40 protein-coding genes are annotated in these 45634 nt (G+C 66.3%); 17 read left to right on the plus strand and 23 right to left on the minus strand.

Annotated features, from left to right (window positions below; all coding sequences use genetic code 11):
* The 23 genes from PIN01S_RS25100 to PIN01S_RS25210 all read right to left on the minus strand — a co-directional run.
* Positions 1–1854, minus strand: a 1854-nt coding sequence (locus PIN01S_RS25100) for a type VI secretion system Vgr family protein (RefSeq protein WP_084339646.1), incomplete at its 3' end; no start/stop codon positions are given.
* 21 nt (positions 1855–1875) lie between these two features.
* Positions 1876–2877 (minus strand): serine/threonine-protein kinase, encoded by a 1002-nt coding sequence (locus PIN01S_RS25105; RefSeq protein WP_170837170.1) that lies wholly within the window; start codon positions 2875–2877, stop codon positions 1876–1878.
* A 10-nt stretch (positions 2878–2887) separates the two neighbouring features.
* On the minus strand, positions 2888–3619 hold the full coding sequence (locus PIN01S_RS25110) for a PP2C family protein-serine/threonine phosphatase (RefSeq protein ID WP_084339647.1): 732 nt from the start codon (positions 3617–3619) through the stop codon (positions 2888–2890).
* Positions 3619–7161, minus strand: coding sequence for a type VI secretion system membrane subunit TssM (tssM, locus tag PIN01S_RS25115; protein ID WP_084339648.1), 3543 nt, complete (start codon positions 7159–7161; stop codon positions 3619–3621). Before tssM ends, PIN01S_RS25110 begins: the two co-directional genes overlap by 1 nt.
* Before the next feature lie 15 nt (positions 7162–7176).
* The gene (gene icmH, locus PIN01S_RS25120) at positions 7177–8052 is read right to left on the minus strand and encodes a type IVB secretion system protein IcmH/DotU (protein WP_084339649.1); all 876 of its coding nucleotides are present in this window, start codon (positions 8050–8052) and stop codon (positions 7177–7179) included.
* Between the two features lie 2 nt (positions 8053–8054).
* On the minus strand, positions 8055–9380 hold the full coding sequence (gene tssK / locus PIN01S_RS25125) for a type VI secretion system baseplate subunit TssK (protein ID WP_084339650.1): 1326 nt from the start codon (positions 9378–9380) through the stop codon (positions 8055–8057).
* A gap of 3 nt (positions 9381–9383) precedes the next feature.
* Positions 9384–9866, minus strand: coding sequence for a type VI secretion system lipoprotein TssJ (tssJ, locus tag PIN01S_RS25130; protein ID WP_084339684.1), 483 nt, complete (start codon positions 9864–9866; stop codon positions 9384–9386).
* A gap of 5 nt (positions 9867–9871) precedes the next feature.
* Complete coding sequence (tagH, locus tag PIN01S_RS25135; RefSeq protein ID WP_084339651.1) at positions 9872–11065, minus strand: type VI secretion system-associated FHA domain protein TagH; 1194 nt, start codon at positions 11063–11065, stop codon at positions 9872–9874.
* Between the two features lie 18 nt (positions 11066–11083).
* Positions 11084–11218 (minus strand): type VI secretion protein, encoded by a 135-nt coding sequence (locus tag PIN01S_RS25140; RefSeq protein ID WP_084339652.1) that lies wholly within the window; start codon positions 11216–11218, stop codon positions 11084–11086.
* A 46-nt stretch (positions 11219–11264) separates the two neighbouring features.
* On the minus strand, positions 11265–12782 hold the full coding sequence (locus PIN01S_RS25145; protein ID WP_084339653.1) for a sigma-54 interaction domain-containing protein: 1518 nt from the start codon (positions 12780–12782) through the stop codon (positions 11265–11267).
* A gap of 10 nt (positions 12783–12792) precedes the next feature.
* Entirely contained in the window at positions 12793–15411 is a 2619-nt protein-coding gene (gene tssH, locus PIN01S_RS25150; protein WP_084339654.1) for a type VI secretion system ATPase TssH, read from the minus strand.
* Entirely contained in the window at positions 15408–16430 is a 1023-nt protein-coding gene (gene tssG, locus PIN01S_RS25155; RefSeq protein ID WP_084339655.1) for a type VI secretion system baseplate subunit TssG, read from the minus strand. The genes tssH and tssG overlap by 4 nt, the downstream gene beginning before the upstream one ends.
* Positions 16394–18187: a type VI secretion system baseplate subunit TssF gene (tssF, locus tag PIN01S_RS25160; RefSeq protein ID WP_084339656.1), complete on the minus strand. Its 1794-nt coding sequence runs from the start codon at positions 18185–18187 to the stop codon at positions 16394–16396. Before tssF ends, tssG begins: the two co-directional genes overlap by 37 nt.
* Before the next feature lie 14 nt (positions 18188–18201).
* On the minus strand, positions 18202–18768 hold the full coding sequence (locus tag PIN01S_RS25165; protein ID WP_139198527.1) for a hypothetical protein: 567 nt from the start codon (positions 18766–18768) through the stop codon (positions 18202–18204).
* Positions 18759–19163: a hypothetical protein gene (locus PIN01S_RS25170; RefSeq protein WP_084339658.1), complete on the minus strand. Its 405-nt coding sequence runs from the start codon at positions 19161–19163 to the stop codon at positions 18759–18761. Before PIN01S_RS25170 ends, PIN01S_RS25165 begins: the two co-directional genes overlap by 10 nt.
* Before the next feature lie 133 nt (positions 19164–19296).
* Positions 19297–19665, minus strand: coding sequence for a hypothetical protein (locus PIN01S_RS25175; RefSeq protein WP_084339659.1), 369 nt, complete (start codon positions 19663–19665; stop codon positions 19297–19299).
* Positions 19662–20510 carry a hypothetical protein gene (locus tag PIN01S_RS25180; RefSeq protein ID WP_084339660.1) on the minus strand — a complete coding sequence of 283 codons (849 nt, stop codon included), beginning with the start codon at positions 20508–20510 and terminating at the stop codon, positions 19662–19664. Before PIN01S_RS25180 ends, PIN01S_RS25175 begins: the two co-directional genes overlap by 4 nt.
* Complete coding sequence (locus PIN01S_RS25185; protein WP_084339661.1) at positions 20510–21019, minus strand: PAAR domain-containing protein; 510 nt, start codon at positions 21017–21019, stop codon at positions 20510–20512. The genes PIN01S_RS25180 and PIN01S_RS25185 overlap by 1 nt, the downstream gene beginning before the upstream one ends.
* An 11-nt stretch (positions 21020–21030) precedes the next feature.
* Positions 21031–21438 carry a type VI secretion system baseplate subunit TssE gene (gene tssE, locus PIN01S_RS25190; RefSeq protein WP_084339662.1) on the minus strand — a complete coding sequence of 136 codons (408 nt, stop codon included), beginning with the start codon at positions 21436–21438 and terminating at the stop codon, positions 21031–21033.
* Positions 21439–21452: 14 nt separating this feature from the next.
* On the minus strand, positions 21453–22928 hold the full coding sequence (gene tssC, locus PIN01S_RS25195; RefSeq protein ID WP_084339663.1) for a type VI secretion system contractile sheath large subunit: 1476 nt from the start codon (positions 22926–22928) through the stop codon (positions 21453–21455).
* 23 nt (positions 22929–22951) lie between these two features.
* A complete protein-coding gene (gene tssB, locus PIN01S_RS25200) occupies positions 22952–23458 on the minus strand; it encodes a type VI secretion system contractile sheath small subunit (protein ID WP_084339664.1) in 507 nt (168 codons plus the stop codon).
* Positions 23459–23491: 33 nt separating this feature from the next.
* Positions 23492–25054, minus strand: coding sequence for a type VI secretion system protein TssA (tssA, locus tag PIN01S_RS25205; RefSeq protein WP_084339665.1), 1563 nt, complete (start codon positions 25052–25054; stop codon positions 23492–23494).
* A gap of 440 nt (positions 25055–25494) precedes the next feature.
* A complete protein-coding gene (locus PIN01S_RS25210) occupies positions 25495–26412 on the minus strand; it encodes a D-hexose-6-phosphate mutarotase (RefSeq protein ID WP_084339666.1) in 918 nt (305 codons plus the stop codon).
* Between the two features lie 133 nt (positions 26413–26545).
* On the opposite strand from PIN01S_RS25210, the gene PIN01S_RS25215 reads away from it, so the two are divergent.
* The 17 genes from PIN01S_RS25215 to PIN01S_RS25290 all read left to right on the plus strand — a co-directional run bounded on the left by PIN01S_RS25215 (position 26546) and on the right by PIN01S_RS25290 (position 45207).
* Positions 26546–27697 carry an efflux RND transporter periplasmic adaptor subunit gene (locus PIN01S_RS25215; protein ID WP_084339667.1) on the plus strand — a complete coding sequence of 384 codons (1152 nt, stop codon included), beginning with the start codon at positions 26546–26548 and terminating at the stop codon, positions 27695–27697.
* The gene (locus PIN01S_RS25220) at positions 27694–28389 is read left to right on the plus strand and encodes an ABC transporter ATP-binding protein (RefSeq protein ID WP_084339668.1); all 696 of its coding nucleotides are present in this window, start codon (positions 27694–27696) and stop codon (positions 28387–28389) included. Before PIN01S_RS25215 ends, PIN01S_RS25220 begins: the two co-directional genes overlap by 4 nt.
* Positions 28376–29587, plus strand: a complete 1212-nt coding sequence (locus PIN01S_RS25225) for an ABC transporter permease (protein ID WP_084339669.1) — start codon at positions 28376–28378, stop codon at positions 29585–29587. The genes PIN01S_RS25220 and PIN01S_RS25225 overlap by 14 nt, the downstream gene beginning before the upstream one ends.
* A gap of 153 nt (positions 29588–29740) precedes the next feature.
* A complete protein-coding gene (locus tag PIN01S_RS25230; RefSeq protein WP_084339670.1) occupies positions 29741–30937 on the plus strand; it encodes an ABC transporter permease in 1197 nt (398 codons plus the stop codon).
* A 488-nt stretch (positions 30938–31425) separates the two neighbouring features.
* Positions 31426–33147: a type II secretion system ATPase GspE gene (gene gspE / locus PIN01S_RS25235; RefSeq protein WP_084339671.1), complete on the plus strand. Its 1722-nt coding sequence runs from the start codon at positions 31426–31428 to the stop codon at positions 33145–33147.
* Between the two features lies 1 nt (position 33148).
* Complete coding sequence (locus tag PIN01S_RS25240; protein WP_084339672.1) at positions 33149–34369, plus strand: type II secretion system F family protein; 1221 nt, start codon at positions 33149–33151, stop codon at positions 34367–34369.
* Between the two features lie 12 nt (positions 34370–34381).
* Positions 34382–34825, plus strand: a complete 444-nt coding sequence (gene gspG / locus PIN01S_RS25245) for a type II secretion system major pseudopilin GspG (RefSeq protein ID WP_084339673.1) — start codon at positions 34382–34384, stop codon at positions 34823–34825.
* Entirely contained in the window at positions 34806–35285 is a 480-nt protein-coding gene (locus PIN01S_RS25250; RefSeq protein WP_084339674.1) for a GspH/FimT family pseudopilin, read from the plus strand. The genes gspG and PIN01S_RS25250 overlap by 20 nt, the downstream gene beginning before the upstream one ends.
* Complete coding sequence (gspI, locus tag PIN01S_RS25255; RefSeq protein WP_084339675.1) at positions 35278–35727, plus strand: type II secretion system minor pseudopilin GspI; 450 nt, start codon at positions 35278–35280, stop codon at positions 35725–35727. Before PIN01S_RS25250 ends, gspI begins: the two co-directional genes overlap by 8 nt.
* Positions 35724–36389 carry a prepilin-type N-terminal cleavage/methylation domain-containing protein gene (locus PIN01S_RS25260; protein ID WP_084339676.1) on the plus strand — a complete coding sequence of 222 codons (666 nt, stop codon included), beginning with the start codon at positions 35724–35726 and terminating at the stop codon, positions 36387–36389. The genes gspI and PIN01S_RS25260 overlap by 4 nt, the downstream gene beginning before the upstream one ends.
* Complete coding sequence (locus PIN01S_RS25265) at positions 36367–37311, plus strand: type II secretion system minor pseudopilin (RefSeq protein ID WP_084339677.1); 945 nt, start codon at positions 36367–36369, stop codon at positions 37309–37311. The genes PIN01S_RS25260 and PIN01S_RS25265 overlap by 23 nt, the downstream gene beginning before the upstream one ends.
* Positions 37308–38438, plus strand: a complete 1131-nt coding sequence (locus tag PIN01S_RS25270) for a PilN domain-containing protein (RefSeq protein ID WP_084339678.1) — start codon at positions 37308–37310, stop codon at positions 38436–38438. The genes PIN01S_RS25265 and PIN01S_RS25270 overlap by 4 nt, the downstream gene beginning before the upstream one ends.
* Positions 38435–39028, plus strand: coding sequence for a type II secretion system protein GspM (gspM, locus tag PIN01S_RS25275; protein ID WP_084339679.1), 594 nt, complete (start codon positions 38435–38437; stop codon positions 39026–39028). Before PIN01S_RS25270 ends, gspM begins: the two co-directional genes overlap by 4 nt.
* A complete protein-coding gene (locus PIN01S_RS25280) occupies positions 39025–39582 on the plus strand; it encodes a hypothetical protein (protein ID WP_084339680.1) in 558 nt (185 codons plus the stop codon). Before gspM ends, PIN01S_RS25280 begins: the two co-directional genes overlap by 4 nt.
* Positions 39583–39595: 13 nt before the next feature.
* A complete protein-coding gene (gene gspD, locus PIN01S_RS25285; protein WP_090257071.1) occupies positions 39596–41764 on the plus strand; it encodes a type II secretion system secretin GspD in 2169 nt (722 codons plus the stop codon).
* Positions 41765–41851: 87 nt separating this feature from the next.
* Positions 41852–42013, plus strand: a complete 162-nt coding sequence (locus PIN01S_RS26860; RefSeq protein ID WP_169715885.1) for a hypothetical protein — start codon at positions 41852–41854, stop codon at positions 42011–42013.
* A gap of 491 nt (positions 42014–42504) precedes the next feature.
* Positions 42505–45207, plus strand: coding sequence for a CLIPPER-2 domain-containing protein (locus PIN01S_RS25290; RefSeq protein WP_084339682.1), 2703 nt, complete (start codon positions 42505–42507; stop codon positions 45205–45207).
* Positions 45208–45634: the final 427 nt, after the last annotated feature.

Consider the following 45634-nt stretch of genomic DNA (forward strand, 5'->3'; position numbering starts at 1 on the left):
CTGTCCGGCCTTGAGGTGGATTTCCTGGCCGACCTTGGTCAGTTGGGCGATGCCCACCTTGATGTGCTGGCTCTGGCCGAGGGTGAGGTGGTCGTCGGGTTTGACTTCCGCCTTGCGGTCGGCGAACACGGTGAGGTGTTCCTCGGCGCGGAACTCGCTGTAGCTGTTGGCCTCGACGGTGTCGTGACGTTCGTGGCCGACGCGGATGGTCTGGTCGTTCTCGATATTCTCGTCCCAGTCTTTCTGGGCATGGATGAAAATCTGCTCCTGGCCCTTCTTGTCCTCGATGCGCAGCTCGTTATAGCCCCCGCCACCGGGTGTGCTGAGGGTCTTGAAGACGGTGCGGGTCTTGTTCGCCGGCAGGTCGTAGGGAACCTGGTTTTCCTTGTGGTAGAGGCAGCCGGTGATCAAGGGCTGGTCCGGGTCGGCTTCGAGGAAGGTGACGAGCACTTCCATGCCGATGCGCGGGATGGCGACGCCGCCGTAGCGGTCACCGGCCCAACTGCTGGAGACGCGCAGCCAGCAACTGGTGTGTTCGTTGAGTTCGCCGTGGCGGTCCCAGTGGAACTGGACTTTCACGCGGCCGTATGGATCGCAGTGGATTTCTTCGCCGGGTGGGCCGGTGACCACGGCGGTCTGGCTGCCGAGAATCTGGGGCTTGGGGTGCTTCAGCGCCGGGCGGAAGTGGATGTCCCAGGGGGTGGCGGTGAAGTGGTTGCGGTAGCCTTGGGTGAAGTCTGCGCCGGGGGTTGGCCCTGTTCGGGTGGTTGAGTCCGCCCCCTCACCCCAGCCCTCTCCCCAGAGGGGCGAGGGAGCCGAACCGAGTGGGTTCGAGGACGTGATGCTCTCTTCCAGCACTTGCGGTTGTTTGCCGTGGTGGTGGACAGCGGTGAGCAGCCAGAGGTCGTTCCAGTCCCGGTGAGGGTGGTCGGAGATTTCCAGGAAGTGGCCGCTGACCAGTTTCGGCTGGTCGCTGTCGCCTTCGGCGAGCTGGTAGTCGGTGCGGTGGCGTTCGAGGGCGCGCTTGGCCAGGTGCTTGCCACGGGTGCGGTCGGTGAAGCGGCCGGGGTAGTCGTAGTCCTCGAGGTCGGGCTCGGGGTGGGCGTCGGCCTCGCGGGTTGGTTTGTAGGCGGCCTCCATCTGCACGTGGGGCTGCTCGAAATCGTAGTCGCGGCGGGTGACGCGGCTGGTCCGCGCTTCCACGCGCAGGCCGAAGCGCTTGATCACCGGCTCGTCGGCCACCAGGCCGCTGTCCTGGATGTAGGCGGTGGGCTGGCCGAGCTTGGGGAAGGCGGTCTGGTCGTCGCCGAAGACGAGGACGTGGCCTTCCGGCGAGTGCTCGAAGTGGTAGTGGATGCCTTCCTCTTCGCACAGGCGCTGGATGAAGTGCAGGTCGGTCTCGTCGTACTGCACGCAGTAGTCGCGTTGAGGGTAGACAGTCGGGCCGAGTTGGAAGCGGTAGGCGTTGCCCAGAATGCCGTGTTCCTGCAGGACGATGGCGACGATCTGCGGCACGGTGAGGTGCTGGAAGATGCGCTGGTCGGTGCAGTGGGCGAGGTAGGCCAGTTGCGGCACCAGGCGCAGGCGGTAGCGGGTCAGGCGCTTGCCGGATTCGCCCTGGGCGACGCGATGGATCAGCCCATGCACGCCGAGCCCGTCCGGGGTGAAGGCGAGGAAGGCGGGCCGATGCAGCAGGCTTTCCAGGTCGAGGTCGGGCTTTTCGCTGACCAGTTCGAGGTCGAAGCGGTAGGGCGTGCTGATGGCCTCTTTGCCCCGGAATTCGAGCACTTGCAGGTCGTGTTCGAGACCGTCGATGACGAGGCTGAAGTGGGTTTCGTTGGCGGGATTGAACATGGCGGTTTCCTTGTCCTCGTCTCATCCATTGGTACGCCGCAGCAACCGCTGCAGCAGCCCCGGTGCGGGGCGGCGGAAAGCGTCCAGCAGGCCGGCGGCGTCTATGTCGCGCCGTGCTTCGTCGAACGCCAGGGCGGTGCGCAGCGCCGGCCAGCAGTGCGCCGGCAGGTTCGCCGGGCGCTGCAGTTCGCGGTCCAGTTCCATCGCCTTGGCCTGCTTGGCGCTGAGGCGGCGGAACGGGTGGCTGCCGCTGCTCAGTTCGTAGATCACGCAGGCCAGTGCGTAGACGTCGGCGGCGGCGGTGAGCGGCGCGCCTTCCAGCAGTTCCAGGGCGGCATAGCGCGGCGTCCAGGCGGCGAAACGGCTGCGGCACAGGCGCGGCAGGCCGGGCAGCACGCCGTCGAGCGGCTGGCCGAGACCATAGTCGAACAGCCGCAGGCCGTCGTCGGCGAGCATCACATTGCTGGGTTTGAGATCGCCGTGCAGCACGCCGAGGCTGTGGGAGTAGGCCAGGGCCTCCAGCAGCGGGATGACGATCTCGCTCAGCGCCTGCCAGGGCAGGCCCCCGGGGCGCTCGCTGAGCAACTGGTCGAGGGTGGGGCCCTTGAGCAGTTCGAGGGTGATGAAGGCGCGCTGGCAGGCGGTGTCCACCTCGAAGCCGAACAGGCGCACCACGTGCCGGTGGCTGAGCCGTGCGGTGAGGGCGAATTCGCTGTAGAGCAGGGCGTTGGCGTCGGGGTATTCGGCGAAGTCTTCGCTGAGGGTTTTCAGCGCCACGTAGGGCTCCGGGTCGCCGAACTGCTCGCGCAGCAGGTCGCGCGCACGGTATACCGCGCCCATGCCGCCGACGCCGAGCAGGCGTTCGATTCGGTAGCGCCCGCCGAGCACCTCCGGCAGTTCGCCGGGGGCGGTGCGGGGCGTCTCTGGCTCCGCCCGTGCGACCGGTTTGTCGACGGCGCTGGCGGCGAAGGCGAAGTAGGTCAGGTCGGAGGCTTCCGCGGAAGCCAGCAAGGGATCGCTCATCCGGGTTCTCTCATCGGCGGATCACCACCGCGCTGAGGTTGTCGCGGGCCGGGCCGTCCAGCGCCAGGTCGAACAGGCGCTGCAACGCCATGCCGGTGGACGGCAGGTTGAGGGCGGCGCCGAGGGCGTCCGGCGACAGGCTCTGGTAGAGGCCATCGCTGCACAGCAGCAGGGTGTCGCCGGGGTAGGTGTCGAATTCGAGGATGTCCAGCACCAGGTGCTCGCTGGCGCCCACCGCGCGGGTCAGTGCGTGGGCGGCGGGATGGCGCGCCGCTTCTTCGGGGCTGAGCTGGTTCTCGTCGATCAACTGCTGGACCAGCGAGTGGTCGCGCGAGAGCTGGTAGAGCCGGCCGCGCCGCCAGAGATAGCAGCGGCTGTCGCCGGCCCAGATGCAGGCGGCGCGCTCGTTGTCCGTCAGCAGGGCGACCACGGTGCTGCCGATCACCGGGTCGGGGCGTTCGGCCGTCACCGTGAGTTCCTGGCCGAGCCGGCGGTTGAGGTGGTGCAGGCACTGGCGTACCCGCCCGACACGCTCTTCCAGCCCGCCTTCGGCCGGCAGCTCGGCGAGATTCTCGACGATCAGCCGGCTGGCCAGGGCGCCGTTCTGGTGACCGCCCATGCCGTCGGCGACCACCCACAGGCCCTGGTCGGGCAGGTCGAGGAAGGCGTCTTCGTTGCCCGCACGGACCTTGCCGATGTCCGTGCGTGCAGCGCTACGCCAAGGGCTGACACTGATCTCCATCAGAGCGTCGCCGGCAGTTTGAAGTCGCGCAGCAGGGCGATGTCGAACGGGTTCGGCGAGCGCTGGCTGTGCAGCAGGTAGTTGGCGCGCAGGCCGCCGAGGTCCGCTTTGAGAATCAGCACGTCGCGGCCGCTGTGGTAGTCCACCTGCATCAGGTCGAGCAGGCGGAACAGCGACCAGGGGCCGGTGTTCTTCTCGATGCCCACTTTGCGTCCGCCCAGTTCTTCCACCACCAGGCTGGTGCGTCCGTCGCTGCCTTCGGCGGGCCAACGGAACGCGGTCTGCACGATGGGGCCGTGGCGGTATTCCAGCTGCTGGTCGCCGAAGCGGAAGTCGGCGCGGCCGAGGCTGGAGTCCAGCGAGTAGGGTTCGAGCTTGAACAGCACCAGCGGCTCGTTCGGGTTCTCGGCGAAGAAGCTGCGGCGGATGGTTTGCGCGTGGCTCATCTGGGCGAGGAACTCGCGCGACAGCGGCAGGCCGCGGCCGTCGACCCGGCGCAACTGGTATTCGCCGGCGCTGCCGCTGACGAAGGGCTTCAGGTAGCGGTCGAAGAAGCTGTCGGCGACCCCCTGGGCCTTGAAGAACTCGCGGAAGTCGGCGATCGCCACGTCGCTCGCGCTGTGGGCGCTGAACGGATAGCGTTGGCGCAGGGAGCTTTTATAGAAGGCGTACAGCTCGCTCTGGTAGCGCTGGTTCAGGTAGTGGTAGGCGTCGTTGAGCACCAGCATCCAGCTGTCTTCGGCGAGCAGGCCGAGCCAGTTGCCGACCGGCTGCGGCAGGCGCGCGGCGCTGCTGCGCAACTGGTTGATGGCGTCGCGCTGGCCGCCCATGCGGGCCTTGGCCAGTTCGAAGGCGGCCTGGTCCGGCGCGCTGGCGTGGGCGAGGCCGGCCAGTTGCAGTTGCAGGGCGTCGAGGGCCTGCAGGGTCGGCGCCAGTTCGGCGGAGGCACCGCCGTTGTCGTCGAGCAGGCGGTGCAGCGGTTCGAAGCGACGCTCCAGGGTCTTGCGTGCGGTGTCGGGGACGTTCTTCGCCAGGGCGGCCTGGGCCTGTTCGGCGGCGGCGCTGGCCAGTTTGGCGGCCTTGCCGAGCTTGCCCTTGGCGCCTTCCAGCGCACCGGCGGCTTCGCCGGCGCTGCCCGCGGCTTCGGCCAGACCGGCGAAGCGGGTGTTGTCGCGGATTTCCACCAGCAGTTGCAGCAGCGGCGAGTTGGCCGCGGTCAGCCCGGTCAGTTGCAGGGCGCCCTGGGCCGCGTTGCCGATGGGCTCCAGCGCCAGTTGCGACAGGGCTTCGCCCCAGTAGTTGGCGTAGTCGCGGAAGTACAGCTGCTCCATCTCCACCATCAGGCGGCCGAGGTCATTGGCGCTGAGGCTGTCGCCTTCGCCCAGCACCCAGTTGTCGCGCAGGATCTCGCGCACCAGGTCGGCACCCTGGGCAACGTAGAATTTCTGGTAGCCGTTCTGGGTGTAGAAGCCGGGGATGGCGTAGTCGGCGCCGACGAACAGTGCGCCTTGCGGGCCAAGGCGCTGGCTCAGGCGGTAGTCCGGCAGGCTGCGGGCCTGGTCGCGGAGCATGCGGTAGACCACGTTGGCCAGCGATTCGCTGCGCAGCACCTGGCGCGCCTGGGCGACCAGCGGGGCGTTGAGCGGGTAGGGCGTGAAGGACTCGCCGAGCAGGCGGTCGAAGTGGCTGTTCAGGCCGTTCTGCGCCACCGCGTTGCCGGCATAGCGCAGGGACCAGTCGGCGGCCAGCCATTCCTTGAGGAAGCCCGCGTCGCGGCGCTCTTCCAGGTTCAGCATGAGGTAGGCGCGCAGACTGCCGAGCAGGCGCTCACGGTCGTTCAGGTTGGCGCGGATCTGCGCTTCGAGCTGCCGGCCGACGCGGGTCAGGAGCAGTTCTTCCAGTTGCCGGCGGTAAGCCTGGTGGACGGTCGGATCGACCTGCTCGCCCTGGTAGAAACCGCCGCGCTGCAAGTAGGAGACGTCGGCCTTGGGCGGGAAGACCTGGGTCGCGGCGTAGCTGTTGTCCAGGGCCTTGAGGGTTTGCAGGGCATCGTCCTGCGGGTCGATCGCCTGGCGCTCGCGGCCGAGCTTCTGGGCGATGTCGCGCAGTTGTTCGAGGCGGTCGTGGTTGGCCGAGAAGCCGTTGGCCCAGAACAGGCCGAACAGCACCAGGCAGGCGAAGGCACCGGCATAGAGGGCGCGCTGGCCCCAGTCGATGCGGCGGACTTCCTTCTGGTCCAGCCCGGCGAGGTCGGCCTCGGGGAAGATCACCCGGCTCAGCAGATGGTTGATGAAGCGGGCACGGCCGGCGCGCAGCATGGGCAGGGCCTTGGTGGCGAAACCGCCCAGGTTGTCGCCGAGGGCGGCGGTTTCCTCGTCGAGCGCCTTGGTGAGGTAGGGCGCGGTGGTCAGGTAGAAGCCGCGCAGCTGGCTTTCCTGCTGGTAGCGGTTGCCGGCGAAGGCCAGTTCGATGAACAGGCACAGGGATTCGCCGATCTTCCCGAGCTGGTGCGGGAAGTCGAGGATGCGGCCACGGCGCTGGGTGTCGCGCTCCTGGTGCATGCGCAGGATGACCTGGCTGTTCAGGCGGCGCAGCAGCTCTTCGAACTCCTGGCGCACCACGCCGGCGTCGGTGCCGTTCTGTTCCTTGCGGAAGCTGACGCCGAGCACCTGGTCGCTCTCCTCGCGGGAAAGCTGGTCGAAGAATTCGTCGAAGCCGAGCAACTGGTCGGCCTTGCTCATCACCAGGTAGACCGGCACGTCGGCGCCGAGGCGCTGGCGGATTTCCTGGAGGCGCTGGCGGACCTGGCGGGCCAGGGTTTCCTGTTCGGCTTCGGTACTGTGGCGCAGCGTGTCCACCGGGATGTTCACCAGCACGCCGTTGAGCGGACGGGTCCGGCGACGGCGCAGCAGGCCGAGCAGGGTGTCCCAGGCGCGGCCGTCGACCTGCGCGTCGGGTTGGGTCAGGTAGCGGCCGGCGGTATCGATCAGCACCGCGTGGTCGGCGAAGTACCAGTCGGCGTAGCGGGTGCCCGAGACGTCCTTGGTCAGGCGCTCGTTGGTACCGCGGTTGAGCGGGAAGTCCAGGCCGGAGAAATCCAGCAGGCTGGTCTTGCCGCTCTTCGCCGGGCCGATCACCAGGTACCAGGGCAGCTCGTTGCGCCAGCGTTCGCTGCGGCCACGGTAGAGGCTGGAACTGCGCAGAGTGACCAGAGCGTCCTTGAAGCGGCGGGTGAGGATGCTCTGTTCTTCAGTGATCAGACCCTCGCGGCGCAGGCGCTCCTGGGCCTCCTCGTCGCTGGCCTCGGCCTGCTTGCGGCGGGTGGCGCGCCAGCTGGTGAAGACGATGAACAGGCCCCAGGCCAGGCACAGCGCGGCGATGGTCAGCAGGCGGCTGGTCGGGGATTCCCAGAATTTGTAGTCGTTGACCGCGAACAGCGGGCCGACGAACCAGATCAGCAGCGACAGTACCAGCAGCAGGCACAGGCTCCAGACCCAGGTCTTGCGGAAAAAGGCGGCAAGCTTGCCGAAGAAATCCTTCATGGCGTTACGTCCTAGTTACGGCTGTTGCTCGACCTGGGTGGTCGGGTCGACGGGCTGGTACGGTTGCAGAACGGTGTCGCGCTGCTGGTCGAGGACCCAGGCGAAGCCGGCGTACATCACGCCCAGGCAGACCAGGGTGAACAGGGCGACCAGCCACCAGGGCACGATGCGCACCAGGCGCCGGCGGGTGTCCTTCAGGCCCTGCCAGTGCGGCGAGACCTCGCGCGGAACGTCGCCGCGCAACTGGCGGATCTGCCGGTAGAGACTGTCGCGCACCGCTTCCAGTTCGAGCATGCCGCGCGGCTGTACGCGGTACTTGCCCTCGAAGCCCAGGGACAGGCAGAGGTACATCAGCTCCAGCATCGGCAGGTGCTTGACCGGGTTGCGCGAGAGGCGTTCGAGCAACTGGAAGAACTTTTCGCCGCCGAAGGTTTCGTTGTGGAAGCTCGACAGCAGGCTCATCTGCGACCAGGCGCTCTCGTTGCCCCAGGGGGTGGTGACCACCGCTTCGTCGACCACGGTGCAGAGCACGTAGCGCGCGGCCATGACCTGACTGCTCTCGGCGCCGTCGTGCAGGGCGTGGTGCTCGAACAGCTTGATGGCGCTGCTCAGGCTCGCGTTGAGGGCGCGCAGATCCTCGGTCTCCTGGCTGTGCTTGAGCCGCACCACTTCCGACAGCAGCGGGGCGGCGGCGGCCACCAGCGGGTTGAGGCTGATGTTGAAGGTTTCCGCCGGGCGCAGGCGGGCGGCGTAGATCATGCGCTCTTCCAACTGCTCGAACTTCGGCGCGGCGGCGAAATCGGTCAGTGGGCTCTGCGCCGGAGCATCGCCCTTGCGGTTGAGGATGACCGTCTTGTCATCCTGGCCGTATTCCATTTCCTTGGTGGTCATAGTCAGTTCCTGATCGCCCAGAATTTCAGCTCAAGCCCGGTGAACTCGCCGGATACGTGGAAGGCGAAGCCGCCGGAGCGCTCCAACTGCGCCAGCTCCTCGGAGCTGAGCTCCAAGGCGAAGTAGGTCTTGCCGGAGTGGAACGGGATCTGCCGTGGCGCCACCGGCAACGGTTTCACCTTGATGCCCGGCAGGTGCAGGTTGACCAGTTGGCGGATGCGTTCCACCGGGCCGACCTTGAGGTGCGCCGGCAGGCGGTTGCGCAGTTCCTCGGAATCGCACTCGGCGCTGGCGGCGAGCACGAAGGAGGCCGAGCCGAGCAGCTTGTGGTCGTGCAGCGGAGAGACCTGGATGCCGTACTGGCGCTGTTGCAGGAGCAGCTCGATGGCGTGCTGTTCCAGCACCATCGACAGCACTTGGCGGATGGCGTCCATCAGCTTGCGGAACGACAGCCCCTGGTCGCTGTGCTGGTAGCGGCTGTCCAGGCGCGGACGCTTGGTCTCGCTGGAGAAGGTCGCCAGCTCGCCGAGCAGGCCGAGCAGTTCGCGGTAGATCTGCTCCGGGTGGACCCGCTCGACGCCCAGATAATGGCGCAGCACCGGTTCGTAGCGGTTGATCAGTTGCAGCATCATGAAGTCGCCGACCTCGGCGCCGCCCACCTTGCCGGTGGCGCGGATGCGCTCGGCGAGGATGTCGCCGCGGTGGCCGAGCATGCTGATCACTTCCTTCAGGCAGGACAGCAGGTAGCCGGAGGCCTGGAAGTCGATGAAGGTCGGGATGTAGTCCGGGTCGAGGGTGATCGCCTTGTCCGGCGTGGTGTCGAGGATGTCGCAGAGCTTGAGCTTCACGTAGGCGTGGTCGCTCTGCTGTTCGCCCAGCAGCAGGCGAAAGTCCAGGTGGCCGGTGCTCACCTGGCTGCTGCTGTTCTCGCCGGCGTTGGTATCGGCGACTTCCTCGTCGAAGGCGATGTAGCGCGCCAGCACGTCCTTCTGATCGGGGCGGCGGGCCTCGATGTGGTTGCCGGTGGCCAGCGGCAGCGCCAGGTAGACCGGCATGTTGCTGGTGTTCGGCGGCACGTCGATGGCGATCGCTTCGCGGTCGATCTCGAACAGGGTGCCGTCCGGCAGGATGCCGCTGGCCTGGTTGACCACCAGCTTGCCGGTGTTGAGGGACTGACGGTCGATCTCCAGGTCGAAGAAGCCCCAGGCGTAGAGTTCCAGCGTGCGGGTGCGGGTCTTGAGTTGGTAGTCGTAGTAGCGGTCGCTCTGCTGGAAGTGCTGCGGACGCAGCAGCATGCCTTCCTGCCAGATCACTTTTTGCATGGTCATGGCTTAGTCGTCCTTCTTGGCGAGCGGGTCGACGGCGTGGATGCCACGCTCGTCGAGGTTCAGTTCGGCACGGTTGAGCGCCTTGGCTTCGATCGGGATGACGAAGCGCCAGTTGGCTTCCGGCAGGTCGCGGTAGGCGGCCAGCACGCCGACGTAGCGACTGCCTTCCTGGGTGGTGAGCTTCAGTTCGCGCGTCTCACCGGGGCGCAGTTCGAGTTCTTCCTGGGTCACCAGGTCGGGCGACAGGGCTTCCTTCGGACGCTGGTAGAGCGAGAAGAAATCGGCGTTCTCGAAGGCCACCGGGTGCTTGAGTTCGATCAGCCGCACGACGATAGGCGAGGGCCGGCCGTTGAGGTCGGGGTTGAGCCGCTCGCTGCCGGCCAGTTGCAGGTCCAGCTTGGTGAGGTCCGAGTAGGGCGACAGCGCGGAGCAGCCGCCGAGGACGGACAGGGTGGCGAGCAGGGCCAGGGTGATGAGGCGGGACATGGCGATCATCCTTGGAGGTTCGTGTCGAGGGTGGCGATCAGGCGCACCTGTTCTTCGTAGGCCTGGGCGAAGTCGCGTGCGAACAGGCGCTCGCTCCAGTCGTCGTCGCGCTGCATGGCGTCGTGCAGACGGCGGTAGGCGCGCCAGCGACTGCCGGCGGTGGCGACCAGCGGCTTGCTCTCGCGCTCGAAGCGCAGGCTGAGCTGTTCCGGCGAGAGCTGTTCGAGCATCGCCTTGACTGCCGCGCGGCTGGCGGCGACCAGCGCCACCTGGTGCGCCTGCAGGTCGCGGAAGGCGCGGCCGATGGCCTGTTCGGCAGGTAGCTGGCCGGGCTTGCCGCCGCGCAGCAGCACGTTCAGCGTTTCGCGGGCGTCGCTGCTGTGCTTGAGCGGGTTGTTGCCGGCGCTCTGCACGGTGGTCAGGCCCAGGCGCATCTCGTTCTTCAGCTCGGCGCGGGTGCGCAGGCTCTGCTGCAGGTTGCCGACGCTCAGGCGCAGCAGCCGGGCGGCGTTCAGTGCCAGGGCTTCGCGGGCGTCGTCGTCGAGATCGTCGAGACGCACGCCGAGGGCCTCGCCGAAGCGTTCCCAGAAGCTTGGCGGCAGGCGTTCCGGTTCGGGCGCGGGCTTCGGCTGGGGCGCCGCTTCCGGCATCACCAGCTCCGGGACCGGCAGGCTTTCCATGTCGATGCGCGCGTAGTCGCGCTGCTGTGCCGGCTGCTGGCGCGGCGTGGTCAGGGCGATCAGTTCGTCCACCTCGGCGTAGACGCGCTCCTGCTGGTCGAGGGCGGTCAGCGGGTCGAGGTCGAGGAAGGCGTCGTCGGGGATGATGCTGCCGGCAGGCTGCGGACGGCCGATATCGCCTTCGAACGAGGCCGGGTCCTGGATCAGCCGTGCGCGAATCTCGAAGTCGCCCAGGCAATAGATGCCGCCGTGCTCGATGCGCTGCGGCCGGCCGCGTTGCAGGCTGGCGCCGCTGTCCTTGAGCTGGATGCCGTTGCTGCTGGTGTCGGTCAGGTAGAACGCGCCATCGCGGTAGCTGACCTGGGCGTGGTGCTTGGACACCACGTTCTTGCGATCGGGGATCACCCAGTCGCAATCCTCGGCACGGCCGATCACGCCGCCCGCCTGCTTGAAGGTTTTCGTCGTCAGCAGGCCGGGCACGAATTGCTGCGCGCCGACCATATCGAAGACCAGTTCCATGGTGTGTCGCTCCTCGCGTCAGTTGCCGCGGTTGACCGCTTGCGGATCGCCCAGCGGGCGGTATTCGTCGTCGTTGAACTTGTAGTTGCCGCTGCAACCGGCCAGGGACAGGGCCAGGATCAACAGGGCGGCGGGCCAGTGGCGGTACTGCATGTGGGGGCCTCCGTGGGTAGGGGATAAGGGGTTCATTCGGTTCGTCTCAGAGATCGGCCGGGCTGATGCGCAGGCGCTGCATGCGGTACAGCAGGGTGCGGCGCGGCAGGCCCAGTTCCTGGGCGGCGCTGGTCTGGTTGCCGCGGTTCTTGCGCAGGCAGTCCACCAGCAGGTTGCGTTCGACGCGCTCCAGGCGTTCGCGCAGGTTCAGGCTGCAATCCGTGGCGATCAGCTCCTGGCGCAGGCTGAAGTGTTCGGGCAGCAACTCGCCGCCCTCGCAGAGCAGCACGGCGCGTTCGACCAGGCCCTTGAGTTCGCGCACGTTGCCCGGGAAGGCGTAGCCGGCCAGATGCTCCAGCGCCGCGTCGGACCAACGGCAGAAGTCGCGCTGGAGGAAGGCGCAGGCCTTGTCGGCGAAATGGCGGGCAAGGTGGAGGATGTCTTCCTCGCGCTCGCGCAGCGGCGGCAGCTCGATGGGGAAGTGCGACAGGCGATAGAACAGGTCCTCGCGGAACTGGCCTTCCTCGGTCAGGGTGTGCAGGTCGCGGTGGGTGGCGGCGACGATGCGCACGTCCACCTTGTGCGTCTCGGAGGAGCCCAGCGGGCGTACCTCGCCTTCCTGCAGCACGCGCAGCAGCTTGGCCTGCAACGGCAGGGGCATGTCGCCGATCTCGTCGAGGAACAGGGTGCCGCCGTTGGCCGCGTCGAACAGGCCGGGACGGTCGCGGTCGGCGCCGGTGAAGGCGCCCTTGCGGTAGCCGAACAGCTCGCTCTCCAACAGGTGTTCCGGCAGCGACGCGCAGTTCTGCACGACGAAGGGCTTGCTTCGGCGCGGGCCGCAATCGTGGATGGCGCGGGCCACCAGTTCCTTGCCGGTGCCGGTCTCGCCGGTGAGCAGCACGTTGACCGGGCTGTGCAGGACCTTGCCGATCAACTGGTAGACGGCGCGCATGCTGGCGCTGTCGCCGATCAGGCCGTAGGCGTTGCCGCCGGGCTGCGCGGCCGGCTGGCTGGGCGCTTCGTCGCGCGGGGCGCGCAGGCGCAGCAGCAGGTGATGCTGGGCGACGACGAAGGCGCCGAGGCGGCCGAGCGAATCGGCGAACACGCCGAGGTCGCGGGAGGACTGGGCGGCGGCCAGCAGCAACCCGCTGACGTGGCCCTGCTCGTCGTGCAGCGGTATGCACAGCAGGCTGCGCCAGGGATATGCGGTTTCCGGAAGAAAGCCGGTCTCGTGCAGGCCGGGCTCCAGTTCCGCCAGGCTCAGTACTTGGTTCTGGCGCAGGCAGTACTGCAGCAGTTGCTCGCTGTCGTAGCCGTCGAAGTCGCTGGACAGGCTGGCCTCGCACGGTTGCAGGCGGCCGTCGTGCCACGCCGCGCTGAGCATCAGCCGTGTGTGGGTATCGTCCAGCAGGTAGAGCTGGCTCAGCTCGCAGCCGCACAGTTGCGCCGACGCTTCCACCAGGCGGCCGAGCAGGCTATCGGCATCCGCCGCCCGGGCCAGGCTGGCGAAGCATTCGAGCAGGGTCTCGGCGTAGCGCAGCGGCTGGGGAACCTGGGCGAACATCGGCGGGACCTTAAGCGAACTCACAGACCACCGAACCTTCGCCATCGAGGGTGGCGTGTACGCGCTGCAGGGATTCGCCGGCCGCCATGGCGTCGAGCAGGCGGTCCACCACCAGCGGTTGCAGGTGCTGGTCGATCAGGTGGTCGATCAGCCGCGCACCGCTGTCGGCGTGGGTGCAGCGTTCGGCGAGGTTGTCCACCAGGGCTTCGCAGTGGCTGAACTGCAACTGCCGGCGCTCCAGGCGTTCGCCGAAGCGGGCCAGCTTAAGCGCAACCAGCTCGCGCAGCACTTCGCCATCCACCGGGTAGTAAGGCACCACGCGCATGCGGCCGAGCAGCGCCGGCTTGAAGTGCTGGCTGAGCACCGGGCGAATCGCCAGTTCCAGGTCTTCCGCCGCCGGGCGCTGGCCGCCCTGGCAGAGGCTGGCGATGCGCTCGCTGGCCAGGTTGGAGGTCATCAGGATCAGGGTGTTGCGGAAGTTGATCTCGCGCCCCTCGCCGTCGTTGGCCACGCCCTTGTCGAAGATCTGGTAGAAGACGTTCATCACGTCCGGGTCGGCCTTCTCCACCTCGTCCAGCAGCACCACCGAGTAGGGCTTCTGCCGCACCGCCTCGGTGAGCATGCCGCCCTCGCCATAGCCGACGTAGCCCGGAGGCGCGCCGATCAGGCGGGAGACGGTGTGCTTCTCCTGGAACTCGGACATGTTGATGGTGGTGAGGAAGCGCTCGCCGCCGTACAGCAGGTCGGCCAGGGCCAGGGCGGTTTCGGTCTTGCCGACGCCGCTCGGGCCGACCAGCAGGAACACGCCGACCGGCGCATCCGGCTTGTTCAGCCCGGCGGCGGTGGCGCGCATGGCGCGGTCGAGGGCGGCGATGGCCTGCTCCTGGCCACGCACGCGCTGGCGCAGGTCGCTGGCGAAGGTGACGATCTTGCTGTTGTGCTCGCGGGCCAGTTGCGACAGCGGCACGCCGGTCCAGTGGCTGATCACTTCGGCGACCAGGCGCGGGCAGACTTCATGGCTGACCAGGCGCTCGCTGGCCTGGGCGGCGGCCAGTTCGGCCTGGGCTTCGCGCAGCTCGGCTTCCAGTTGCGCCAGGCTTGGTTGCGCCTCGCCCGCAGTGTTTTCTTCTTCCTGGGCTTCCACGGCCGGCACCTGGCGCACGGTGGCGCAGCGCTTGCGCAGGTCGAGCAGGCGCTCGGCCAGTTCGCGTTGCCGGTCCCAGCGGGTTTCCAGTTGTTCCAGCTCGGCGAGGGCCTCGGCGAGGCGGACTTCCAGGCGCGCCAGGGCTTCTTCGTCGATCTTCAGGCCGGCATCCAGGTCGCGGCGCACGGCTTCGCGCTGGCGCTCGCCCTCGGCGATCTCGCCGCGCAGGCGTTCCAGGGCTTCCGGCGCGGCGGCCAGGCTGATGCGCACGCGGGCGCAGGCGGTGTCGAGCACGTCCACCGCCTTGTCCGGCAACTGGCGGCCGGCGAGGTAGCGGGCGGACAGCTCGGCGGCAGCGACCACTGCGTCGTCGCGCAGGTAGATGCCGTGGCTCTTCTCGTAGACCGGCGCCAGGCCGCGCAGGATGGTGACCGCTTCGTCCACGGTCGGCTCGTGCAGTTGCACGGGCTGGAAGCGGCGGGCCAGGGCCGGGTCCTTCTCGAAGTACTTCTTGTATTCGCTCCAGGTGGTGGCGGCGATGGTGCGCAGCTCGCCCCGGGCCAGGGCAGGCTTGAGCAGATTGGCGGCGTCCGAACCGCCGGCCTGGCCACCGGCGCCTATCAGGGTATGGGCTTCGTCGATGAACAAAATGATCGGCTTCGGCGAGCCCTTCACCTCGTCGATCACGCCTTGCAGGCGCCGTTCGAACTCGCCCTTCACGCTGGCGCCGGCTTGCAGCAGGCCGAGGTCCAGGCAGAGCAGCTCGACGCCCTTGAGCACCTCCGGCACCTCGCCGGTGGCGATGCGCAGGGCGAGGCCCTCGACGATGGCGGTCTTGCCGACGCCGGCCTCGCCGACCACGATCGGGTTGTTTTTCCGCCGACGGGCGAGGATGTCGATCATCTGGCGGATCGCCGCGTCGCGGCAGAGCACCGGGTCCAGCTTGCCGTCGCGGGCCTGCTGGGTGAAGTTGTGGGTGAAGCGTGCCAGGTTGGATTCGCCGCCAGTGGCAGGCTTGCCGGTGGCCTGCTGCGGCTGCTGGGCCAGGGCGAACTCACGCAGGCGCTCGATGTCGATCCGCGCCAGCAGCGGCTGGTAGTGGCTGCCGGCGTAGCGCAGCGGGTTGCGCAGCAGGGCGAGGATCAGCGCGGCCTGGTCGATCTGGCTCTGGCCGAGTTCGAGGCTGGCCACCAGCAGGGCGTCCTGCAGCCATTGCACCAGTTCGGTGGAGAACACCGGGTTGCGCGATTCGCTGTGCTCGCCGCGCGGTTGCAGCGCCTTGGCCAGTTCGCCGGGCTCCACTTCGGCATCCTGCAAGGCACGGGTCAGCAGGCTTTCCGGGCGCTCCAACAGGCCGAGCAGCAGGTCCTCGACGAGAATCTTGCTGCCGCCGCGGATCACGCAGCGTTCGGCGGCCGCTTCCAGGTCGCGGCGGGTCTCGGCGTCCAGCGCCTGTACCAGTTGTTGCAAATCGACATTGATCATCGTTTTTCGGTCCTTGAATGGCCCAGGGTGACCAGGCCGTCGGCGCGTTCGCGACCGAGCCAGCTGGTCCAGCCGAGGCGGCAGGGGTTTTCTGCGCCGATGCGCTGGTCGCGGATTTCTTCCGGACGCAGCTCCAGGCGCAGGTCGTAGTCGAGCGGATCGCGCAGGGTGAAGCGCACCAGCGCGCAGAGCGGCTGGTAGCCCGTGCCGATCGGCAGGAATTCGTGGAAACGTTCCCAGCTGAGCTGGCGGATGTGGATGCGGAACTTGCCGCCGCGATCGCGGACCCGCTCGCCGAGCACCAGGCTTTCGCTGAGCTGGCTGTTGGCGCGGCCGAGGCGGTTGCGCTGCGCCGGGATGATTTCCACCCGGCGCTCAAGGCACTGCTCGATGTTCAGCTCGGCATGCTTGAAGTAGTAGCGCAGCACCGATTCGATCAGCGCCGCCGAGTGGGCGCGCAGGCTGAGCAGGCCGAGGTAGGGCAGCAGGCGCTTCCAGTTTAGCTCTTTCGTTTCGCGCAGCGTCTCGCCGCCAAGGCCGATCAGGGCGAACAGGTGCTCGGAGAACGGGTCCTCGGCGCCGCTGCGGAATTGCACGCGGTAACGGTACTTCTGCCAGATCGGCAGCATCAGGCGTTGCAGGCGGTTGTTGAAGAGGTCGAGGAAGTCGCGCGTCGGGTTGCCGCCTTCGGCGCTGTCGCCCAGGGCCTGTTCGCCGTAGAAGGCAGGCAGCGGCGAGCCGGCGCCGAACAGGCTCACCAGGTTGATACGCAGGCGCGCGCGGGTCTCGCCGTGCTCGGTGAAAAATTGCACGCGATCGATATCACTGCCGGGGAAGCCCAGGCTGGGGTTGGCCTGGAATTCGATGCGCTCGTACAGCGTCTCTTCGTCGGCCTTGTCGCGATTTTCCTGGCGCAGCCGATCCAGCACCAGCAGCACACCCTGGAACAGGTTGTACTCACGGATGCCTTGGCTGAGCCGGCTCAGAGCAGGGGCTGCATGCCCATGCGTGGCGTCCATTCGTATACCTCTCCTTGGGTGCTCTTCACGCGCAGCTCGTGGTAGGAGTTGAGGCTGGCGTAGAGGGCGAAGAATTCATTGAGTACCGAGGCGAAGACGAACACGTCGCCTTCGCCGATGTAGCCTTGCGGGTCGATTTCCAGCTCGGTGCGCACGCCGCGCACCGGCAGGCCGCGGTACAGTCGGTCGACGTGCTGGTGGCGGATGCTCATCAGCCCGTCGAGCTGCTTGCGGCTGACCCTGGCGGCCTTCTGGTCGTAGTAGCGCGGCAGGTCGTAGGTCTCGAGGATCACCTTGAGCGCCTCGACGTTGGCCAGCGACAGGTAGTTCAGCGACATGTTGCTGATCAGCTTCCAGAGGAAGTCGCGGTGCAGCGGCGGCGCGTAGCTCGGCGTCGCCGCGCAGATGTTGCGGAACTTGAGGAACTCCGGGGTGCCTTCGCTGGCTTCGCAGATCGCCCCTTCCTTCAACTGGCTCGGCAGGTTCTGGTTGGTGCAGGTCAGCTCGATGGACAGCGTCTCGTGCTGCTCCAGGTCGCGCAGGCCGAAGCTCAGGTAGGTCTCCAGGCCGTCGCCGAGCATGGACGGCTGCTGGCGCACGCTGTAATGCGGCCGCGCCACCGGGACGTCGAAGCTCTGGTCGTGCTCGAAGGATTCGAACGGTACGTATTCCTCGTAACCGGTGCCGCCGGGCTTCCAGCCGGTGACGCGATCCACCGAGAACACGCCGCAGTGACGCGAGTCGAATTCCGCCGGCAGCAGCAGGTACTGGTCCTGCTTGCCGTCCAGGCGGATCGGGATGGCGTCGTGGCTGAACAGGTTCGCCACCGGCGTGCAGTACAGGCGCACGTTGTCCCGCGTGGGGCGGATGCGCTGCGCGCCGGCCTTCTGGATATGGAAGCGCAACATCAGGCCCTGGGTCTTTTCGAGCAGCGCCTCGGGCAGCCGCCGGATCGCCTCCAACCCGCCCACGTCAACGAACAGGAACTTGTCCTGGAAGGCGTAGTACTCCTGCAGGAAGCGGTAGCCTCGGAAGGTGTTCAGCGGATACGGGATCAGCGCTTCGTCCTCGGCGAAACCCACCGGGCTCACCTTGTCGGCGCCGAGGGTCAGGTCGGCCTGGGCGTTGCCGTTGGCGTCCTTGCTCAGCGGCTGGCCCTCGGCATCCAGCAGCACCACTTCGATTCGGCCGAGGTAGCGCAGCAGGCTCAGGTAGAGCAGTTGGGCGATGTAACGCTCGCCGTGCAGATGCAGGCGCAACTGCTTCAGCCCCAGATCATTGATATGGCCCTTGGCGGTCATCGTCAGACGCAGGTCGAGCAGCGCGCCGTCGCCTTTCGCCGAGTAGTTCAGGCCGGTCAGATCCAGCGGCAGGACATCGGTGGGGTAGCAGGTACGGAAGCGGCACTTCACGCCCTGGATCGGCTCGGATTCCACCGGCGTACCCCGCGCCACTCGTAACGCTGGCCCCGGTCGCTGCAGCGGCTCGAACTGCAACATGCTGAACGACGGCAGCGGACGCATGTAGTTGGGGCACAGCAGGTGCATCAGCGAATGGGTCAGTTCGGGCAGCTCGTCGTCCAGCTTCTGCCGCAACCGGCCAGTGAGAAAGGCGAAACCCTCCAGCAGACGCTCCACATCCGGATCGCGCCCGCTCTGCCCGAGAAACGGCGCCAGCGCTGGACTACGCTCGGCAAAGCGCTTGCCGAGCTGGCGCAGGGCAGTCAGTTCGCTCTGGTAGTAGTGGTTGAAAGACATGTATCGATCCTTGATCAGTCGGCGCTGGTGGGGTGTTCAATCAAACATTCGGCCCATTCTTCGCTGGCCTTGTGATCTCTCAGGTAGCTCTTCCGGGTTTCGGAGTCGGCGTGGTCCCAGAAGGGGCTCCAGAACCAGTTCCACCAATATTCGAGACTGCCCTGTTTGCTCATGACCGCCTCGATGGGTTCCATTTTCGGGAAGGCGGTCCAGGGCGGGGGCGGCATCTTGAAAGAGGCATCCAGACCGTCGAGCAGTGCTTTGGAATTGGTGATCATTTCAATCACCCATCCATTGAATTCCTGGCGAATGCTTAGCTTCAAAGCCGTTCCATCGGAATTCCTTAGAGAAACTTCCTGCTCAGGGCTGATGGTCTTGAGATCGAAATGGGCTTCGACCAGCTCACGGAACTGTTCGAATTCGTTATCGGAAATCATCATGGTTGCGTGGTAGGCGAAAAGGCCCTTTCCCCCGAGGAAAATCTTCTTGGGATAAGGAGAAAAAGGCGCGCAATCACAGAGCATTGCCTGATCGGCACGCTCTTGTGAAAACAACAGAGCAGCATCACTCGTCACGTGCATTTCACGTGCTCCCGCGTCGCTGAATTTGCGATTAGGCTGTTGAGTTCAGACGCTATAAAAATCGCGGCGAAGGTCAGTAGCCCTCCCGCGGCGCAATAGAACGCTGCCCGCAATGGATGGTAGGGAAATAGAAACCAGGCAGTAGTCAGAACAAATGCCACACCCAGCGAAATCTTCACCGCTTTTAGCGGAATAATCGCAGCAAGAACATTGAATCCAATAAAAAGCAGAATCACCAAAAGGGTAACGGAGCCAGAGGCTATGCCTCTTGAGCCGAAATCGCCGATCCAGGCTTTATAGAGCCTGTGCGCGATATCGTTAAGTCCAATCAACAGGGTGAAGGCTGCGCTGTGTACGCATAGGTTTATAGCGCAGGCCCTTACTTTATTTTTCATCAGTGCCTTCCGATTGGCTCAAGTTAGGCGGGTGCCTGATTTAGGAAATAAGTTCCGATGGCATGCAGTACAGGCATGGCCATAAGCCCACAGAAAGCTAAGGCCCGGTATGTCCGATTCGATAGAATGGAAATCATTTGTTGTTGCTCATATGCGCCAACTGCCTTGACACATAGATGGCTACAAGTGACAAGCCACCGGAGAGGCCCGCAAAGAACAGCCCACGCAATGGATGCTCTGGAATCAGATAAATAAGCACTGCGGCGGCTAGCACGCAGGCGAGTACTGCCTTCGCTTTCATGCTGGATATCAGAGCGATCAAAATGTTCGTCAAGATAAAAACAATAAAAATGAGCTGAACGGCGAGGCCGAGTGCGGCTCCCCTGGCGAACGGGGCGCCAAATAAGGCCGTGTAAAAATGAAAGCCTAGGCTTGTCGCTACGGGAAACAGCAAACACGCCACGCCGTGGCAGATAAGTGCGATGATTCGTTGCCGACTCATTTCTTCCATTCCCCATATTGAATAAGGGAGCCGGCAGAAATAGGATTTTGCAAATACTGCAATGGTCCTGGTTGATACACCGTACTTGCACGTTCAATCATGCGGGCGGTATGCGGTGTCTGTAGTAGCTCCTTTTTAATGACCAGCTGAAAATTCTCGGAGGCCCAGAGTGCCCCTCGAAGCACCATGTAGTTATCGTATTCGTTGGTCGGATCGTTTTTCGGAGAGAATGGATTACCGTCGCCGTATTCCATGCCAATCCGTACTGTCTTGCTGATGGCTGCTGGTTTAGCTCGCAGTTCTTCGAGGTACTTTCTGAACGTGTCGACGGCGAAAGGAATTTGTCCGACCCCGTCGGTCCAATAAGGTAAGTTGTCGACCATAACCATCAGGAAGCCGGCGCCTCCTTCGGGGTTTGCCTTCCAGTCGCCAGGCATCCCCTTGGAAAAGCTCAATGACCACCGATCCACGATGGCGAAGTCGATAATCTGTTTCCAAGTGAAGTGCTTATATGCGGCGTAGGCTTCGGAGCCCGGCTTGGACGAATCCGGATGCAGCCAGATTCGCTCCCTATAGTTATCAGCCAGAGGTTCGAACCATTGGACCTTTTCCGAGTACAGCTTGTCGGCGGTAATGATGCGGAAAGTCTTTTCGCCCTGTTTAGGCCGGACGGCGAACAAAGGGAAACCGTTCTTGCGGGTAATCAGCCAGGCGTTGGGAACTTTGATCTTCGGCGCCTTCTTGTCCTCGCTCGGTGTGCTTTCGGACTGCACCTTGAGTTCGGTCTTGCCGTCTTTGGTCTCGAAGGTATAGGAGGCTCCGTCGATGGTGATGAGGGTTTCCATCAGTCTTCTCCGGAGATGTACAGCGTAAGGGCCTCTTGTTGGCCGCCGGTGGAAATATTGCCGGTCATGCCGCTGCCCGAAGTGGCGCCCTGCCTGACGATGCCGCTTTCTGAGACGATGCGATACGCAAGGTTCTTCAGGGGCTGGCCGTCCTCCGTTTCAAGGGAGAACAAACGGTCGAAACCGGCCGTCAAAGAGACCGGACTTGGCTCGGTAAACTCCGCCACCACCACACTCGTCCCAATCAACACCGTCCCCGACCCCGCGACCACGGTATTGCCGTGGCTGCCCACGGTGCCGATGGTGGTGGCGGGCATGCCGTTGATCAGCACGTTGGGGATCGTCGCGCTGGCCAGGGCGCTGCCGCAGGCGGTGGGGTCGCCCTGGCGGGCGGCGGGCTTGCCGTCGAAGAGAACGTTGGGCGAGCCGGCGACGATGGGGTTGGTGCCGTGGCCGGGGACCGGGCAGGCGGTGGGGTCTCCGAGACGGGCAGCGGGTTTTCCGGACATTGCGGCTCTCCTTAGTTCACCTTGACCTGTCCGCTGCCATCCAGGCGCGCGGAGAAGCTGACCTGGCGCTTGAAGCCGTCGACTTCCAGCAGGCCCTCGATGGAAAAGGCGAGGGTCAGCGGGTCGTGGTCGCGGGGCAGTGAAACCACCCGGACCTGGCTCAGGCGCGGTTCGTATTTTTCGATGAAGCCTTCGATGGCGCTGCGGGCCTGTTGCAAGGCGTCGTGCAGCGACAGGCGCATATCGTTCAGATCGGGCAACCCGTAGTCGGGCAGCGTTTGCACGCTGCCCGCACGGGTGCTGAGCATCTTGGCCAGATGGGCAGCCACCGACGCCATGACGGCGACCTCGCGGCTCCAGCCGGCGCGTTGGCCGGCTTCGCCACCGAGGCGTTCGAAGAGGCTGCCGTATCCGTTCATGGCTCAGCTCCTGCTCACTCTTTGTCCAGCTTGCCGACCAGCGACAGGGTGAAGTCCGCACCCATGTACTTGAAGTGCGGGCGTACGCTGAGGCTGACGCGGTACCAGCCCGGCTCGCCTTCCACGTCGCTGACGATCACCTGGGCGGCGCGCAGCGGGCGGCGGCTGCGGACTTCGGAGCTGGGGTTCTCCTGGTCGGCCACGTACTGGCGAATCCACTTGTTGAGTTCCAGCTCGAGGTCGGTGCGCTCTTTCCAGGCGCCGATCTGCTCGCGCTGCAGCACCTTCAGGTAGTGCGCCAGGCGGTTGACGATGAACAGGTAGGGCAGCTGGGTGCCGAGCTTGTAGTTCAGCTCCGCGGTCTTGCCTTCCTCGCTGATGCCGAAGAATTTCGGCTTCTGGGTGGAGTTGGCGGAGAAGAACGCGGCGTTGTCGCTGCCCTTGCGCATGGTCAGGGCGATGAAGCCTTCTTCGGCCAGCTCGTATTCGCGACGGTCGGAGACCAGCACTTCGGTCGGGATCTTGGTCTCGATCTCGCCCATGCTCTCGAAGTGGTGCAGCGGCAGGTCTTCCACCGCGCCACCGCTCTGCGGGCCGATGATGTTCGGGCACCAGCGGAACTTGGCGAAGCTGTCGGTCAGGCGGCTGGCGAAGGTGTAGGCGGTGTTGCCCCACAGGTAGTGCTCGTGGCTGTTGGCCACGTTTTCCTTGTAGACGAAGGTCTTCACCGGGTTGTCTTCCGGATCGTACGGGTTGCGCAGGAGGAAGCGCGGTACGGTCAGGCCGACGTAGCGGGCATCTTCCTGCTCGCGGAAGCTCTGCCACTTGGCGAATTGCGGGCCTTCGAAGTGGTCCTTGAGGTCCTTCAGGTCCGGCAGGCCGGTGAAGCTTTCCAGGCCGAAGAATTTCGGACCGGCGGCGGCGATGAACGGGGCGTGGGACATGCAGGCGACGCTGGCGACGTACTGCAGGGTCTTCACGTCCGGGGCGCTCGGATCGAAGAAGTAGTTGGCGATCAGGGCGCCGACCGGCTGGCCGCCGAACTGGCCGTACTCGGCGGTGTAGATGTGCTTGTAGAGGCCGGACTGGACGATTTCCGGGCTGTCCTCGAAGTCATCCAGCAGGTCCTGCTTGGAGGCGTTGAGGATTTCCAGCTTGATGTTCTCGCGGAAGTTGGTGCGGTCCACCAGCAGCTTCAGGCCGCGCCAGGAGGATTCCAGGGCCTGGAATTGCGGGTGGTGGAGAATCTCGTCCATCTGCCGGCTGAGCTTGGCGTCGATTTCCGCGATCATGCGGTCGACCATGGCCTTTTTCACCGGCTCGCCGTCGTTCTGCGGCTTGAGCAGTTCTTCGATGAAGGCGGAGACGCCGCGCTTGGCGATGTCGTAGGCCTCGTCGTCCGGGGTCAGTTTGGTCTCGGCGATGATGCGGTCGAGAATGCCGAGTTCGGCGGCGCTGCGGCCGCTTTCCACTGCTGCGCTAGTGCTCATGTGTTGGCTTCCTTGTTAACGGTTCAGGCGTCCAGCTTGTCTTTGGCGGCGAGGCCGAGTTCGCCGAGCACGCGATCGCGCGAGACGTCGTCGGCGAGCACGCTCTCGATCGCCTTGCGGAAGGCCGGGGCGTTGCCCAGCGGACCTTTCAGGGCGACCAGGGCGTCGCGCAGTTCCATCAGCTTCTTCAGCTCGGGGACCTGGTCGACCAGGTTGGCCGGGTTGAAGTCCTTCATGGAGTTGATTTCGAGCTGGACGGCCAGCTCGTCGTCGGTGGCTTCGTCCTGCAGGCGGTTGGGCACGGCGAAGGTCAGGTTCAGTTCCTGCTTGGCCAGGACCTCGTCGAAGTTGTTCTTGTCGATGCTGATCGGCTTGCGGTCTTCGATCTTGCGATCGTCGGCGCGCTGGGTGAAATCGCCGAGCACCATCAGTTTCAGGGGGAGTTCGATCTCTTCCTGAGCGTTACCGGTGGCCGGCTTGAAAGTGACGTTGATGCGTTCCTTGGGGGCAACCGAGCCTTCTTTGGCCATGGGTGTTCTCCTTTGCGTTTACGGCCCGGAGGCCTAATCGAGCACCACTTCGAGGTCGAGGTGGCACAGTCTTCGATAGATCTCTTCCTTGCGTTCACGCACCGCGTGGTTCTGCGGCAGCAGCTCACAGCAGCTGTGCAGGAGGCGCAGCACTTCCAGGGCGAGATCGGGTTCCCAGGCGCCGAGGCCGGAGGCTTCGAGCGTCTGATCGAGGGATTCGAGTTGGGTCTTGGCCAGTTCGTACTTCTTCGCCTGGTAGCAGAGGCGGGCCAGGGCGAGCTGCCAGAAGAAGCGCTCGCGGCCGCCGCGGGCCTGGGCCAGGCCCTGCTTGAGTTTCTGCACGGCGGGTTTGAGACCGTCCTTGCGCAACTGCGGCAGGACCTGTTGCAGCGCCTCTTCCCAGGCGGGCGCCGCGCCTTGTTCGGCGGGCGCGCTGTCGCGCACGGCTTCCGGCGCTTGCAGGTGGGGCATGACGTAGCCGCCGATCCAGGCGCGGGTCTCGGCATCGGCGAACGGTTGGCCGTCGTGGAAGCGCAGTTCTTCGAGACCGGGCACGCGCTCGAGGAACAGGCCGAGCTGGATTTCCACTTCGCGCATGGCCTGTTCGGCGTTCAGTTCCTGCAGGCATTCCCAGACCAGGCGCTGACCATCGAGCCAGAACGGCGCGCGGGCGATGCTGGCTTCCAGGTCCACCAGCAGGTCGGCGTACTGGCCTTGCTGGAAGCGTTCGCGGTAGCTGGCCAGCTTGTCCGCCGGCAGGTTGCGCAGGGCCGTGATCTGTTCGGCGTTGCGCTCCGGCAGGCTGTCGATCGGCAGCCACAGCAGAGTGCGCGACAGGCGCAGGGCGCGCAGGTCGCTGGCCTTCTGCTTGAGCCACCAGGCGCACAGCGGACGGGCTTGGTCCTGTAGTTGGCGCAGGCCCTTGTGGGCGTCCTTTTCATTGTCGATCGGCGTGTTGCTGGTGAGGATCTGGGTGGCGACCTGCTTGACCTGGGCGATGGCGGCGCCGACGGTGCCGGGCTCCGGCTGGCCCTGGCTGGCGCGGTTGACCATCTCGTCGACCCGCCGGCAGAGCGGCAGCAGCAAGGGAGCGTCTTCGCCCAGATGCCCGGAGAGGCAGGTTTCCAGGCCGCGCAGGTGCTCGCCCAAGGCGCGGAACAGTGGCAGTTGCTCGCTCACCGGCACGTGTTCGGCCAGGGCCTGTTCCAGGCGCGGCAGCAGCCAGTTGAACGCGGCGATGCGGGTGCGGGGCTTGCGGGGGTGAAGTTCGGCCCAGTGTTGGGCACAGAGGTGATGCAGCAGGGCCAGGCCGGCCTGCAGGCCGACGAAGGATTCGCGCTGGTGCAGGCTCCAGGTCAGCCAAGTGGCGGCACGCAGGTCTTTCGAATGCTGGCGGAGCAGCGTCTCGCTGCCTTCGCGGACCTTCTGCCAGTCGATGCCGCCGGTTTCGTGCAGCGACGAAGCCTTGCCCAGCTCCGTTTCGAGCAACTCGTATTCGGGGGAATAACGCACATCTTCGCCAGCGAAATTCCCCTCCGAAACAGGGGACTTTGCCAGTTCGAGATAATGTGCGGTGAGTTTGCTTGAATACGTCATTCCGTGACTCGAAAAAGTTAATTCGTCACTCTTCCTATGTTCCGTGTAATTGCCGATACATCGGCTGGAACGAGTGAACTGCGCAACTTTTTGCGCAACTGTTTTGTGCAACAAGTTGCGCATATCCCTTCTAGGGTGGGCATCCTAGCCACATGGCAACGTGCCGGCAAGCCGGAAAAATGTGATGTCGGTAACAATAAGCGGGTTGAGAAGACAATTCTCAGGTGCGGAAGTTCGCAATAAATGAAAGCAACTTTGGGCAAGCCAAAAAGAGCGGGTCTAGTTGTAGGAAATAAGCGATTGGCATGTAAGCAATGGCTTGCTAGCCAAGTGCCATTATCTGTGTCAAGTTTGAAATATATATAAAGAAAGTTGTGCGGACTATGTGGTTGAAAGGAGTGAAACCGGCCCGCTTCGCCAGGGCAGGCCGGTGAGAGGGATCAGTTCGCCAGGGCTTCGGACCAGAGACTGACGGTCAGGCTGTGGCGTTCGCCGGGTGCCAGGTGAACGGCGTCGTCCAGCAGGTTGGCCGTTTCGATGCAGAGCATCCGCTGCCAGGCATCGTCGGCGAACTGGGAAAGCCGCCGCGCCTTGTCGATCCACGGGTTCCACACCACCGCCGAATGCGAGCCGCTGGCTTCGAGCTGGATGCTGCGCTGCCAGCCCGGGTCGAGGATGGCGATCCGCGCCGGTGTGTCCAGATAGATGCGGTCGGTCTCGCCGGTGAAGCGCAGGTCGCTGTCCTGATGGCGTTCCTGCCAGTTCTCCAGGGTTTCGATATAGCGCTTGCCGGTCAGCCCCTCGACGCGCACCTGGTGGATGTCGCTGACCGCGAAGTAGCTGTGTAGCGCCTGGGTCAGGGACACCGGCATGTTGCCCTGGTTGTGGCTGGTCAGGGTGAGGGTCAGGTGTTCGTCGAGCTGGATGGCGAGCGTCAGGGCGACCGGGTGCGGCCAATCCGGCAGGCCGCCTTCCGGCTGGATGAAGGCGAACTCCAGGCGCACCGCGCCCTCTTCCGCATTGGCGCCGAGCAGCTCCCAGTCCAGCCCGCGGACTTCGCCGTGGGCCGGGGCCGGTTGCTCGCTGCGGCGCATCGCCTGGACGGCCAGGGGATTGCGCGCCAGGTCGCCGAACCAGGGCCAGCACACCGGGATGCCGCCGCGCACCGACTGGCCCTTCCTGAAGCCGGCCTGCTCACTGAGCCAGATCAACGGTGGCTGGCCATCGCGCTGATAGCTTAGGACCTGCGCACCCTGCTGGGCGACCAGCAGCTCGGCGGCGTCGGTGCGGACGCGCCAGCAGACCAGTTCGTCCATCTCGACCCGCTCGATCTGCGGGGTTTTGCGGGAGGGGTTCATGGCGGGACTCCTTGCTGGGTAATGAGCGCATTAGAAACGGGATGACGCTAAAGGCCAATGCCCGCTTGGACAGGTTGGCCGTGATTCTGATCGACACCTACCATTAGTTTTCTGCTGACGGATGGAGCCGCGAATGCGCAAGTTGCTGATCATCGTCACACTTTCGCTGCTACTCGGCGCACTGATCTGGTGGTGGCAGCGGCCGCAACCCCTGACCGTGCGACTCGCCGAGGTGGAGCGGGGAGCCGTGGAAACCCTGGTCGCCAACACCCGCGCCGGCACGCTCAAGCCCTGCCGGCGCACGCACCTGTCCTTCAACCTCGGCGGCCAGGTGACCGAGCGACGGGTGGACGAAGGGCAGCGGGTCGCCACCGGCGACGTCCTGATGCACCTGCGGCAGGACGAGCAGCAGGCCCGGGTCCGCGAAGCCGAGGCGCGCCTCGATGCCCAGCGCAACAACCGCGAGCAGCGCTGCAACCAGGCCAGCCTGGACAAGCGCGACCTGCAGCGCCTGCGTCATCTGGCCGAGCGCAAGCTGGCCGCCGCCGACCGTCTCGACCAGGCCGAGACCAAGGCGCGTCTCTCGCAACTGGCCTGCGCCGCCAGCGATGTGCTGATCCGCGAGGCCGAGGCGAGCCTGGCCTTGCAGCGCTCCCTGTTCGACCAGACGGTGCTGCGCGCACCCTTCGACGGCATCGTCGCCGAGATCAACGGCGAGGTGGGGGAGTTCGTCACGCCGTCGCCACCGGGCATCCCGACTCCGCCGGCCATCGACCTGATCGACGACAGTTGCCTGTATGTGGAGGCGCCCATCGATGAGGTGGATGCCGCCCGCGTGCGCCTCGGCATGCCGGTGCGGATCAGCCTGGACGCGTTCCGCGGGCGCCATTTCGACGGCAAGGTGAGCCGCATCGCGCCCTTCGTCCGCGACTTGGAAAAGCAGGCGCGCACCGTGGACGTGGAGGTGCGCTTCGACCAGCCGCCAACGGACGTGGCCCTGCTCACCGGCTACAGCGCCGACGTGGAAATCCTCCTCGAACAGAAACCCGACGCCCTGCGCATCCCCACCGAGACCCTGCTGGAAGGGCGCAAGGTGCTGCGCTACGAGCCGGCCGACGGCGTGCTGCACGAAGTGCCGGTGGAGACCGGTCTGGCCAACTGGCGCTGGACCGAGGTGACCGCCGGCCTGGAACCGGGCGCGCGCATCCTCTCCAGCCTCGACCAGGAAGGCATCGAGGATGGCGTGAAGGTGATAGCGGAGGACGCCGGGGAACGGCCGCGATGATCCGCCTGCGCGGCGTGACCCGCTGCTTCCAGCTCGGCGAGCAACGGGTGATGGGGTTGGACGACGTCGACCTGGACGTGGCGGCGGGCGACTACGTGGCGGTGATGGGGCCGTCCGGTTCCGGCAAGTCGACCCTGCTCAACGTGCTCGGCCTGCTGGACGCGCCGGACGCCGGCGAATACTGGTTGCAGGACGAGGCCACCGCCGGACTCAGCGAGGGGCGCCGGGCCGAGCTGCGCAGCCGGCTGATCGGCTTCATCTTCCAGTCTTACCACCTGATCCCGCGCCTGACCGCGCTGGAGAACATCGAGCTACCGATGCTGCTGGCCGGCATCGACCCCGCCGAGCGGCGCCGGCGCAGCAGCGCGTTGGTCGAGCGGCTCGGTCTCGGCGACCGCATCGCCCACCGGCCGGGCGAGTTGTCCGGCGGCCAGCGCCAGCGGGTGGCGATTGCCCGGGCGATGATCATGCAGCCCTCGCTGCTGCTCGCCGACGAGCCCACCGGCAACCTCGATAGCCGCTCCGGCGCCGAGGTGGTGGCCTTGCTGGAAGAGTTGAACGGCGAGGGCCTGACCCTGATCGTGGTGACTCATGACCCGTCCCTCGGCCAGCGCGCGGCGCGCCAGTTGAACATGCGCGACGGCCGGATCATCGAAGATATCCAGCGGGAGCGGCGCGATGCGCGCGGCTGATGTCTTCGCGTTCTGCCTCGGCGGCCTGCGCGGGCACCGTTCGCGCAGCCTGATGCTGCTGCTGGCGGTGGGCATCGGCGTGATCGCGGTGAACCTGCTCACCGGTCTCGGCGAAGGTGCGCGGACCTTCGTGCTCGGCGAGTTCTCCGTGCTCGGGCGCAATACCCTGATCGTCCTGCCCGGGCGCAAGGAAACCACCGGCGGCATGCCGCCGATCACCGGCCTGGCGCCGCGCGACCTGAGCGTCCAGGACGCCGAGGCCATCGCCCGCCTGCCCGGCATTCGCCGGGTCGCGCCGTTGCAGGCCGGGCAGATGGAAGTGGTGGTCGGCAACCGCAACCGCGAAGCCTTCACCATGGGCACCACCCACGAATTCTTCGCCATCCGCCAGCTCGACGTCGCCCAGGGCCAGCCGCTGCCGGCGATGGAGATGGGCCGGGCGGAGTCGGTCTGCGTGATCGGCGGCAAGCTCAAGCGCGAGCTGTTCGGCGACCGCCAGGCCCTCGGCGAATGGCTGCGCGCCGGCGACCGGCGTTTCCGCGTGGTCGGTGTGCTCGGCGAGCGCGGCGAGTCGTTGGGCATGGACTTCGGCGAGATGCTCATCATTCCCCTGGCCAACGCCCAGGCGCTGTTCAACCGCGAAGGGCTGTTCCGGGTGTTCGCCGAGGTGCGTGGGCCGGCCTTCGTCGAGAGCGGCAAGCGGCAGATTCTGGCGACGATCAAGGAACGTCACGAAGGCAAGGAAGACATCACCGTGATCAGCCAGGACAGCATGCTCGCCGCCTTCGACGACATCCTCGCCGCGCTGACCCTGGCGGTGGCCGGGATCGCCGCCATCAGCCTGCTGGTGGCGGGCATCCTGATCATGAACGTCACTTGGATTGCGGTGAGTCAGCGCACGGCGGAGATCGGCCTGCTCAAAGCCATCGGCGCCACGGCCGGGCAGGTGCGGTTGCTGTTCCTCGGCGAGGCGGCGCTGCTCGCCCTCAGCGGTGCGCTGGCCGGGCTGCTGCTCGGCGAAGCGCTGCTCTGGCTCGGCCGCCAGGCCTGGGGCCTGCCGCTGCATGCGCCCCTGTGGGCGCGGGTCAGTGCGGTGCTGCTGGCGTTGTTCACCGCGCTGTTGTTCGCCTGGCTGCCGGCCAGCCGCGCGGCGAGGCTGGAGCCGGTGGTGGCGTTGCGGCCGGCGGGGGCGCGTTGATGGATACCTTCTTCTTTATAGGAACGAGCAGGATTCGATGTGCCAGGCATTTCCCTGCGCTTATTCGGGTTACGGAGCGCGCTCTTGTAGGAGCGAGCTCTGCTCGCGAAGCGGCCTCGCAGACACCTGAACGGTGGGGGCGGTAGGACCATGATGCGCTGGGAGGATGGCTTCCGGCTCACCGCGTCGGCGCTGGTCAGCCGCCCGCTGCGCAGCATCCTGACGCTGCTCGGCGTGGCCATCGGCATCGCTGCGGTGGCGTTGCTCACCGCCATCGGTGAGGGGCTGCGCAGCTACGTGCTGGATAACTTCTCCCAGTTCGGCACGCGCATCGTCGCCATCCATCCGGGCAAGACCCAGACCGGCGGGCTCGGCGGCCTGCTCAGCAGCGTGCGTCCGCTGAGCATCGCCGACGCCGATGCCTTGCGCCGGCTCGGCCATGTCGACGCGGTGGTGCCGATCATCCAGGGCAGCGGCGATGTCCAGTTCGGCCAGCTCAGTCGGCGCAGCGATGTCATCGGCGGCGGCCACCAGTTGGCCGAGGCCTGGCGCTTCAAGCTGGCGCTCGGGCAATTCCTCCCACCGGCCCGCGACGGCCGCTCGCCGCCCTACGTGGTACTGGGCCACAAGCTGCGCACCGAGCTGTTCGGCGAGGAAAACCCGCTGGGCGAGCTGGTGCGGGTCGGCGGCACGCGCTTCCGGGTGATCGGCGTGATGGAGAAGAAGGGCCAGTTGCTCGGCTTCGACCTCGACGACATCGCCTACATCCCGGTGGACTGGGCGCAGAGTCTGTTCAACCGCGAGGGGCTGATGGAAATCGACGTGGTATTCAACGCCGGCATCGGCTCGGCGCAGATGGCCGAGCGCATTCGCCGTCTGCTGATCGAGCGGCATGGCGAAGAGGATTTCAACCTCACCACCCAGGACGACATGCTCGGCAGCCTGAACCGCATCCTCGGGACCCTGACCATCGCCATCGGCGCGCTTGGCGGCATTTCCCTGCTGGTGGGGGCGGTGGGCATCCTCACCATCATGACCACCACGGTCGGCGAGCGCACCGCCGAGATCGGCCTGCTGCGCGCCATCGGCGCGAGCCCAAGGCAGGTGCTCGGGCTGTTCCTCGCCGAAGCGACCCTGCTGTCCCTGGCCGGCGGTGTGCTCGGCCTGGGTGCGATGGGTCTGCTGCTGCTCGCCCTGCACCTGGGCGTGCCGGCGTTGCCGTTGAGTCTGCAACCGTTGTTTCTGCTCCTGGCGCTGGTGTTGTCGGCGCTGATCGGCATCCTCGCCGGCCTGGCCCCGGCGCGGCGGGCGGCGCGGTTGCATCCGGTGGAGGCGTTGAGGGATGAGTGAGGGGTGTGAGGGGGGCGGGGTGGGGCTTGAGTCCGCCCCCTCACCCCAACCCTCTCCCCAAAGGGGCGAGGGAGCTGTCCGCATGGGCTCGATAGCTTGTGCGAGCACAAGGCGGCAGTGAACCGCGAATTGAAGTCATGCAGGGACAATCCCCTCTACCCTCTGGGGAGAGGGCTAGGGTGAGGGGGCCGAGCCAAGTCGGGTACGAAGCGTCGCCCAACCCAAGTCCCCCAATAGGCCATCACTCCCAGATGAAATCACTCCGAAAAGCACCAACCCACCCATAGATCGAACACCGCTAACCTGCTGCGATCCGACCACCTTCTGACGCCAAATAACGGACAAAACCACACCATCGTTACGTTCGTCGCCTGGCCGGAATGCTGGCCAGGGGAAACTATAGTGATATCAGTTTCCCTACAGTTTCTAAGGGTGTTTCGACGGTGAGACAACCGCACTCACAGGCCGACACCCGAGGCACACCGACGATGATGGCCGCTGAGCACATTGTGCCCGCCACGGAACAGCCCGACCTCGGGCTCGCTCTGGTCCGGGCCGGGCGTTTGTCGGAGGCGGATTACAACCGCGTGCGACGCATGCAGGCCGCGCAGGACGATGGACCGCCGCTGGCGACGCTGCTCAACCGCCTCGGATTGGTCTCCGAGCGCGATATCGCCCAGCAACTGGCCGAGCTGCTGGATGTGCCGCTGGTGGATGCGGCGGAGTTCCCGGTGGCGCCGCTGCTGGGAGAGCGCCTGTCCTATCGCTTCCTCAAGGAATGCCGGGCGCTGCCCCTGGAACTCAACGACGGTGAGCTGCTGGTGGCTATGGCCGACCCGCAGGACCGCTTCGTCCGCGAGGCGCTGGCGCTGGCGGCGGGTTGCCGGATCGCTCCGCGCGTCGCCCTGGGCTCGGAGATCGAGGCCGCCATCGAACGTATCCACGGCCAGGGCAAGAGCCAGATGGGCGACATCCTGTCTAAGGTCGAGCCGGCCGAGCAGGACCGCGTCGAGGACGTCGAGCAACTGCGCGACCGCGCCAGCGAGGCGCCGGTCATCCGCCTGGTCAACCTGATCATCCAGCGCGCGGTGGAGCGGCGCGCCTCGGACATTCACGTCGAGCCCTTCGAGAGCCGCCTGAAGGTGCGCTATCGCATCGACGGCGTGTTGCAGGAAACCGAGGCGCCGCCGGTGCAGTTGTCGCCGGCGGTGATCTCGCGGATCAAGCTGATGGCGCGGCTGAACATCGCCGAGCGGCGCCTGCCGCAGGACGGCCGCATCGAGATGCGCGTGCAGGGCAACGATCTGGACATTCGCGTCTCCACGGTGCCGACCATGCACGGCGAAAGCGTGGTGCTGCGCCTGCTCAACCGCGAGAGCGTGGTGCTGGATTTCGCCGCCCTCGGCTTCAGCGAGCAGCCGCTGCAACGGTTGCGCAGCGTGCTGCGGATTCCCCACGGCGTGCTGCTGGTCACCGGGCCCACCGGCAGCGGCAAGACCACCACCCTCTACACCGCGCTGAACACCCTGAACACCAGCGAGAGCAAGCTGATCACTGTGGAAGACCCGGTGGAGTATCAGCTCGAAGGAGTCAACCAGATTCAGGTCAAGCCCGCCATCGGCCTGACCTTCGCCAATGCCTTGCGCGCCATCGTCCGCCAGGACCCGGACGTGATCATGGTCGGCGAGATGCGCGACCTGGAAACCGCGCGCATCTGCATCCAGTCGGCGCTGACCGGCCACCTGGTGCTCTCCACCCTGCACACCAACGACGCGCCGAGCAGCATCGCCCGCCTGCTGGAGATGGGTGTGGAGGACTATCTGCTGACCTCCACCCTCAACGCCGTTCTCGCCCAGCGCTTGGTGCGCAAGCTCTGCGTGCACTGCCGCGAACCCTACCAACCGCTGCCGGAGATGCTCCGTGAGATGCGCCTGGAGGCGTTCGCCGCCGGCCAGCCGGTGACGCTCTACCATGCCCGTGGCTGCCCGCTCTGCAACGGTACCGGCTACCACGGCCGCATCGCCATCATCGAGGTGCTGACCCTCAGCGATACGCTGCGCCGCTTGATCCTCCAGCATGCCGACGCCGGCAGCCTGATGCTCTGTGCCCGCGAAGAGGGCATGTTGACCATGTACGAGGACGGCTGCCTGAAAGCGCTGGCCGGGGTCACCAACCTCGAGGAAGTGATTCGCGTCACTCAGGAGTCCTGAGATGGCGCTCTTCCATTACCGCGCGGTGAGCGACAGCGGCGAGGTCCAGCAGGGCCAGGTGGAGGCAGCCGATGAACAGGCCGTGCTCGAGCAGTTGCGCGCGCGCAGCCTGATCCCCATCGAGATCGGCAACCGACGTGGCTGGCAGGGCTGGTTGCAGGGGGACGTCGGCGCGCTGCTGCAACGCTCGCGCGGGCATCGGCTGGTGCTGTTGTTCACCCAGCAGTTGGCCTCGTTGCTGCAGGCGGGCGTACCGCTGGATCGCTCGCTGGAGATCATGCAGCGGGTCAGCGCCGACCTGCCGATGCAGCAACTGATCGCGCCGATCCAGGAGGGCGTGCGGCGGGGCGCCAGTCTGTCGCGGGTGCTCGGCGAGCGCCCGGAGCTGTTTTCCGGCTTCTACATCAGCCTGGTGCAGGCCGCCGAAGTGGCCGGCGACCTGGCGGAAGGGCTGGGCAGTCTGGCCTATTACCTGGAGCGCAGCAAATCGCTGCGCGACAAGCTGGTCTCCGTGCTGATCTACCCGCTGATTCTGCTCGGCGTCTCGGCCACTTCGCTGCTGGTCATCCTCGTCTACGTCATCCCGCAGTTCCGCCAGTTGTTCGACGACATGGACGCGAGCCTGCCGTTTTCCACCCAGGTGGTGATCGGCCTCGCCGAGGGCTTGCGCGTGGCCGGACCCTGGCTGCTGCTGGCGGCGCTGGCCGCCGCCTGGGGCGTGCGCCGGGCGCTCCGTCAGCCGGATTACCGCCGCCGCTGGGACCAGGCCGTGCTGCGCCTGCCGTTGCTCGGCAGCTTGCGCCGGCGCATCGAAACCGCTCGCTTCACCCGCAGCCTGGGCACCCTGCTGAAAGGCGGCGTGGCCCTGTTGCAGGCCCTGAACATCGCCCGCCAGACCCTCGGCAACCAGCTGATGCTGGAGCAGGTGGGCATCGCCGCGGAGAGCCTCAAGCAGGGCCGCCAGTTGGCGGCGCCGCTGCTCGCCACCGGGCTGTTCCCGGCGCTGGCGATGCAGATGATCCAGGTGGGCGAGGAAACCGGCCATCTCGACGAGATGCTGCTGAAGGTCGCGGACACCTACGACCGCGAAGTGGAGATATCGATGCAGCGCCTGCTGGCGGTGCTCGAACCGCTGCTGATCGTTGGCCTGGGGCTGCTGATCGCCGGCATCATCCTGTCGGTGCTGGTGGCCATCATGAGCATCACCGAACTACCGATCTGAAGGGGAACCCGCATGAACCCTGAACCGCGCCCCTCGTCCCCGTGCCGCCGTCACGCGGGTTTCACCCTCCTGGAAATCCTCGTGGTGCTGGTCATCCTCGGCCTTATGGCGAGCCTGGTCGGCCCGCAGGTGTTCAAGCAACTGAGCGGCTCCAAGACCAAGGCGGCGGCGTTGCAGATCCAGGAGCTGAGCGCCGCGCTGGACCTTTACCGCCTGGAACTGGGCAGCTACCCCACCACCGAACTGGGTCTGGAGGCGCTGATCACCAAGCCGCGCAACCTGGACAACTGGAACGGCCCGTACCTGAAGAAAAGCGTGATCCGCAAGGACCCCTGGGGTAACGACTACCAGTACCGCTCGCCGGGCGAGCACGGCGAGTTCGACCTGTGGAGCCTGGGCGCCGACAACCGCGAGGGTGGCGACGGGGAAAACCGCGATGTGCACAGTTGGGACTGACAGCCGTGGCTTCACCCTGCTGGAGCTGCTGGTGGTGCTGGTGGTCGCCAGCCTGGCCATGGGTCTGGTCGGCCCGGCGTTCCAGCGGCTGCTGCCGGGCCTCCAACTGGAGACCGAAGGGCGCAAGGTGGCGGCGCTGCTGCGGCATGCGCGCAGCCAGGCGATCCTCAGCGGCGCACCGGTGGCGGTCAGCCAGGACGCCGAGACCGGCGGCCTGCGCCTGAGCTACCGCGAGCAGCCCTACCGCCTGCCGGCGCACCTGACTCTGAGCCTGGAAGGCGGCCCCGGTGGCGACAGCGAGCAGACAGGCAGCGCACACATCCTCTTCTATCCACAGGGCGACTCGTCCGGCGGCAGCCTCAGCCTGGAGGGCGAAGAAGGGCGCGGCCAACTGATCGAGGTCGACTGGCTGAGCGGCCGGGTGCTGCGCAGTGCGGCCAAGGCGGACGACGATGAATAACAGGCCGTTGGAAAATGCAGTATCGGCAACGCAAGTAGTTTCTCAACGGCCTGTCAAGGAAAGCGGCTTCACCTTGCTCGAAGTGCTGGTCGCCTTCCTCATTCTCGCCCTGAGCATGGCCGTGCTGATGCGCATCGTTTCCCAAGGGCTCGACGTGCTCGGGCGGGCCGAGCGGCACCAGGTCGCCCTGCAACTGGCCGAATCCCGGCTGGTGGAAGTGATCGCCCGTTTCCGTCCGGAAGACCACGGCACCCAGGAAGGACGGCTGAGCGGCGGCTACCGCTGGCGCAGCGAGATCGAGCCGTTCCGGTTTGACAATCAGGAGGCCGGCGAGCGCTACAGCATCGCGCCCTGGCAGATTCGTGTCTCGGTGAGCTGGGGCCGGCGTCCGGGCGAGCGGGTCACCTTGAGCACCATCCGCCTGGTCCGGGAGACGCCATGAAACGCCGGGCGCAGGGCTTCACCCTGATCGAGCTGATGGTCGCCCTGACCCTCACCACGCTGGTGGCGATGCTCGCCTACGGTGGGTTGCAGATCACCCTGGACAGTTGGCAGCGGGCGGAAGCCCGGCAGCAGGCGATGGAACTGCGCTCGCTGTCGCAATCCCTGCTGCGCCGGCTGCTGGAAAGCCCGGTGCCGTTCAGCGTGACCGACGACGAAGAGGTGGCCCAGGCCGCCTTCCGGGGCGACGAGGGGACGCTGCTCTTCGTCGCGCGCCTGCCGGCCCTGGACCAGGGCGAGCGGCTTTACTGGATTCAATTCGCCCAGGAAAAACAACTGACGCCCAAGGGTCTGCGCTGGCGCCTGCTCATGCGCTACCTGCCGTTCGAAGAGCGCCAGACGCTGAACTGGGCGCTGCTGGAGCAGACCCTGGTCGACAGCGCCGAGCCACGGGTGCTGCTCGATGGCATGCCCAGGGCCTGGCGTTTCGCCTACCTCGACCCGCGCGCGGAACGCGGCAGCGAATGGCTGACGGAATGGCGTCAGCGCGGCGACCTGCCGATGCTGATCCGGCTCACGCCGGCCAAGCGCCGCGGCGAGGCGGTGGGAGAGCTGGTGGTGGCACCCCGGGAGCGCGCCCATGCGATCCTCGGCAGCCGTTGAAATCGCCCGCCGCGACGGCGGCGTCGCCCTGGTCAGCGTGCTCTGGCTGCTGGTGTTGGTGTCGCTGCTGGCGCTCAACCTCTCCGTCGGCAGCCGTACCGAGCTGCAACTGGCCGGAAACCTGCGCCTGGCCGCCGGCGCCCGTCTCGCTGCCGACGCGGGGGTGAGCTGGGGCCTGTGGAGCCTGATGCAGGCGGACGGTGCCGGCTGGCTGGCGGACGGCAGCAGCCGGACCCTGGCGCTCGACGGTTACAGCGTGGAGGTCGCGCTGTTCGACGAGCAGGGCAAGATCGACCTCAACGAAGGCGATCCGCTGCTGTTGCAGGGGCTCTTCCAGTCCGTGGGCCTGGATGAAAAGGCCGCCCTGGCCCTGACCGACGCGGTGCTCGATTGGCGCGACGAGGACCAGTTGGTGCGGCCGCAGGGCGCCGAGGAGGAGGCGTACAAGGCGGCCGGCCTGCTCGGTCCGGGCAATGGCCCATTCGAGCGGCTGGAGGACCTGCGCAAGGTGCTCGGTATGAGTGAGGCCCTGTACCGGCAGGTGTTGCCGGCGCTGACCCTGTATTCCAACAAGGCCGAGATCAATCCCTTGGTGGCGCCGCGCGAAGTGCTGCTGGCGCTGCCCGGCGTGGACCCGGCCAGCGTCGACCGTTTCATCGAAGAGCGCCGGCGGAACTTCGAGAGCGGCCAGCGTCCGCCGATGCTCGGCGGGGTCGATTCGCGGTTGCTGGCTCCCAATGCGCCGGGAGTGAACTACTCTATCGTTACGCATACAGCCGTGGGTGCAGGCGCACGGGTCGGGCAGCAGGTAGTGGTCAATCTGCGCGGCCGCGGGCAAGGCTTCGATATCCTGCAGACCGCTCCGCTGGGCGATGGGGCAATCACTGTTGAAGGTTCCTTCGATAAAAGGGACGTTCCATGACGAACCACGTCCAATGGGGAGCGCTCGGCCCCACGGTCAGCTCGCTGACCACCCTGGCGCAACGCTTCTGGCTCTGGTGGAGCCAGGAACTGCTCGGCCTGATCCCGCCGGCCTGGCGCGAGCGCCTGCGGCGCCGCGGCAACCTCCTGCTCATCGCCCTGCACGACAGCCACTGCGACATCCGTTGCGGTACCTACACGCAAACCGAAACGGCGATCAGCAGCCCGTTCGGCGCCGACGGCGAATGGCCGCCAACCCTCGCCGCCACCCTGCTCGAACGCGCGCCGAAGGCCGACCGGGTGATCCTTTTGCTGCCACCCGGAAAGGTGCTGCGCAAGGTCATCGGCCTGCCGTCGGCCACCGAGAGCGGCCTGGAAAACGTGCTGCGTTTCGAGATGGACCGGCACACCCCGTTCAGCAGCGAGCAGGTCTATTTCGGCTACCGCATCCTCGAACGCGACCGTGCCCGCCAGCGCCTCCAGGTGGAGCTGCTGGTGGTCCTGCGCGAATACCTGGACGGTCTGCTCAAGCACCTCGACAGCCTTGGCGTGCGGCCCTCGCTGGTGACCCTCGGCCATGACGACGGGCGCTGGAGCGGCGATGCGGTCAACCTGCTGCCGGGCAGCCGCCGTCGCGGGCGCTCCGGGCGCTGGCGCGGCAATCCGCGTTTGCAGGCGATCGCCGGCCTGGTGATCGTCGCGCTGTTGGTGGTCTTCCCGCTGCTGCTGCAACGCCAGCGGACCGCCAGCCTGAACGATGCGCTGAGCGGACCGCAGGCGGTGGCCGAGCGGGCGGCGAAAGTGCGCGACGACATACAGCGCCTGGAAAGCGGGCGCGACTATCTCCAGGCACAGCGAATGCGCGCCACGGAGCCCCTGCTGCTGCTCAAGGAGCTGACCGGACTGTTGCCGGACGGTACCTGGCTCAGCCGTTTCGAGCTGATCGGCGAACGGGTGCGGATGGAGGGCGAATCGACCGAGGCGTCGGCGCTGATCGGCCTGCTCGAACAGTCGCGGATGCTGCAGAACGTCAGCTTCGCCTCGCCGGTCACCAGCAATCCGCGAACCCAGAGAGACCGCTTCAGCCTGGTTGCCGAGCGCCGAGCGCCGGGGGAGGGGACACCATGATCCCGCTGCGTCTGCGCCAGTTGCTGGCGCTGCTGATCCTCCTGGCGCTGCTCGCCGCCGTGATCGGCCTGGTGCTCGGCCCGCTGGTCGAGCGCTTCCTCAGCGACGAGGAAAGCATCGACAGCCTCAGCCACCGCCTGGAGGTCTACCAGCGCCTGGCCCACGAACTGCCCGCCCAGGAAGCGCGCCTGGCCGGGTTGCAGCGCAGCGATCCGATGAGCCGCCTGGTGGTGGCGGAGAGTCGCCCGGCGCTGGCCGGCGCCGGCCTGCAGCAACTGATCGGGCATCTGATCGGCGGGGTGGGCGCACAGGTGGTGAGCACCCAGATCGTCAGCCGGGCGGAAGCCGAATCGCCGCTCCCGGCGGTGGGGCTCAAGGTGCACATGCGCGGCGAGAACGAGCAACTGGTGCGCCTGCTCTATGACCTTGCCTACCACGAGCCGCTGCTGCTGGTGGAGAACCTGGTGGTGCTGAGCAACCCGCGCGTCGATATGCAGCGCTTGCGCCGGCCGGAAGACCTCCAGGCGGTGCCGTCGCTGGACATCAGCTTCGACGTCAAGGCGTTCATCGCCAAGGAGGCCAAGCCATGAGCCGGCTTCCGTATCTTCGGCGCGCGCTGCTCGGCGGTCTGGCGCTGGCCGCCCTGGCAGGGGCCGAAGAACCGCCGCCCACGCCGGACACGGCCTCCGCCACGGGGGCGCCGCCCTTCGGCGAATTTCGCGAAATGCTCGAACGACCGCTGTTCAGCAGCACCCGCCGCCCGCCGGTGCTGCTCGGCGAAGCCCAGGAAAACCTCGACGCTAGGCAGTTGCGCGAAGCCTGGCGCCTGACCGGCATCGTGCTGCAGGACGGCCGCCAGCTGGCGACCTTCAGCCAGCGCCAGGGCGATCAGCGGCTGCGCCTGGAGGTGGGCATGGTGCTGGTGGACGACTGGCGTCTGGAGCGCATCGAGCGCGATCAGGTGCTGCTCGGCAACGACATCGGCCAGGTGGAAATGATTCTGCGCGAACCGACCGCTGCGGAGACACCACCGGCCCTGCCGGCGGCGGCCGACCAGCCGGAGCGGAGCGCGCCAGCGACCGGCGGGGAACAGCCTCCGCCGGCGGAAAAGCCGGCACCGGCCGAACCGGCCAAGCAGGGCTGAGAGGAGCATGCAGATGAAGACTTTCACGCGTTTCGGTCGGTCCTGCCAGATCGGCGGCTACTACCTGCTGCTGGTGTCCTGCGCGACCATGCCCGGCAGCGACCGCGCCACCTTCGACAACCCCTGGGCCCGCGGCGACGATGCCGCGCCGGCCGAGGTTCCGGTTCCCGCCTCGGCCAGGCCGGCCGGCCCGACGCCGGCCGAGCTGCTGCGCCGCGACAACGTGCTGCCGGCCGCGCGCACCGCCAGCGGCCCGCGCGCGGAGATATACCGGGGCTCCGGCAGCCTGGTCGATCTCGGCAGCGACGCCGCCGAGCCGGCGTCCGAGGAGGGCGAGATCACCCTCAACTTCCAGCAGATGGAGATCGCCGAGGTGGTGAAGATCATCCTCGGCGAAATCCTCGGGGTGAACTATGTGCTGGACAAGAACGTGACCGGTACGGTCAACCTGCAGACCAGCCGGCCGCTGACCCGCGACGCCCTGTTGCCGACCCTGGAGACGCTATTGCAGGTCAACGGCGCGGCGCTGGTCAAGTCGCGCAACTTCTACGAAGTGGTGCCGATCGAGGCCGCGCCCTCGGCGGCGCTGGTGCCGCGCCTGCACGTCGCGGACATGCGCGGCTATCAATTGCTGGTGGTGCCGCTGCGCTACATCTCGGCGGGCGAGCTGCAAAAAATCCTCGAGCCGATGAAGCCGGCCAAGGGCCTGATGAACGTCGACGAGCGGCGCAACCTGCTGATGGTGGCCGGCACCCAGGAAGAGCTGAATAACATCCGCGAGACCGTGCGGGTGTTCGACGTGGACCAGTTGCGCGGCATGTCCGTCGGCCTGTTCCGCCTGGAAACGGTGGACGCGCGGGTGGTGCTCAAGGAGCTGGAGACGATCTTCGGCGATGCCGCCAGCGGGCCACTGGCCGGCATGGTGCGCTTCCTGCCCATCGAGCGGCTCAACGCCTTGCTGGTGATCACGCCCCAGGCCAAATACCTCGACGACGCCCGCCAATGGGTCGAGCGCCTCGACCGTACCGAGGGCGGCCAGGGCTCGAACATGTACGTCTACTACGTGCAGAACGGCAAGGCCGAGCGCATGGCCGAGATTCTCAGCCAGCTCTTCGAGCGGCAGAAGCCCGCCGGCGAGGGCAATCGGCCCAACGTCGCGCCGCCACCGGTGCCGGCCGCGGGCGAGGTGGCCGCCGGTACCGAGCCGGTGCTGGTGGCGCCCGGCGGCGACGGCACCAGCCTGGAAGTCGGCGAGGTCAGCATCATCGCCGACGACGAGAACAACGCCCTGCTGATCATGGCCTCGCCGATCGACTACGAGAAGGTCATGCGGGCGATCCAGAAGCTCGACGTGCTGCCGTTGCAGGTACTGGTCGAGGCGACCATCGTCGAGGTCAACCTGGAAGACGAACTGCGCTACGGCCTGCAGTGGTTCTTCAAGAATTCCATCGACGGCAAGACCCTGCGCGGCACCCTGGGTCGTTTCCCGCTGACCACGCCGACCGATCTCACACCCACCGGCTCGCTGACCCTGTTCGACGCCGCCGGCGCACGGGTGCTGCTCGACCTGCTGGCGTCCGACTCGAAGATCAACGTGATTTCCTCGCCGACCCTGCTGGTGCAGGACAACCGCACCGCCACCATCCGCGTCGGCGACCAGGTGCCGGTGCGCACCTCGGAAACCACCAACACCAGCGGCACCGTGGGCGAGGATTCTGCGCTGGTGACCAGCACCATCCAGTTCCGCGACACTGGCGTGCTGCTGGAGGTGAAGCCGCGGATCAATGCCGGCGGCATGATCGCCCTGGAAATCACCCAGGAAGTGAACGACGTCAAGCCGACCACCACCTCCGGCATCGACTCGCCCACCATCACCCAGCGGCGGATCAACACCAGCGTCGCCATCCAGAGCGGCGAAACCCTGGTGCTCGGCGGGCTGATCAAGGAGAACAACGGGCGGACCAACGAAGGGTTGCCCTACCTGCGCCACGTCCCGGTGCTCGGCTGGGCCTTCGGCAGCAAGGGCAAGAGCCTGAGCCGCACCGAACTGGTGGTGATGATTACGCCGACGGCCGTGACCAAGCTCGACGAAGCCCGCGAAGTGACCCGGGAATACCGCAGCAAACTCAAGGACGTGAGCCTGCCCCAGGACGCCTGGCTGCGGCAGGGGCGGCAGTTGTAGCCCCGCCGCGCCGCCATTCGCGAATGAATTCGCTCCTACACCGGCAACGATGCGCAGTGCGCCGGCAGCCTGGGGCTCGGGGAAACCGTGGCCTTCAAGCAGACCTACAAGCCGGACGGCAGCTCCACCCTCGGTTCGTTGGGAACACCGAGCACCGTGCCCTTCAACAACCTCGCCAGCGCCCAGGGCACCGGAGTGCATCCGTGGGATGCCCATCGGCCCGCTCACCGACGATGCCAGCACGAATGACGAAACGGGCTTGGAGACGGAGAAGGGCGCTGCAGGACAGCGCCCTTTTTCATGCCTGTATCACCTCGCGAACGAACCGTGCCGCCTGGCGATTGCCCGCAAGCCCATAACCACGGGGCTTTCCGCCTGATCGGGGGTGCCCGGCGGGCAAGCGTGTTTCAGCGAATGGACAGTCGAAGGCGATTTCCGTATGGCCGGTGGAAAGGTTCTTCCGGGTGGCTTCCGTTCTCCTGGTAAAAACCTTCTTTATCAATGGCTTATGTGTGTGGCTCGGTAATTGAATACGTGTCGGTCGAGGAATCCCGAGGGGTTCCGGTTCGCCTTGTCCGGTGGCCGTTGCAACGCCGCCGGAAAAGCGATGACAAACAGGCCGCGCAATCGCTACGGATCGGGTTCCGGTTCAGGTATGGGGAGTGAATTCCCTGGCCGGCATTGCGCGGTTCCAACGTCTCCCGGTGGCGGGATGGCCAGCCGGGGGGAGGAGCATGGCTATGCACACGCATCAGTTATTGCAATCGTTGCCGCGCTGTCTGCTGAGTGCGGCTCTGGTGGCGGGAATGGCGTCCACGGCTGGAGTCTATGCCGTCGACGGCGCACCGCCTGGACTGTTCGAACTGGATGGCAACACGGTCGACGGCGCTGCAGCCGGCGATGACTGGGGCAGCCTGCACCTGGGCAACCAGGCGGGTTCGCCAGTGGCCTTCACCGGAATCCTGTCGGACCCGGCACCGGTCACCATCTATACCCAGGGTGGATCCAAGGATGTCAACGACGTCACCCAATGGCGCTACACCAACGGCTCGGTACCGGACAAGGACGACATCACCAATGCCTATGCCACGGCCTACATCAACCCGGCCGATGTCAGTCATAACGGCCAGGTGGTACACGCGGCGGGTGACCTGATCATCTACTTCGGGCTGGACCGCTTCGCCAATAACGGCGATGCCTTCGCCGGCTTCTGGTTCTTCCAGGACAATGTCACCCTGGGCGCCAACGGCCGCTTCAACGGTCAGCACGTCGCCCGCCAGGGCATGGAAGGCCAGCCGGGGTATGTGCCGGGGGATCTGCTGGTGCTGGTCGAGTACCCGCAGGGCGCCAATGCCCAGCCGGAAATCAAGGTCTACGAGTGGGACCCGCTGGACCTGGATCATGACAACGTGGCCCCCAACCTCGACCAGCGCTACAGCTCGGCTGCTGCCAAGTGCGATGGTTCGGGCAACAAGCTGGCCTGCGCCATCACCAACGTGGCCAACCTGCCGGGCGCACCGGAATGGCCTTACACACCGAAGAACGGTTTTGCCGGCATTCCCTTCGAGAGCTTCTTCGAAGGCGGCATCAACGTGTCGAAATTGCTTGGCGGCGATGTTCCCTGCTTCAGCAGCTTCCTCGCGGAAACCCGCTCGTCGCGTTCGGAGACCTCGCAGTTGAAGGACTTCGTGCTGGGCGACTTCAACCTCTGCAGCATCGCGGTGACCAAGCAGTGCACGGCAGCCGTGGATGCGGGCGATGGCGGCAACAGCGTGCTGGTCAACTACAGCGGTACCGTGACCAACGATGGCGGCCTGCCGCTGTTCGATGTGACCGTGACCGATGACATGGGCACCGCGAACACCGCCGACGACGTGGTGGTCTTCGGACCGGCCACCCTGCAACCGGGCGAGTCGCAGCCTTACAACGGCAGCTACAGCACCCTGTCCATCCCGGCCACGGACGAAGTGACCGCGGTCGGCCATCGCAACGGCACGTCGGTGGAAGCCACGGCGGAAGCGTCCTGCTCGCCGGACGTCACTCCGGCCCTGGCGGTGGACAAGGCATGCACCGCGAACATCGCCTCGGGTGGTGCGGGTATCGACGTGCTGTTCAACGGCACGGTGACCAACACCGGCAACGTGGCACTGGAAAACGTCATGGTGGTGGATGACGGCGGCACGCCGGGCGACACCAGCGACGATGTGACGGTGCTCGGCCCGGTCACCCTGAATGCCGGCGAGTCGATGCCGTACAACGGCAGCTTCAGTGCCAGTGGCAGCAACAGCTCCACCGACACCGTGACCGCCACCGGCTCCGACGTGCTCACCCAGAGCCCGGTCGAGGCGACGGCGCAAGCGACCTGTGAAGCGGATGTGACACCGGCCATCGAGGTCACTAAGCAGTGCAGCGCGAACATCAATACCGGCGGTACGGGTATCGATGTGCTGTTCACCGGTACGGTGACCAACACCGGCGATGTCGCCCTCGGCAACGTCACGGTGGTGGATGACAACGGCACGCCGGGCGACACCAGCGATGACGTCACGGTGCTCGGCCCGATCAGCCTCGCTCCCGGGGAGTCGGCGAACTACAACGGCAGCTTCAGTGCCAGTGGTTCCAGCTCCACCGATACGGTGACCGCAAGCGGTGCCGATGTGCTGACTCAGAGCCCGGTGGAAGCGCAAGCCTCCGCTTCGTGCAGTGCGGATGTGACACCGGCCATCGAGGTCACCAAGCAGTGCACCGATGCACCGGCCTTCGGCCAGGCGATCCTGTTCGACGGCACGGTGACCAACACCGGCAACGTGGCACTGCTGAACGTGACGGTGGTGGACGACAACGGCACGCCGGGGGATACCTCGGACGACGTGACCTTCAACCTCGGTGACCTGGCTCCGGGAGCCGCGGCCAACTACAACGGCGCCTATACGCCGAGCCTGGCCGGCTCCTACACCAACACCGTGGTGGCCACCGCCGAAGATGCCGTGGAAAGCTCGCCGGTATCGAGCAGCGCGGACGCCACCTGCGAGGTTCCGCCGCCGCCGGAAGGCGAAGGCTGCACCCCGGGCTTCTGGAAGAACAGCCCCGGCAGCTGGGGCCCGACCGGCTACAGCCCGAACCAGACCGTGGGTTCGGTGTTCAGCCTGCCCAGCGGCCAGTTGGCCAACCAGCTCGGCGGCAACAGCCTGATCCAGGCGCTGAACTATGCCGGTGGTAACAACCTGCTCGGCTCCGCGCAGATTCTCCTGCGCGCGGCGGTCGCGGCGGTGCTCAACGCCAGCCATCCTGACGTGGATTACCCACGGACGGCGGCTTCGGTGATCGCCGACGTCAACGCGGCCCTGGCCACCAAGGATCGGGCAACGATCCTGGCCCTGGCCGCGGCGCTGGATGCCGACAACAACCTGGGATGCGATCTGCCGAACGATAATTCGTTCTGATCGCGCCTGAGCCCGGCGACAGGGAGGGCGCCGGGTGAGGGGAAAGACGAAAAGCGCAGGGCCTGTGCCCTGCGCTTTTTTTGTGGGGTGAGGAGAGAGTGTTGTAGGGGCGAATTCATTCGCCCAGCGGCTTCTGCTCATGCACCTGACGGGGCTGCTAGAAAGCTCTGAGCCAAACCGATTACTGAGTTACGCAGACACTTCTTGTTTCGCCCCCCGGCGAGTTACTTCTGGCAGTCGCCCCAGAAGGTAACCAAGAGGGCTTGCCCCGGCATCCGGAACTAGGCGTCCCCGCACGAAGGGCCATCCCTGGCCAACCGCGCCTCTCGCGGCATCCATGCCGCTCGTCCCCCTACACGACGATTCCGCTCGGCCTCCTGACGGGGCGTCCGAGTTGGCCCAACCTCTTCTGCAAGTCTTCTGGCAA

Source organism: Pseudomonas indica NBRC 103045 (assembly GCF_002091635.1).
Lineage (GTDB): Bacteria > Pseudomonadota > Gammaproteobacteria > Pseudomonadales > Pseudomonadaceae > Pseudomonas_M > Pseudomonas_M indica.

Bases quoted from the DNA above. Each gene is read 5' to 3' on its own strand.
- PIN01S_RS25175 (WP_084339659.1), bottom strand. From the start codon at position 19,665: ATGAGTCGGCAACGAATCATCGCACTTATCTGCCACGGCGTGGCGTGT.
- tagH (WP_084339651.1), bottom strand. From the start codon at position 11,065: ATGGAACTGGTCTTCGATATGGTCGGCGCGCAGCAATTCGTGCCCGGC.
- tssB (WP_084339664.1), bottom strand. From the start codon at position 23,458: ATGGCCAAAGAAGGCTCGGTTGCCCCCAAGGAACGCATCAACGTCACT.
- PIN01S_RS25215 (WP_084339667.1), top strand. From the start codon at position 26,546: ATGCGCAAGTTGCTGATCATCGTCACACTTTCGCTGCTACTCGGCGCA.
- tssH (WP_084339654.1), bottom strand. From the start codon at position 15,411: ATGATCAATGTCGATTTGCAACAACTGGTACAGGCGCTGGACGCCGAG.
- PIN01S_RS25290 (WP_084339682.1), top strand. From the start codon at position 42,505: ATGCACACGCATCAGTTATTGCAATCGTTGCCGCGCTGTCTGCTGAGT.
- tssF (WP_084339656.1), bottom strand. From the start codon at position 18,187: ATGTCTTTCAACCACTACTACCAGAGCGAACTGACTGCCCTGCGCCAG.
- PIN01S_RS25140 (WP_084339652.1), bottom strand. From the start codon at position 11,218: ATGCAGTACCGCCACTGGCCCGCCGCCCTGTTGATCCTGGCCCTGTCC.
- tssA (WP_084339665.1), bottom strand. From the start codon at position 25,054: ATGACGTATTCAAGCAAACTCACCGCACATTATCTCGAACTGGCAAAG.
- PIN01S_RS25165 (WP_139198527.1), bottom strand. From the start codon at position 18,768: ATGCACGTGACGAGTGATGCTGCTCTGTTGTTTTCACAAGAGCGTGCC.
- PIN01S_RS25280 (WP_084339680.1), top strand. From the start codon at position 39,025: ATGAGCCGGCTTCCGTATCTTCGGCGCGCGCTGCTCGGCGGTCTGGCG.
- PIN01S_RS25110 (WP_084339647.1), bottom strand. From the start codon at position 3,619: ATGGAGATCAGTGTCAGCCCTTGGCGTAGCGCTGCACGCACGGACATC.
- gspE (WP_084339671.1), top strand. From the start codon at position 31,426: ATGATGGCCGCTGAGCACATTGTGCCCGCCACGGAACAGCCCGACCTC.
- PIN01S_RS25185 (WP_084339661.1), bottom strand. From the start codon at position 21,019: ATGTCCGGAAAACCCGCTGCCCGTCTCGGAGACCCCACCGCCTGCCCG.
- gspI (WP_084339675.1), top strand. From the start codon at position 35,278: ATGAATAACAGGCCGTTGGAAAATGCAGTATCGGCAACGCAAGTAGTT.
- PIN01S_RS25180 (WP_084339660.1), bottom strand. From the start codon at position 20,510: ATGGAAACCCTCATCACCATCGACGGAGCCTCCTATACCTTCGAGACC.
- PIN01S_RS25170 (WP_084339658.1), bottom strand. From the start codon at position 19,163: ATGAAAAATAAAGTAAGGGCCTGCGCTATAAACCTATGCGTACACAGC.
- PIN01S_RS25240 (WP_084339672.1), top strand. From the start codon at position 33,149: ATGGCGCTCTTCCATTACCGCGCGGTGAGCGACAGCGGCGAGGTCCAG.
- tssJ (WP_084339684.1), bottom strand. From the start codon at position 9,866: ATGTCCCGCCTCATCACCCTGGCCCTGCTCGCCACCCTGTCCGTCCTC.
- icmH (WP_084339649.1), bottom strand. From the start codon at position 8,052: ATGACCACCAAGGAAATGGAATACGGCCAGGATGACAAGACGGTCATC.
- PIN01S_RS25105 (WP_170837170.1), bottom strand. From the start codon at position 2,877: ATGAGCGATCCCTTGCTGGCTTCCGCGGAAGCCTCCGACCTGACCTAC.
- tssC (WP_084339663.1), bottom strand. From the start codon at position 22,928: ATGAGCACTAGCGCAGCAGTGGAAAGCGGCCGCAGCGCCGCCGAACTC.
- PIN01S_RS25225 (WP_084339669.1), top strand. From the start codon at position 28,376: ATGCGCGCGGCTGATGTCTTCGCGTTCTGCCTCGGCGGCCTGCGCGGG.
- tssG (WP_084339655.1), bottom strand. From the start codon at position 16,430: ATGGACGCCACGCATGGGCATGCAGCCCCTGCTCTGAGCCGGCTCAGC.
- gspM (WP_084339679.1), top strand. From the start codon at position 38,435: ATGATCCCGCTGCGTCTGCGCCAGTTGCTGGCGCTGCTGATCCTCCTG.
- tssK (WP_084339650.1), bottom strand. From the start codon at position 9,380: ATGACCATGCAAAAAGTGATCTGGCAGGAAGGCATGCTGCTGCGTCCG.
- PIN01S_RS25220 (WP_084339668.1), top strand. From the start codon at position 27,694: ATGATCCGCCTGCGCGGCGTGACCCGCTGCTTCCAGCTCGGCGAGCAA.
- tssM (WP_084339648.1), bottom strand. From the start codon at position 7,161: ATGAAGGATTTCTTCGGCAAGCTTGCCGCCTTTTTCCGCAAGACCTGG.
- gspD (WP_090257071.1), top strand. From the start codon at position 39,596: ATGAAGACTTTCACGCGTTTCGGTCGGTCCTGCCAGATCGGCGGCTAC.
- gspG (WP_084339673.1), top strand. From the start codon at position 34,382: ATGAACCCTGAACCGCGCCCCTCGTCCCCGTGCCGCCGTCACGCGGGT.
- PIN01S_RS25260 (WP_084339676.1), top strand. From the start codon at position 35,724: ATGAAACGCCGGGCGCAGGGCTTCACCCTGATCGAGCTGATGGTCGCC.
- tssE (WP_084339662.1), bottom strand. From the start codon at position 21,438: ATGAACGGATACGGCAGCCTCTTCGAACGCCTCGGTGGCGAAGCCGGC.
- PIN01S_RS25270 (WP_084339678.1), top strand. From the start codon at position 37,308: ATGACGAACCACGTCCAATGGGGAGCGCTCGGCCCCACGGTCAGCTCG.
- PIN01S_RS25250 (WP_084339674.1), top strand. From the start codon at position 34,806: ATGTGCACAGTTGGGACTGACAGCCGTGGCTTCACCCTGCTGGAGCTG.
- PIN01S_RS25145 (WP_084339653.1), bottom strand. From the start codon at position 12,782: ATGTTCGCCCAGGTTCCCCAGCCGCTGCGCTACGCCGAGACCCTGCTC.
- PIN01S_RS25230 (WP_084339670.1), top strand. From the start codon at position 29,741: ATGCGCTGGGAGGATGGCTTCCGGCTCACCGCGTCGGCGCTGGTCAGC.
- PIN01S_RS25265 (WP_084339677.1), top strand. From the start codon at position 36,367: ATGCGATCCTCGGCAGCCGTTGAAATCGCCCGCCGCGACGGCGGCGTC.
- PIN01S_RS25210 (WP_084339666.1), bottom strand. From the start codon at position 26,412: ATGAACCCCTCCCGCAAAACCCCGCAGATCGAGCGGGTCGAGATGGAC.